Raw genomic sequence first — 57,059 nt, forward strand, 5'->3', positions numbered from 1 at the left:
CCTGCGGCTGGGCAAGCTGACGCATCTGCCGGTCTCCCCGTTCGCCGCGGCTATGCCGCGTACTTCAGGCGCGTACGCTCACTGAACGCCGGTTGCCCGTTCCACACGAAACGACGAAGAGCCCATCTTTCCGGCGTTCACCGTAACGTTCGCATCTAAGGACGCCTGCGATCTAGCAACAAGGTCAGGTCAGAGCGAGCGTTTCACTTCGGAGATTCAGACCCTTTGTCGCAACGAAGGTAGCGCTGAGCGCCCCTTCGACGCGAAGCTGGCCATCAACTTTGACTTTCCTGGGAAAGCGCAACCCCGAATCGAAGGGGCGGTAATTCACATCTCCAAACGCGGCGATGCCTAACCCTTCGGTCAACGCGACGTCCACCAGCTACGCGCCAGGGCCGCGAGGCACTCAGGCATATCATGTGCCTCGCGGCCCTGGCGCTCCGCTGGCGGCCGCGCGTTACCTCAAACTACAAGGGCTTCCCCGTCTGTCAAGCAATAGCTCGCATTTGACGCGTCCTGTCGGAGCGCCAGTTTGATGGTCGGGATCACCTGGGGTGACGTTGAACGCGTTGCCAGCACAAGAGAAGCGGACTGCCAAACTACAACCGGTCATGTTGCAGCGACTCAAATGCTGCGGACCCTGATGAAAGATGCGCGTCGGGGCTCCATTCGTTAGCCGAGAACGTACGAGGACGTCTCCTGGAGGTGATCGAGCTCTCCCGACGCGGGTCCGAACCCTTGGCTCATCAACGCATCGTCGTCACGCGGTGGAAGAAGTTGCAATGCTCGCGCCGGCTCCTGCGGCGGTGTGGTCGGCGGTGTGGTCGGGACGCGGCTGGCCGAGGCGTCAGCCCTGGATCGGCTTGAATTGTTCGCCCTTGGCAAGCACCGCCCAAGCCATGCGCGCGTTCTTCGCCGCGATGGCGACCACCGCCTTCCAGTAACCGCGTCGCTCGGCCAGCGCGAGGGCCCAGCGGCTGAGCCGATCGGCCTTGCCCTTGGCTGCAGCCAGCACAGCTCGCGCGCCCATGATCAGCAGCGTGCGCAGGTAATCGTCACCGGCCTTGGTGATCCGTCCGAGCCGGGTTTTCCCTCCAGAGCTGTATTGGCCTGGCACCAGGCCCAGCCAGGCGGCAAGCTGCCGGCCGTTGCTGAAGTCGTGACCGTTGCCGATCGAGGCCAGCAAAGCGCTGGCGGTGGTCGCGCCGATCCCCCGCAGCGACATCAGGCGCTGGCTTCGTTCGTCGGCCGCAGCCATCAGGCTGACGTGGCGGTCGTACTCGTCCAGCCGCTCATCGAGCCGATGGATCTCGCTGAGCGCGTCGCCCACGGCCGTGTTCGCCCACTGCGGCAGGTCTTCCAAGTGCTCGGCGGCCTGGCGCCGAACCGTGGCCGCCTTCTGCGGCAGCACGATGCCGAGCTCGCTGAGCAGGCCCCGCAGCCGGTTGATCATCCCCGTGCGCTGCTCGACAAAGCCGCGGCGCATGCGGTGCACGCACAGCCGCGCTTGCGCCGCCTCGGTCTTCACCGGCACGAAGCGCATGTTCGGCCGCTGCACCGCCTCGCAGATCGCCGCGGCGTCGGCCGCGTCGTTCGTTAGGCCGCATGCCGTCGCAACGCCCGAACTCGACCGCGGCATGTCCGGGCGGCGAGCCGAACAAGAGCGCTCCGCCGATGACGGCAGCAATCGTTGCGGTGCGTGAGGCGCTGTGAGGCATGGCGTGGCTCCGATGACGGGCGGAAGAGTTCGCCCAGGCGTTGTTACGCCCAGGTCGAGGTCACCGGATGCGGGGGGCGTCGAGCCGAAAGTCATGGCGGACTCGACTCACGCGGCCGCGAACCGGCGCTACTCCTTCGTCAGAAGCAGCTGTCCCACCTTCTTCATCCGGTCCCGGAGGCCGCTAGCGATCAACCCGAGTACCCCGGGCAGCTCGATCTCGATCGTTACCGTGGCGTCGAGCACGGTGATGGCCCCAGCGATGGTCTGACCCATCGCCGCGATGCCGAAGGTCAAGCGGTCCCCGTCCCAGCGTTCGTTGGAGGCGCCCGTGGTGCCGGGCATCGAGTGGACGAACTTCGCAAAGCCAGTCTCGATTCGGCGGCGCGCCTCGGCGCGGCCGAGCTGGTGAGGGATGCTGACGGTGAGAGGTGTTGCCATGCGCCGAAGCGTTCTGCGAAGGCGGGCGCCTAAGCCGGAACGGACGCGTCAGGCCGGCGCGTACTGCGCAATGCCGCCGATGGCCCACTCGCGGCTGCCGTCGACGGGCTTGACGAGGTGCCACACCTCGTCGAAGGGCACCGCCGGCGCGTTCTGGTCCTCGCGGATCAGGCCGTGGAAACGCACGCTGACGATGTGCTGGTCGAGCGTTGCGTCGACATCGAGCACCCGGGCGTCGAGCTGCACGACATCGGTCTGCTGCGCGGCCTGCCCGCGCTCCTGCAGGTCGAGCCGGAACTGGGCGAACATCTCCGGGGTCGCGAACTGGCGCAGGTCGTTCAGGTCGCCGGCGTCGTTGGCCGCCTGCATGCGGATGAAGATCAGCTTGGCGATGCGTTCGAAGCCCGGAGCGTCGAAGTCGGCGGGCAGGCCGCGGGCAGTCGCCGGGACGGCGGCGAACGGCGCTGTTGCAGGGGCAGCCGACGTGGCGCCTCCCGAGCCGAAAGCCGATGCCGATGCCGATGCCGATGCCGATGCCGATCCGGGAACGCCGCCTGCGCCGGCGCCGGCGAAGCTCATGCCCTGCGGCGCGGCCGCGGCCTGGCCACGTGCGGCCCCGGGACCGAACCGCTTCAGCAGGAAACGCAGCGCGAAGAACGCCACCGCAGCGACCAGCAGGATGGTCAGGAAGTTGGCGAACTCCGCACCCATGCCCAGATGACTCATCAGCGCGGCCAGGCCGAGGCCGGCGGCGAGGCCGGCGATCGGCCCCATCCACGAACGCTTCGGCGCTGCCGCCTGCGGCGCGGCCGCCGCGGCCGGTGCCGCCGCGTTGGGGGCCGGCTTGGCCGGGGTCGCCTGGGCGTCCTGCGCCGGCGGCGTCTGGCGCTTCATGCCGGAGTTGCGGCCGCCGCCGAGGCGCGAGGCCTCGGCATCTACAGCGACGAAGCTCAGGCTGCACAGGGCCACGAACACGCTCAACAACAGTCTCTTCACGTGATGTCTCTCTCGAGCCGGGAGAAAACCCAGCGGTGACTCACTATATGGAGCCGCGGGCGGTTATCGCAAGGGTGCTTTCTCCCGCCCCGCCGAGCTACCTCGCCGCGTCCAGCCGCACATGCCGCGACGACGCAGTCCCCCCCACGTCCTCGAGGCTGTCCGCCGCCGGCCGCTGAAACATCGCCCGCACCCAGCGCGGCCGGGCGGCCGGGAGGACCGCCGGCAGATCGACGTCCGCATGCCCGCCCGGCGCGATCGTGAAGGTTCTGCGCCACGATCGGGCGCCGGCACGCTGCCATTCCACGGGCGACGTCGGCGAGCTTTCGACGAAGAGCGACTGCTCGTCGAGCGGAAGCACCAGCGGCTCGGATCCGACGTTCTCGATCCGCACCCGCGGCGGCTCGACTTGCACCAGATCGATTCGCAAGGCACGGTAAGGCCGCGAGCGCGCCCGTTCGATGATCTTCCGCGCTTCCGCCTTGAGCCGGTCCGCCGCTGGATCGGTCGGCGCCAGCGCGACCACACGCTCCTGCCCAGCGCTCTTCAGCCGCGCGGTTTGCGCCGGCATGCCCGGCCTCAAACCCGGCGTCGACCCGGCCGGCATCGCCGCGGCGAGCGCCTGCCGTTCCGCTGCGCTCACCTGGGTGCGGAACACGCCGATGACCCCGCGCTCGATCACCGCCACCGGGGGCTCGTGGTACCAGGTGGCCTGGTCGCCGTCGATCTCGAGGCGGCTGTCAGCCCCGCCGATGCCCGCGCTCTGGGCATATTCGAACCGGAAGTCCGCTGTCGTCGCGGCCATGTTTTCTCCCATCGCGAGGACCAGCGACGCTGCAGCGCCCAGGGCAGACCGCCGCTTCACGTCACCAGCACCTCGATGTCGCTCGCGAAGACCCCCCCGACGAATCGCGGCTGCGAGGCGATCGTCGCTTCCCCGCCATACGTGCAGTAGCCGGCGCGCATGAAGTGCGGGCCGCCGGCCTGGAACCGGACTTCGGCCGAGCACTCGATCGTCATCTTCGTCCGCGGCCCCATCCACACCAGGTCGGGCACCGGACGGACGCTCACTTCGAGCGGTACGCGCGCAATCTCCAGCGGCGGCGGCATCTGATCGTCGCGCACCTCCGGCAGGCGGCCGTACAACAGCACGAACAGGTCGTCGCCGCCGGCCAGGTGCGCGGGATGCGTCATCCAGTAGCCCTGCGAACCGAAGTTGCCGAAGGCGACCGACACCGCCAGGCGCGACTCGCCGATCGCGACGCGCTCCGGCGCGGCGAGCATCAGCCCGAGCGTCATCGACGGGTGTTCCTCGGCCCTGGCCAGCAGTGTGGCGAGCTCGCCGAGCAGCGGCCGCAGGCTGGCGGCGGCGTCCCTGTCGGTCGACGCGAACGTGAACTCCGACACCATGCCACCGGCGACGACGGACAGGCGCATGACCGTGTCAACCGGTCGGATCTGCGACCGCGGCATCGTCTCGAACGGGTGCGCCTTCAACAGCCGCACCAGGCCCACCACGACATCCGCCGGCACCTGCGTCTCGAACACGCCCACCTGCCGGCCGGGCATGTCGGACAAGGACCGGTGCAAGGCCAGCCGCACCCGGCCATCGCCGGCAATGTCGAGCCGGTCCTCGTGGATGCAGATACCCGATTCGGTGCGGCGACCCGAGGTCACCACGCGTTGCACGGCGAAGCCGTCCAGCAGGTGGGCGTCACCCGCCAGGATGCGATCGAACACGGCCTGCATGGCGCTCACTGGGTAACCTCCGTGCTTCGCACTGCGGTGCGAGCCCCCTTCGGAACGGCCGGGCGGGGGCTCATGAGTGCGCTCACACCTTGTCGACCACGAGGTAGTCGTAGTCGCGGCCGTACTTGTTCTTGATCGACTTCTTCTTCATGAGATCAGGGAAGGCGTGATAGTGCCGCTTCTTCACCTTGGTGTGGTCCCGCCCCATGATCGAGTCGTTGTCGATGCCGGCAACTGCACCATCGCCCGAGAGGCCCGGATCGACCGCACCGCCCTTGTACTCGTCCGGGTTGTCCATGTGGTGGCCGGCTTCGTGCGCCAGCAAGGTGTCGCGCGGGTCGCCCATGAAGAACACGCCGGCATTGGAGCGGAAGGTTTCGCGGCCGACGCCGATCACGTCCGGCCCGTCCACCTCGACCTTGGTCAGCTTCACGTCGACATCCACGTCATAGCGGCAGCAGCGCACCGCGTTGCCTGAGTGGCAGTCCTTGCGGCGCAACTGGAACACGCCGCTCCATTTGTCGTGCGTGACCTTGACCCACTTCGCGCGCTTGGCGACCAGCGTCGGATCGTCGAAGTTGTAGTCGGCGAACGTCGTCGGGAACGGTCCACCGCCGGTCGCCGACTGCTGCGGGAAGAACTGCGTGCCCTTCTTGATGAGCCCGACCGCGGTGTAGATCACCGAGTTCGCATCGGCCGCGGCCTTGAACCCGGCCGGCAGCGCCTTCCATGTCGTGCCGTCGTGGTACTGGTCGGGCATGAACGTATTGCTGCCGGTGACGCGCGCCCAGCGCCACCCGCTGCGGCTCGGACCGTTCGTCGCCGTACCGGTGATGCTGAACGAGTTGAGGTCGACCATGTAGGCGCCGAACACCTTCATGATCTTGAATTCCGGATGCACCTTGGCCCGGAACTTCTCGATCTTCATCAGGAACTTCGAATCGTTCCCGAATCCGCTCCAGGTCCGATGCTCGGAGAACTCCTCGTCCGGCGCATCGAGCAGGGCTTCGACCGTCAAGGATTTGCTGCCCGGATCGACCAGCGCCTTGGCCGGGCTGGCCGGGTCCAGCGTGGCATCGATTTCCACCTTGTCGAAGAAGCTGCTGCCGTTCTTGAAGTCGACATCCTTGACTTCGAACTCGTGGCTCAGTTGCCCGCCCGCGGGCATGACGTCGAGCGGCTTCAGCGTCGACGAACCCTGCTTCGCCTTCAGCTGGAAGCGCACCACGACCCCATCGGGCAGGTTGGTGGTGGCCAGCAGCTTGACCTTGTCGCCGCAGAAGGCCTTCTCCGGCTCGAAGCGCAGGTCCTTGATGAAGAACACCACCGCCTTCGCGCGTTCGCAGGGCGACTCCACCGCTATCCGGTGATAGAAGCGGCAGCCGAAGGTGTTGTGCGTCTCCTCGAACTCGCGCCGGTCGGCCGACGGGTTGCGCCGGGTCTTCTCGTCGGACCACAGCCGCTTCACGCAGCCCTCGGTGCCCTCCTTCGCGGTGGGGCATGGCCATTTGCCGGGGCTGACCACCGAACCGGGCCTGAACAGGTAGGCCAGCACGCGCCGGTTCGGCGCGTTCTCGGCGTTGCGCTTCGGGGGGTTCTGCTGGAGCTGGGCGGTCTCCTTCTGGGAGAACACCAGCAGCGGGTTGAACTCGCCGCAGCCCTGGTAGTCGCCCTTGCCGTCGGCATCGGCGCCCTGGGCCAGGAAGTCGCCCGGCGTCAGGACCAACTCGCCGCACACCAGGTCCATGTAGGCGCGGAACAGGATCGCGCGGTCGAGGGAGGAGCCGACGGTGGAGTGCGGATGGCCGAGCGCATCCTGCATCCGGTGGATCGACTTCTGGCCCCACACGTCGCCGCCCATCGAGTGCGGCTTCTTGTACAGCTCTTCCCACATCGCCTCGCGCCGGATGAGCATCGCGTAGACGGCGATGGCGCGGCGGCCGCTCAGCTCCTTGTTGTACTTGTCGTTGCCCACCGGGTCGGCATGCCCGAACACCGAGATCGGCGCACCCGGATGTTCGGCCCGCAGCTTGGCGAGCATCTGCATCTCGTCGGCCGCATCGGGCAGGACGAAGGAAGACTCGAACTCGAAGCGGACGTCCTTGATGTGCCAGCAGGCCAGCGGCACCAGCGCCATGCGGTAGGTGTTGTGCTTGTCCTCCGTGGTCGGTCCGGCGCGCAGCAGGTGATCGACATGCAGCGTGTGGGTTCCGGAAACGCCGCCGCTCATGTCGTGCCTTCAGCAGCCGTGCACTTCCAGGAGCTTCGCCTGGGTCGCGCCGTCGCACTCGCCGGTCACCGGCGTGAGCTCGTGGTCGCACTGGAACTCTTCGACGGCCGACTTCCACTCGTCTTCGTCGACCGGGTCCAGCGCGCGGCGGTAGTAGCCGAGGTTCAACAGCCGCGCGAGCTGGCCGGACTTCTCCTCCACCGGGTCGAGATCGCCGATGCCGATGGCGATCTGGTCATCGGTCAGCTCGAGCTTGCCGTTGCGGGCGGTGCGCGCGATCGCCTTGTCGAGCATGCCGGCGCTGATCGGCTCGCGCGAGGCCGTGCCGTCGATCAGCAGACCCGCCATCGTGTCCGGGATCGGCTCGCCATCGACCTTCTGCAGCATCACCCGCAGCTTCAGCACCTCTTTCTTCAGCCTGAACTTGTGGCTGGCATCGGTCGGGCGCAGCTCGGTACGCACCTCCTTGTCCGGGATGAAGACCCTGTCGCCCGGCAGCAGCACGTGGGGGTTCTTGCGCAGTGCCTTCAGCTCCGCGTTCTCCGGATGGTCCCAGATCGTGTGGAAGTCGTGAAAGCCGGCCCGCTCGGCAATGCTCGAGAGGTGATCGCCTTGCTCGACGACGTGGATGGGCATGGTGAGGGCAGCCTGGCTGGCGAGCGACACGCCCGCAGGCGCATTGCTCGTTAGACACTCTAGCGAACGGAACGCGGCGCCATGGATGACGTTGGTCACCCGGCCTGCGCCAACGCCACCGCATCGGCCCCCGCCGGAAAGTGAAGCCGCTCCGACGTGTCGTTCACCGCCTGCCGCACCACCTCCGCCACGTCAGCCGGACATGCCACCGCCGAGAAGGCGCCGAGTGCGCCGACGCCCGCGTTGTTCGTCAGCACGTCGCGACGGCCAGCAGCCGCTCACTTTGCAGGCTGGGGATTTCGTCCTGATGCCGTCGACACCAGGCTTCACGATGTCGGGCTTCGGGCCGGTGGGACCCGCTCCCCAGCCAGGCCCTGCAGGCGCCGTTCGATCGGCCTTCCAGGGCATGGCGGGGCCAGATCCGGAGAAATTCGGAAAGACGCTATATTCACCCGCAACCCCAGCGCTTTTCTTCCCGATTTCCCTTCTACGAGAAGCACTTAGGTCTCAGGCCTAAGTGCTCTTTTCTTTTCCATCACCTCCAAGGAGACATCCCATGACTGACCAGACGAATGCAGCGACGGCCGAGCGGGCCGCGCGGGAGGCCGCGGGAGCGCTGGCCATGGAAGAGAACCTGAAGGCCGTGGCCGAGCTCGCGGACTCTGCCGATCAGCGGCAACAGGCTGAACACATCCGCGGCATCGTCGCCACGACGATCGGCCGGCTGTCCTCGGATGCGACGGCGGTCACGCACGAGTACGCGGCCCAGTGGAAGGCCTGGGCACTGGGCCTGACCGAAGGCGCCGACGGGGCCGTGCCCTCGGCTACCTGAACCCAGCGCCCAGCCGCTCGGCGCCGGCGGCGATCTCGGCCTTCAACGCTGCGACGATCTCCGCCGCGCTCGACACGCCCCGCGCCAGCCGCAGCCCTTGGCCCGCGAGCAGCGGCGCCCAGTCGGCATCGCCGCTGATGATCGCGGCGCGGTAGAGGTCCTCCGCCGCCAGCGCCTGGTACGGCCAGCCGAGCGGCGGCTCGCCCGCGGCCTCGACCGCCCGCACCACGCTGTTGCGCACGGCCCGCGCCGGCCAGCCGGTGAGCGCGCGCGTGACGACGGTGTCGGTCTCGTCGGCCTCGATCAGGCGCTGCCGGTAGGCCGGGAAGGTGCCCGCCTCCAGCGCCAGCAGGAAGCGCGTGCCCAGTTGCGCCGCCTGCGCGCCGAGCACCAGCGCGGCCAGCACGCCGCGGCCGTCCATCAAGCCGCCCGTCGCGATCACCGGCACCCGGACAGCATCGACCACCTGCGGCAGCAGGGCCATCGTGCCGATCAGCGGCGGCGCGGTGTCGCCGGGCGGCTCCAGGCACGAACGGTGGCCGCCGGCTTCGCTGCCCTGCGCGACGATCGCGTCGACGCCACCCGCTTCCAGGCGCCGCGCCTCGGCCACGCTGGTGGCCATCGCGATCACGAAGGCACCGGCGGCCTGGGCGCGCGGCACCAGCGGCGCCGGGTCGCCCATCGCGAAGCCGACCACCGGCACCCTGGCATCGCAGGCCAGCTCGAATTGCGCGGCCAGCGCCGATGGCGGCAGCGCCAGCGCTGCGGAGCCTGGCGCGAGGCCCCGCTGGGCGCGGCCGGCATCGAGCACCCGCTGCATGCCGCTGGCATCGGCCGGCGCGGCGCCGGGCGCGGCGAGCAGGAAGTTGACGCCGAAGGGTCGCGTGGTGAGCCGCCGCACGGCATCGATCTGCCCGCGCAGCTGCTCCAGCGACAAACGCGCCGCGGCCAGCATGCCCAGGCCGCCGGCGTTGCACACGGCCGCCACCAACTCGGGTGTCGTCCAGCCGCCGGCCATCGGGGCCTGGACGATCGGAACGTCGAGGCCCAGGCGGGCGCAGAGGGGCGTTTGCATTCATGGATCGTAGTCCGTCTATCGCCCGGCGCGCAGCCGCGCGATGGGCTTCGGTCGGCACCATGGCTCGCCTGATCCCCCGCCATGGCCCGTTCGGGCGATGCCGACTCAGGGCCGGCTCCCTAGAGTGCAGCGCATCACACCGACAGGACTTGCTCCGATGCACTCCCCCCTTGCCCGATGGGCCACCAGCGCGCTGCTGGCCAGCTTGTTGACCGCCTGCGGCGGCGGCGGCGAAGACACCGCCACCCCGACCCAGGTTCCCGCAGCCAGCGTGCCCCAGGCCGCCGCACAGGCCCTGACCGCGACCGCCACGCGAAAGCGGGCCCTCGCCGTCCAGGCCACCGGCCTGGCCGTGTTCGACCCCGAGGCCGCCGCGAACCAGCTGATGGACTTCGCCGAGGCCACCTTCCCGGCCTACTTCCCGGTCCACGCGTCGACGGCGTCGCTGGCGCCGTTCGTGTATCGCCACTACGGCGCCACCGGCGTCTACCTCGGCGTGGTGCTGGACGACGGCGCGTTCGTCAAGGGCGGCGTGTACGTGATGGGCGGCGCGTTCGGCAACGACCCGCTGCACGTGGGCCAGGTCACGGACTTCATCACGCCGACGGCGCCCGGCGCGCGCAGCACGCCGGCCAGCGACAAGGTGCAGGTCGTGCAAGGCAGCAGCACCGCGCTGCGGGTGAACGTCGAACGGCTGAACGGCTTCGGCGGCCCGATGCAGCTGGCGCTGTCGGGGCTGCCGGCGGGCGTGACGGCCGCGGCGGTGACGGTCGCTCCCGGCGCCGCGTTCGTGGACTTCCAGCTCGTCGCGCAGGCCGCGGCACCGCATTCGCTTCCGACCACCGCGCTGCTGACGGCCAGCGCGGCGTTCGGCTCGCGCAACGTCGCCGCAAGCGGCAACGTGACGGTCACCGTGCGTGGCGTCCCCGGCGCGGTCGACACCTCCTTCGGCGGCGGAACGCAGATCACCCCGGTGGCCAACAGCGAGGACTACGCGCATGCGGTTGCCGTGCAGGCCGACGGCAAGGTGCTGACCGCGGGCACCACGGCGATCAGCACCGGCACGGTGGTGGCGCTGACGCGCCACCTGCGCGACGGCGGCCTGGACCCGGCCTTCGGCACGGGCGGCAAGGTCATCACGCAAGTCGGCGCACGCGGCGACAGCGCCCGCGCGCTCGCCGTGCAGCCCGACGGCAAGATCATCGTTGCCGGCTGGACCGATGCCACCGGCATCGACGCCAACTTCCTGGTGCTGCGCTACCTCGGCGACGGCACGCTGGATCCGGCCTTCGCCGACGGCGGCCGCTTCGTGCTGCCGATCGGCGCCGGCAACGGCACCGACCGCGCCCATGCGGTGGTCGTTCAGAGCGACGGCAAGATCGTCGTCGCCGGCACCACGCTGACGAGCACCAGCGCCAGCGGCCAGGACTTCGCGCTGATCCGGCTGACGGTCCAAGGCACGCTCGACGCGGGCTTCGGCCAGGGCGGCAAGGTGGTCACGCCGATGCAGACGCACAGCGGCGGCGATGTGATCTACGCGCTGGCGCTGCCGGTGATCGACGGCGAGGAACGCATCCTCGCCGTCGGCGGCGAAGGCGACTTCATGGCCGCGCGCTACACGCCGAGCGGCACGCTCGACGCCACCTTCGGCCAGGGCGGCAAGGTCGTCGGCCTGTTCGGCCGCAACATCGGCGCCGCGCGCTCGGTGGTGCTGCTGCCCGGCGGGCGCATCGTGCTGGCCGGCGGCATCTACAACGACTTCGCCGCCGCGCAGCTGAGCGCCTCCGGCACGCTCGACGCGAGCTTCGGCCAGGGTGGCCTGGTCACCGTGCCGGTGAGCGCGAGCAACTGGGACAACGCCACCGCCGTGGTGCGCCAGGCCGACGGCAAGCTGCTGCTCGGCGGCTGGAGCTACCGCGACAACAGCTCGGCTGGCGACTTCGTCGCGCTGCGGCTGCTGCCGGGCGGCGCGCTGGACACGCAGTTCGGCGAACAGGGCATCGCGATCCGTCCCGTGGCGACGGGCACGCGCAGCGACAGCGCGCGCGGCATGGTGCTGCAAAGCGACGACCGCGTGCCGACGGTGCGCGCGATCCTCGGCGGCGAGGTGAGCGGCAGCAACTACGACTTCGGCTTGCTGCGCCTGTGGTTGTGAGCTGATGCGGCCCGGCCGGCGTTGGGAAACCGACGCCGGCCGCACCCGGTTGTCGATGGCGTACGCTGGCGCCTCCCGCGCTTTGAACGGCCCGACGTGACGACCCTCAGCCTCGGCCAGATGAAAGGCATCGCGCTCGGCCTGCTGGCCGGCGCGGCGGCACTGTATGCCCTCGCCTCCTGGCTGCAGCCGCTGCATCCGGCGTGGGGCTACGTGGCGGCGTTCAGCGAAGCGGCGATGGTGGGCGCGATCGCCGACTGGTTCGCGGTGGTAGCGCTGTTCCGCCATCCACTGGGCCTGCCGATTCCGCACACCGCGATCATTCCGAGCAACAAGGACCGCATCGGCCGCAACCTGGCGAGCTTCATCGTCGCCAACTTCCTCAGCACGCGCCAAGTGCTGGAAAAGTTGAAGCGCTTCGACCCCGGGGCGCGGCTCGCCGGCTGGCTGGTGGCGCCGGGGCATGCCGAGACCGTGGCGGGCCACCTGGGCGCGACGCTACGCTACGCGCTGGGTGCGCTCGACGACGAGCGCGTGCGGCAGTTCTTTCGCGCGACGGCACTGGAAGCGCTGGACCGGCTCGACACCGCACGGCTGGCCGGCGAGTGGCTGGGCCTGCTGAGTCACGAGCAGCGCCATCGGCCGCTGCTCGACGCGCTGCTGCGCAAGCTCGCGGACCTGCTGGACAACGACGAGCTGAAGGCCCGCCTGGCCGAGGTCATCGCCACGGAAGTGAAGTACCTGCGCTTCGTCGGTCTGGACAACGTGGCCGGGCGCTTCGCGACGACCAAGATGGTGGCGGGCACGATCCGCCTGATCGGCGAGATGGCGGACGACCCCGCGCACCCGCTGCGCGGCGAATTCGAAGCTTTCATGGCCGGCCTGGTCGTGCGCCTGAAGAATGACGCCGAGCTGCAGCGGCGCATCGAAGCGCTGAAGAACCAGTTGCTCGCCAACCCGGCGCTGGGCGCCTACCTGCTGGGCCTGTGGAGCGACATCGTGCGCTGGCTGCAGGCCGACCTGAACGGCGACGCGTCGGTGCTGCGTGCCCACGTGGCGACGGCGTTTCGGATCGTCGGCGAGAAGCTGCAGGCCGACCTCGGCATGCGGACCTGGATCAACGAGCAGCTGCTGGCGGCCGCACCGCAATGGATCGAACGCTACCGCGAAGACATCCGCCGCTACATCGTCGCGCGGGTCGGTGACTGGAACACCGAAGAGATGACCGACGAGCTCGAGCGCAACATCGGGCGCGACCTGCAGTTCATCCGCGTCAACGGCACGCTGGTGGGCGGGCTGGTCGGGCTCTCGATCCACGCGGTGACCGAGCTGTCGCGAGCGGCCTAGGTTGGCAGGGCCCCGTCACGCAGCGCCTGAATTTCGGCCCCCGCCAGCGACGACAGCAGCTGCGCCGCTTCGCACAGGTCGGCCGTGTCCTGGCCTTCGGCAAAGGCGCCCTGCACGCCGGCCAGCAGCTCGCGCGCCTCGCGGGTGCGTCCCTCGCCGCTCCACAGCCGTGCCAGGCTCGTGGCGGCGCGCAGCTCCCAGGACCTGGCCTGCTGCTCGCGCGCGATCGCCAATGCGCGCACGAAGCAGGCCTCCGCGCCGGGCGCGTCGCCCGCCTGCGCGAGCAGCAATTCGCCGCGGCGGCGTTGCGCTTCGGCCGCGTAGTAGCCCTCGTGGGTGTCATCGATGTGCTGCTGCGCCTCGGCCAGCGCGTTCAGTGCCGGTTCGTGCAGACCGGCGGCCTGGTACGCCTCGGCCAGCAGCAGCAGCGCCCACGACGCCCCCAGGCGCGCGCCGGTGCCCCGGTACTGGGCAATGCGGCGCGCGAGCGCCGCCGCCGCCTTGGCAGAGGGTTGTTCGCACGCCCGCAGCCAGCTGGCGACGATGTCGGCCAGGGCGATCCAGTAGGGCTGGCCTTGTTCGCGCGCGTACTGCAGGGTGTCGTCCACCCAAGCCTTCGTGCTCGCGAGGTCGCCGCGCACCTGCTGGACCAGCGCCAGCATGCCGCAGGCCTGCGTCAGGCTCAGCGGAATGCTCGAGCTGTGCGCCAGCTCGACCGCCTCCAGGCCGCGCTCCAGCGCGAGGTCGGGGTGGCCGAGCAGCCAGAGCGCGCGCGCCAGGTAGGCCAGCGCCGCGGACCCGATGTCGGCGCCCTGGCGCACCGCGTGCGGCAGATGCTGCGCAGGGTCGTAGACCCGGGTGCTGCGCTCGAGGTACTCGCGCGCCTGCTGCAGGTCGCCGCGGTACATGTGCGCGACGCCGATCAGCAGCTGCGCGTCGGCCAGGCAACCCGAGTTCCGCTCGTCCTCGGCGAGATGCCGGATCTCGTGCGCGCGCTCGTACGCTTCGTCGTAGCGGGCCTGCACCAGCAGCATCTGGCACTCGCCGCGCAGCACGACGAACTTGTGGGTGCTGTCCGCGACGTGCGGAAAGAGCTCGCGTGCGCTGGCGAATGCCTGCGCGACCTCGGGCGACGCATAACCCTTGGCCGCGGCCATCGTGCGCGCGAGGATGGCGCGCACCTCCAGCTCCTGCTGCATGCGCGCCGGCCCGTCCGGCAGTTGGCGTGCCAGCTGCAGCGCCCGCTCCAGCTGGTTGATCGCCTCCAGGTTGGCAGAGCGTTGTGCCGCCTGGTCGCCGGCGCGCTTCCAGTACTCGACGGCCCGCTCGTGAACGCCGGCTTCGCCGTAGTAGTGCGCCAGCAGCTCGGGCTGGGCCTCGGCGGTGTGCGCAAACCGTGCCTCCAGCGTGCGCGCGACCCGTTCGTTGAGCTCGCGGCGCCTGCTGCGCAGCAGCGAGTCGCGCGCGATGTCCTGCAGCAGCGCGTGCTTGAACACGTAGGTCGGCCCGTCGATCCCGGTGCGCACGGACGTCAGCCCCGCGCGGCTCAGGCTGTCCAGCGCATGCTCGATGTCGTCGTCGGACAAGGCGGCCACGGCCGACAGCAGCGCGTGGCTGAACTCGCGGCCGATCACGGCGCCGATCTGCGCCACGGTCTTGCCCGCCGGCAGGCGATCCAGCCGCGCCATCAGCGAGTCGCGCAGCGTGGCCGGCACCGGGACGTCGGCCGCGGCGATGCGGGGCCAGGCGCCCATCTCCGACGACTCGATCGTCGTCTTCGTGAGCTCCTCGATGAACAGCGGAATGCCGTCGCTGCGCTCGAGGATGCGATCCAGCACCTGCGCGGGCAGGTCCTTGCCCGCGGCCAGCCGCGTGGCCAGCACCGCCGCCTGCGGCCGGTCCAGCCGTGACAGCGTCAGGCGCCGCAGCCCTTCACCGGCCAGCTGGTGCGCATCGAACTCCGGGCGGTGAGTGACGAGCAGGAAGAGCGGCATGCGCGCCACCCGCGCGACGAGCTCGCCCATCAGCTCGAGCGTGCTCGGGTCGGCCCAGTGCGCGTCCTCGAACAGCAGCAGGCAACGCCCCTTGCGGGCGAAGGCTTCGAGCAGATCCAGCAGTGCAGCGATCGTGTCCTGCTTGCGGCGCGGGTTCGGCGGGGATGGCGAAGCGTCGGCCTTTTCCACCGGCACCACCGCCACCACCAGCAGCTGCGCGATCAGCTGCGCATCGGCAGCCGGGCGACCGTGGTCCTGCGTGAGCACGCTCTCCACATGCGCGAGCTGCGCGAGCGGGCCAGCATCCGACCTCAGGCTGAACCTGCGCTCCAGACTTCGCGCCACGGGGTGGAACGCGGTGTTGACGTGGTACGGCGAGCACTGCAGCTGCAGCACCGTCGCGACTTCGGCCTGCAGCCGGTCGAGTACCACGCGCAGCATGCGCGACTTGCCGATGCCCGACTCGCCCCCGATGGCGACGGCCTGCCCGACGCCCTCACGCACCAGGTCCCAACCGTCGAGCAGCGCAGCGATCTCGTGCTCCCGGCCGACCAGCGGCGACAGCGACGCGGACGGATGGAACGCGTCGAACCGGCTCGCCACCTGGCGCAGGCCATCGACGCGCCAGGCATTGACCGGTTCGTCGAAGCCCTTCAGGGTCAACGCACCGAGATCGACGCAATCGAAGAAGTCGCCGACCAGCTTGCGGGTCGTCGGCGAGATCACGACCGTGTTCGGAGCGGCCGCTGCCTGCAGCCGCGCGGCCAGATTGGGCGCCGCACCGGTGATGACGGGTTTGCGGTCGGGTCCGTCGCCGGGCCCGTGGCCCACCACGACGACGCCCGTCGCCACGCCGATCCGCACCCGGATGGAGACATCGGGGATCACGCGCAGCCTGGCGATCTCGGCAATGGTCGCGAGCGCCGCCGTCACCGCGCGCTCGGCGGCGTCTTCCTGCGCATGCGGCAGTCCGAAGCAGAACAGCTGCGAGTCACCCTCCTCGCGATCGAACGCGTGGTCCGCCACGCCCTTGTGCCGCTGCACCACGTCCTCGATGCAGCGCTGGGCGCGTACCAGCAGCTCGCGCGCGTCCTCGGGATCGAGGGCGTTGGTCAGGGCCGTGGAATCGACGATGTCACAGAGCAGGACGGTGGCCTGGCGCATCTCCGGGGCCGAGGCCCGCGGGGCATTCGGCGGCGACGCGCCGCGCAGCGGGATACCGCACCCTGGGCAATACCTGTGCAGTGCCGACAGCTGCATTGCGCACTTGGGGCATTCCACGGACGCGTACCTTCTGGGTTAGGCAGCGCGCTCGCCGTCGTCCGCCGGCGCGAGCTGGCGCACGTGGTCGATGAGCCTGTGCATCTGGGCCGCGTTGCGCACGCCCAGCCGCTGCGCCTCGACCTCGACCTGGCGGCGGATGGCGTCGAGCTCCTGCGCTGCCTGCGGCAGTTGTTCGACGAGCGCTGCACGCAGCGTCTTGAGCTCTCTCGGCGTGCGTTTCGGCTTCGCATGAAGCGCGCGGATGCGCTCGCTGTGCTGGATCGCCAGCGCGGCCGGCAGCGTGAGGATGCCTTCCTCGAGGTCTTCCTCGCCGCCGCCGCCCAGGCGCTTCAACGCGCGCACGTCGGCGACGTCGTCGCAGCCGTGGTAGAGCATGCCGAGCAGGCGGCCGAAGCGCCGGTAGCGCTGCGATCGGGCTCCGAGGCAGGCGCAGATCTCGAACATCGAGCCGGTGTCCTCGCGCGCCAGGTAGCGCCAGTCGGCCAGGCCCAGCATGCGCATGCTGCGCTTCTTGCCCGGGCGCAGCACGCCGCCCTTGCGGTTGTGCCACTGCACGCACTCGGCGATGGCCAGGCGCTTCTTCAGCTCGGACAGCAGGCGCAGGTCGAACCGCACCGGGCCGGCGAGGTTGATCGGTTCCCAGTCGCGGCGCGTGTCGAAGCGCCGCGGAGCGAGCACCGAGGCGCTTGCCCGGTCCTTCGCCGCGCGCCCGTCGCTGCCATCGAACAGCCCGTCACGCCGCCGTGCCCGCGTCTCGTCGTCGTCGCCGCGCAGATCCGCCGACTCGTCCGGCATCCGGCTCGCGAGCAGGTCGTTGGCACAGGCGTCGATGTAGCCGGCCACCATCCACGCGGTCAGCGGGCCGTACTTGGCGTGCAGGGTCAGCTTGTCGCGGCGGGTGGGTGATCCGTCCACGAGGTCGTCGACGATCAGCGTGACGTTGTGGAACATTTCGACGGCCTGCGCGGCGATGAGCACGCGCTCCGACACCGGCTCGCTCGAGACCGCCCGATGGCAGGCGAACACGGTCAGCGGGCGGAAGTACTTGGAGCTGCCTTCGAACTGCTGCTTCAGCATCGGGCGCAGGTCGGGATCGCTGTGGCCGACCCAGTGCATGACCCGCTGGCGCAGGCGACTCCACTCGGACTCGAGGCCGACCTCGCGGATGACTTCCTGTGGCGTGACCGATGCCATCGGCATTCAGTCCTTCGGCCGGCGCAGCGGTCCGGCGATCGGCTCCCGGCCATCCCCACCCCGGCCAAGTACCTCGTCCTGCAGCACCAGCAGTTCCCGCTCGAGCTGCGCGCCCTGGTCGCGAAAGAACTCGCCCACGACCTGCGTGAAGATGACGACCTGGTTGATCAGCGCTTCGGTGACGGCGGGCGGCGCGTCGGCCTCGGCCTGGTACGCATCGGCGGCCTGCTGCAGCGGCGGCGCGCAGTCCTGCAGCAGGCGTTGCCAGTCGCGGCCGGTGCGCAGCAGGCAGGCCAGCAAACCGGCCTGCACCTCGATGAAGAGCGCCGCGGCATTGCCGCCGGCGTGAGCCTGCCGGCGCACACGCTCGGGTTCGATCGACGCGTACTTCGGCGGTGCGGCAAGCTCGTCGTTCGCGTCCAGCCAGCGCTGGCGTTCTTCCTCGCGAAAGGCGAGGACGGCACGCGCCACGCTCGCCCAGTCGATGCCGGCCTGGCCGAGGTTGAACAGGGTGCCGAGTGCGCGCGAGAGAGCGTCGGCAGTGACATCGGTATCCGTGGCCATTGCAGCGTCGCGATATTGATTGTTCGTGGCTCTCCGCACGCTATGCAGCAACGTCGTGCCCGATGCGCTGCGCGCATCGTTCTGTCATGATGACACGTGCCTCTGCCGAGGGCAATGCAGCCTGCGCTGCGTCGGCCTCGGCTCGAATGTGCAGCCTTGTGGAGGGAGGAACCGACGATGGCGAGCGGAGAGGACAAGAGCGCTTCGATGCCGGATCCTGCTGGGATGATGGCGCAGGCGGTGGCTTCCCTGACGGCTGCCGGGCTGCGGCAGGCCCTGGGTCTGCCGCCGGACGCCCAGCCCGAAGCCTCGGGCCGTTCGTGGATCGAACGCATGCTGGCCCCGTACCAGCAGACACTCGGGGCGCTTGCCGGCGTGATGCCTCGCGTGCTCGAGCGGGTCGGCCAGGTGGTCGATTCGGCGAGTGGCCCGCAACTGCTGTTTCGTGCCCGCTCGGATGCCGACGCGAAACGGAACAGTCGCCCGTGGAGCCACGCCGAGCAGCAGTTCCACCGCTTCATCGAGATGGTCGGCAAGACCGACGCCCCCCTGATGACGACCGAGCTGCTCACACGGCTGCAAAGGATCGCGGACGCAAGGCAGTTCGCGGCCGCGAAAGACGCACTGCAGACGTTGACCGCGGACGAACGCCGGACCGACCTGCCGCGGCTGCTCGACGAGCTCAAGCACGAGGTGCGGGCCGACAGGATGCAGGGCTTCGTGAAGGTGCACGAGGCGCTGCAGTGGCTGCTGCAGTCGAAGGCAAAGCCGCTCTCCGCCGCCTATGCGATGCTGGAGCAGCTCTCCGACAAGCTGGGCGAGCGCTGCTTGCGCGAGCTGAGGCGGCGCGGCGACCTGAACGAGCTGTTGTCCACGGCCGCTGCCGACAACGCCTGGCTGCAGCCCTTGAGCGAGTGCTTCGCCACGTTCGGCCACCCGCTCTCGAAAGCCGTCAGCGTGGTCCGGTGCGGGCCGCCAAACCGCTACGAGCTGCTCGTGATGGACCATGGCCTCGATCGCTGGTTCGAGATCCGCCAGGGTGACGGCGCCGCTGCACGCCCCTGGAGTGGCGGCGGCGAGGTCTACGGCGCCGAAGCGGGCCGCGACTACCTCGCCGGCGCGCAGCGCTACCGGCTGCCGCTGCGCGACCAGGACGCCGCCCAGGGCTTCGCCACGTGGTCGGTCGACCACCGGCTGGTGCAGGAGTCGCGCGAATGCTTCTCGGTCGATTCAGGGGCCGAGATGCGACCGTTGGACATGGGCGGCGGCCGCACGCCGGTGGCGCTGTTCTTCGTGCACCACCGCGACACCGACGCCGGCGAATACTACGAACTGGGCTTGGGCTGCTTCGTGGCGCCGCGCAAGGACCCGTTGAGCATGGGTGTCGCCACGCTCGGCAGCATCCTCGTGTCCACGCGGGAAGGAAAGGAAGTCGGCGAGACCATCTGGGGCTACCGCAAGGAGTACGTGGAACACTGGACCGTGCTGTATCGGCCGACCCACGTCGAGTGTTGCGTCAAGCTCGACCACGCGACGCTGACGCTGCGGCTGCCGCGCGGCGGCGCGTCGTCGTCTGCCTCGGCCCTGCCGATGCTGCTGTACACGCGCAAGCCGGCCGACAGCAGCGGGCAGTGGCATCGCAGCGCGCTGATGCGATTCGCTCGCGGCGAGTCGGTGCGCAGCGCCGGCAGCGGCGTCGAGCTGTCGCTCGAGGTGCAGGACGATTACGCCCATTTGGCCTTCGCTCACCCCTTGCTGGGCGAGCTGTACCGGCTGGGGCTGATCGATCAGCTCGGGCGCAGGCGGTCGCAGGCCCTGCATGCGGCCTGGGCGGAGAACGTCAGCACACAGCTCGGCGCGCCGACGCCGGTGCCGTCGCCGCCGCCGGAATTCGACTGAGCGCGGTCTTGCAGCGAACGCCTCACGCCCGCCCGCGTGCGTGCTGGTCCGCCACCCACTGCGCGGCCTGCGCCGCGAGCCCGGCGCCGATCGCGGGTGCCGCGCCCGCGCTCTGCAATGCCTGCTCGAGATGGAACTGCAGGTCCCGGGGCGTCAGCGCTCGTTCAGGGCAGCGCGCCCACTCCATCTTCTTGGAAGCGGCATAGGCCATCGCCGCCTGCGGCAGCAGCAATGCCTTGACGGCCTCGGCGCTGGCCAGCGGCAGGGTTTCCGGCTGCAGGATCGGGATCTCCTCGAACAGCGGGTCGGTGGCGCAGATCTCGGGACGGTCCTCGCGCAGCTGCGCCTGCACCGCGCGCGCGGCAAGCAGGCCGCTGACCACCGCGCCCTCCACCGTCACGACGCCGATGTCGTTCTCGCAGAAGTCGCCGGCGAGGAACAGGCCCCGCAGCTCCGTGCGGGTCCCGGGGCGCCACGGCTCGCTGCCGACCTCGTTGATGAACAGCGGCTCGCCGTCGTTCATCTGCAGGTAGGTGCGCGTGAAGTCGATGTCCTCGTCGCGGAAGTCGAAGAAGCGGCGCAGGTCCTCGATGATGGCGGTGGTGGCTTCGGCCTTGCTCATGCCGTCGATCTTGTAGAAGTCGGTCACGGCCACGCTCAGCTGCGTGGGCCGCCGCCGGCAAGGGTCAGGGTCGTCGTCATGCCAGGCCTGGGCGTTGTCCATCAGGGTCAGTCCGAGCGCCGACTGGCGCAGCACCATGTGGCTGGGCGGAATGCCGTCGAGGGGACGCACGAAGTGCAGATCGAGCGACGCGGTGACGGCACTCTGCAGCTTGCGCACGCTCGCCAGCCCCGGCACCGCGGTGCGGAAGTCGAAGGTGATGCGCGCCAGCGCACTCGGCGGAACGGCGAGCACGATGTAGTCGGGGGTGAACGAACTGAGGCTGGTGTCGCCGGCGGCATCGGCCGGGGCTTCGCCGTCGTCGGCGACCCTGCGGCCGCCGCGCGAGCGCGGAGCGCCAAGGATGTCCGACGCGCGGACCTCCATTCTCAGCGGGCCAGCGCCCCGGGAGATTCCACGCACCTGCAGGCCGCGCCTGATCTTCAGGCCCTTGTCCTTGAGCCGCTCTTCGAACGGTTCGAACAGCGCCGTGTAGCTGTCGCCGTGCAGCACCCAGAGCATGGGGTCGGGCGCGGCCATGGTGTACGCCACGTACTTGCGATAGGTGTAGGCCGAGCTGAAGTAGGTCGGCACCGCAAACGCCTTCGCGAGCAGGTGCTCGTGGAAGCGCACGCTCTGCTCGGTGGCGTACCAGCGCGAGCTCAGGAACGCGTGCACGCTGCGCCGGTCCAGGTAGCGCCCGGGGTCGAACTGGTGGCTGACCAGGTCGACCATCGAGTACATCCACAGGAACAGGTCGGGCACGGAGGCGGCGCCCGACAGCAGGTTCTCGGCCCCGCGCGAGAAGTCGCCCAGCGTCGTCATCACCTGGCTGCGCCGGGCCAGCGGCATCGTTCCGGGAAGCACGTGCACGACCTCGTCATGAGGCCGGAAAGCCGTGCTGCGTTCGAGTCCGACCTCCTCCATCAGCGCCCAGAAGTTCCGGTACCAATTGAGGAACATGTGATAACAGTGCTCGTGGTACGCGGTATCGGACAGCTCCAGCGCCAGGCGCCCGTCGCGCCGGTCGTAGATCGCCACACGAAAGGCGAGTGTCAATGCTTCGAGACCGCGGACCTTCACGCCGGTGTAGCAGATCTCCCACTTGTCTCGCGCACCGACGAGATGGGGTGAGTCGTCGAAGAGACGCGTGACGCGTCTGTGCCCTGGCGGCAAGGTCTCGACCGCGCGGAGCAGTTCCCATTCATCGGCCCAGACGTCGAGTGCCGGAATCTCGAGGCCCAGGCGCTTCATCACGCCCAGGTAGTGGAACCGCAAGGCTTCGAGGATGAACGCCGGGACCTCGCCCCGGTCCATCGCAGCGCTGAGCTTGTCGGCGGCGGCCTCGGAGTGGAAGGCGCCCTGGTCGACGTCGATGTACGCCTCGGCCGCTTCCTTCGCCCCGGGCTGCCATTGCTTCCTGGGGCGCCACAGCGGGATGCGCGCCGGATGGGCGCCCATCTTGCCGCCGAGGTGCATCCGCTCCTCGTACAGCGTGACCTTGTAGCCGCGGTTGAGCAGTGCCCATGCCGCGGTCAGCCCCGCGATGCCTCCTCCGACGACCGCGACCTTGATCTCGCGCGCCTGCTGATCGTCCGCCATCGAACCCTCCGTCCGGTGATCCGATCGCTCGCGCGTGCCATGGCAGCGGACGGTGCGACCGCGTTTCGACTCTCGGTAGGATATACGCGCCGGTCACGCGATGCACCCTTCCCGGCAGCCGTTTCACTGGAGGCCCGCATGAGTGCCTACGCGTTCAGGATCGTCGAGACCCTTGGCGAGCTCGAGGCCTTGCGGGCGGAGAGCACGCCGGTCCTGCTCAGCGCCTACGGCGACGGATGCGGGATCTGCCTGTGCCCCGCAGCGGAAGACGCCATCGCGGCGGCACACGGCGCGAATCTGGTGCTGATCAAGATGAGCGTCGACGACGTACCGGAGCTCGACGAGCAACTCGGCATCGACACCATTCCGACGCTGCTGCTCTTCCGCAAGAACCGCGCGCGGCGCAAGTTCCACTCCAACCCCGATGTGAACGGGGCGAACGTCGTGCAATGGCTGGACGACGCACTGGAGCAGCCGAAAGACCTGCCGAGCACGGCGGGGTGACTCACGGCCTTTGCCGGAAACGCTCGATCGCCGCGCGCAGGTCCTCGGGAATCTCGACCGCGCGATGGCTGTCCAGGTCGGTCGTCACGATCACCTGCTGTGCCTGCACGCGCTGCGCACCGTCGGCGCCGCAGCAGTCCAGCGCCAGCGTGAACGAGCGCAGGCCCAGGCGCTCGACCTCGAGGCCCAGCCTCACCGCATCGCCCATGCGGCTGATCGCCCGAAAGCCGGTCTGCAGGCTGACCGTCGGCAGGCCGATGCGGCGCTCACCGATCAGCGCGGCATACGGGATGCCGAGCGCATCGCTGACCCAGTCCTCGACCAGGCCGTTGAAGAGCACGAAGTAGCTCGGGAAAAAGACGATGCCGGCGGGGTCGCAGTGGCTGAAGCGGATGCGCTGCGCTCGCTCGAACCTACCGCTCATGCCATCACCTCGCCGCCCGAGACCGACACCGCCTGCCCGTTGATCGACGCTGCGGCCGGCGTGGCCAGCCAGGCCACCGCATCGGCCACTTCGTCGGGCTGCACCATGCGGCCCTGCGGGTTGTGGCGCACGAAGGCGGCGCGTGCGGCGTCGGCGCTGCGGCCGGTCTTGGCGACCACCTGGTCGAGGCTGTGCTGCAGCAATGCGGTCTCGGTGTAGCCCGGGCAGACGGCGTTGACGGTGATGCCCTGCGCCGCCACCTCGAGCGCCAGCGAGCGTGTCAGCCCGATCACGCCGTGCTTGGCCGCCGTGTACGCGGCCACGTAGGCGTAGCCGCGCTGGCCCGCGGTGCTGGCAATGTTGATGATGCGGCCCCATCCTGCCGCCCGCATGTCCGGCAGCGCGGCGCGCATGCAGAAGAAGCTGCCGCTCAGATTGACCGTCAGCATGCGTTGCCACAGCTCGTCGCTGGTGCGATCGAAGGGCGCGCTGTCCGCCTGGCCGGCGTTGTTGACGAGGATCTGCAGCGGCCCCTGCGCTTCGCGGACTTCGGCGAAGGCGTGCGCCACGGCGGCCGGATCGCCGACATCGCAGGCGATCGTGCGGGCGACGGCGCCGGGCGGCAGCTCGGCGGCCAGCGCCTGCAGTGCGTCGCGGCCGCGGCCCAGCAGGGTCAAGGTCGCGCCGTCGGCGGCGAGGCGGCGGGCGATCGCGGCGCCGATGCCGCGCCCCGCGCCGGTGATCAGCGCATGGCGTCCGGCGAGCGGCAGCGAGGGGTTCGAATCAGGCATGCATTTACTTTAGATCTAAAGTAAATGCCCGTCAACAAGCAGGCCGGCGTTGAAGTACGCGTGCAGCCCGATCGCCGGCCCGATGCGGCCGTAGCGTTCCTTGACGGCGCCCAGCAGCAGCGAGGGCAGCAGCGTCGCGGCGGCCAAGGCGATCGGCCGCGTCGGCAGGTGCGCGGCGGCGAACAGCAGCGAGGCGAGCAAGTTCGCGATGCTGATGCCGAACCAGGGTCCGGCGCGCCAACGCCGCGCGGCGAGCCACGCTTGCAGCCCGCCGCGAAAGCACCACTCCTCGAGGCACGGATAGAGCAGCAGCAGGCACGCCAACCGCCAGCCATCGTCGACGGCCGGCAGGCGGCCCTGCTGCGCCAGCAGCCACCAGCCCGCCGGCGCCAGCAGCACGCCGGCCACCACCAGGCGGTGGCGGCCGAGCGCCCTTGCCGCTGCGGTCAGCGCCGCCGTCGCGCGCGCCACAGCCCGAAGAACGCGCCCAGCAGCAGCAAGGGCAGCGACGCATCGCGGCCATCGGCCGACACCGAGCAGCCGCCCGCTTCGAGCTCCGCCGACGCGTCGCTTTCCTCGCAGCGCCAGTTCGCCGGGTTCTCGCTGTCGCCGCCCGTGTGCACGGTGCGCTTCGGGAACGCGCAGTACGAGCGGTTGTACTTCGTGACGCCGTTCTCGACCAGCTTCGCGGCCAGCCGGTCCGGCGCCTGCCCGCCCTCGACCCATTCGATCAGCGGCGTCATCGCGTCGATCTGGTGCGGCCCGTAGCCTCCCCAGCAGTGCGCGACGCCGGGCACGAGGAACATGCGCCACGCGTCCTGCGTCGCCTTCGCGCCGAGCTTGTCGGCCACCGCGGCGTAGTGGTCGGTGCCCATCACCGGGTTCAGCGCGCCGTCGGCCAGGCCCCAGAAGGTCAGGATCTTGCCCTTGCGCGCGAAGTACGCGGCCAGGTCGGGCTTCGGGTTCAGGATCTCGTTGATCACCGCCATGCGGTCCGGGTCGCGGTCGAAGTTGAAGCTCTTCCACGCGTAGTCCGGATCCTGCAGCGGGAAGAAGGCCAGGTACTTCATGAACGATTCGCCCATGCCCGACAGCGCATTGGCGCCGCGCGGCACGAACAGCCACGGCACCGTCGCGGTCCAGGTCGTCGCGCGCGGGTCGTTCGCCTCGATGCCCCAGGGCTGCGGAAAGGTTTCCCGGCCTTTGATGCGCGGCCCGCGGTGGATGCGGTCGATCGACGCGATTTCGGCCGGCGTGAAGCACTCGTCGGTGACCGCGCCGGTGCAGCGCGGCAGGTCCTGCGCCGGGTCGAAATTGCAGGCCAGCGGCTCGCTGACCAGGCCGTCCTTGACGCCGTCCTTCGCATCGCACTTGGCGAGGATGTGCTTGAACAGCACGTTGTACTTCGGCAGCGTCAGCGTCGGCGCGGCATCGAGCGCGAGCTGGTTCGACAAGCCCTTCATCATCACGTCGCCCCAGCGCAGCGTCGGCGCGGCGGCGAGGATGCCGTCGAAGTCCTGCGGATAGCGGTAGGCGCTCATCATGCCCTGGCGGCCGCCGGTCGAGCAGCCGTCCCAGTAGGCGCGGCTCGGCGCACGTGAATAGAACTCGCCCGCCAGCTGCTTGGCCAGCACGATGGTCTCGTGCACCGCGCGGTAGGCGTGGTCGATCAGCTTGTCGGGCCGGCGGTGGGCGAAGGTGGCCAGCGGCTCCTTCGCCGCATCATGGCCGGTGTTCTGGCGCACCGTCGCGAAGCCCTTCGACAGGCCGAGCTCGCGCGTCGGCGCTTCCAGCGAACCATCGTGGCCCTCGCCGGCGAAGCCGCCGTTGCCGAACATCCAGACGCGGCCGTTCCACTTCGTCGGCAGGTTGATCTCGAAGCTGATCTCGGCCGGGATCACACCCTGGATGCGGCAGTGCTCGGGCGCCGTGACGGTCGCCGGCACCAAGCGCGCCGCCAGGTCGATGCCGCCCGGCGTGCGCCGCGTCATCACCGAGCAGTCGACCGCGGCGACGAAAGGCGTCGCGGTGTAGTTGACGCTCGACTCGGCCGATCGCGCGAAGCTGAACGGGTTCGAGTTGACGGCCACGGCGGGCCCCGTGGCCGCCGCGAGCAGCGTTGCCGCGATGGCCGGCAGCGTTGTTCGGTGGCGGCGACGCACCGGTTGATCACATGGCGCTTCGAATGGCATGTTGTCTCCTTGCTGTTGTGGGTGAGTACGGCGCTGCAAACCATTCTTCGAAGCGCTGCCGGCGCGCGCTATCCGCGGCTGGCGTGGCGGCCGCGCGGCTGTCCGCATCTGGCGATCAAGCGTGCAACGCTGCGTTGCGCTGGTGAAACCGTCGCCTTCGGGCAGCCGCTCTTGACGGCCCCCACCCCGCGCCGGATGCTCGACGCCCACATGAACACGCTGATGGGCACCGTCGAGGAGCTGATCCTGCTGGCCGAGGTGGTCGAGGCGGGCGGCTTCTCCGCCGCGAGCGGGCGCACCGGCATTCCGAAGTCGCGCCTGAGCCGGCGCATCGCCAAGCTCGAGGAGCGCCTGGGCGTCGGGCTGATCCGGCGCGATTCGCGCCATTTCGAGGTCACCGAGCTCGGCCGCCAGCTCTACGAACGCGCCTGCACGATCCGCGAGTCGGCTGTCGAGGCGGTGGGGCTGGCGCAGGACAGCGTCGGCGAACCGACGGGCCTGCTGCGCGTGGCCTGCCCGGTCGCGCTGGCGACCTCGCTGGTCACCCGCATTGCCGCGTCTTTCGTGCGTCAGTACCCCCGCGTGCAGCTGGCGCTGACGACGACGCTCGGCGCGGCCGACACGCTGGCCGAGCGCTTCGACGTGATCATCCATCCGAGCGTCGGCGCGCTGCCCGACAGCGACATGGTGGCGCGCCGGCTCGGCGTCGCGCAGTACGCGCTGGTCGCCACGCCCGAGCTCGCCGACACGCTGGCGCTGCACGATCCCGAGCAGCTGGCCGGGGCCGAGACGATCGGCTGGGACTTCATGGGGCGGCGCGGGCGCTGGCACCTCGCCGGTCCCGCCGGCCGCACGGCCGACGTCAACGTCAGCGAGCGGCTGTACAGCGACAATCTGCTGGTCGTGCGCGCTGCCGTGCTCGAAGGGGCCGGCGTCGCGCCGATGTCGCGCTTCCTGTGCCAGTCGGACATCGACGCCGGCCGCTTGCAGGTCGTGCTGCCCGGCTGGGGTCCGCCGCCACTGACGCTGTACGCGATCTACGGCTCGCGCCGCGCCTTGTCAACGGCCGGCGGCCGCTTCATCAACGAGCTCGTGGCACAGATCGCGGCCACCGGCGTCTGAGCGGCGTTCATCCGCGCAACGTACCGTTGCGACAGCAGGACGTCGAGCACCTTCCCTCGGCAGCCGCGATCTGCGTTCCGAATCCGCAACGGTGCGTTGCGCCGGCGTGGTTCGCACTTCGATCGAGTGCTGCCGATACTGGTCTCCACCGCCCGACCCTTCCAGCCCTCACAGCAGGTGATCACCATGGCAGTAACTTGCACTTGCGAAATGTCCATCCCGGCGGAGATGCTGCAGCGCATCGCCGGCCTCGAGTCGTTCTGCGCGCAGGTGGCGCACGACCTGCGCGGCACGCTCGGCGGCATTGCCGAGCTGGCCGAGATCGCCCGCTCCGCGCTGTGCGATCAGGACGACGCGCGGCTCGCGCGCCGCGCGCTCCCGCTGATCGGCGCGCAGGCGCGCTGCTCGTTCGAGATGCTGTCGGCGCTGCTGCGGCTGGCGCAGGCAGGCGGCGGCGAGCTGCAGCCGCAGCCGATCGAGCTCGGCACGCTGGTCGCGCAGGTGATCGAGGGGCTGGTGCTGGCCCACGGCGCACAGCCGCTGCCGACGGTGACGGTGGAGGGCACGCCGCCGCTGCACGGCGACCCGGCGTTGCTGCATGCGGTGATGCAGAACCTGATCGGCAATGCCTTCAAGTTCTGCGCCGGGCGCAGCGACGCCAACGTGCACATCGAAGGCCGGCGCATCGCCGAGGGCGTGCTGATCAGCGTGCGCGACAACGGCGTCGGCTTCGACGCGGCGCGCGCCGCCGAGCTGTTCGAGCCCTTCAAGCGCCTGCATGGCCACGCCTTCGCCGGCACCGGCATGGGCTTGTGCATCGTGCGCCAGGCGGTGCAACGCCACGGCGGGCGCATCTGGGCCGAGTCGGCGCCCGGCGAGGGCGCGTGCTTCTCGTTCGTGCTGCCGGCGCCGCCGGAGTGCACGCCGACCTGATCGGCCCACGGCCGCAGGCCCGTTGTCATGGCCGCGACAGCGGCGGCCGCGGTCTTCACTCGATACTCGATTGCTTGAGACTTCAAGCAATTCGGCGTCCCGAGTCTCGCCCCGGACAGGTGTTGTGATCATGTCGCGGAACGGATTCGAACCCTCGGCGCTGCGGGCCCACCGGCTCTTCGAGTCGCACGACCTGGAGCTGACGCGCGAGCGCATCTCCGGCGTGATGCAGCCGCACCGGCTGCTGCCGCGCGGCGCGCCGGCGGGCCGCCGCGCGCACATGGATTTCGTGCGCATCGACGGCATCGGCATCGGCGCGATCGCCTTCGGCGAGGCGATGCGCGTGGTCGTCGACCGGCTCGAGGGCTACCACCTGCTGATGTTCTGCCTGCGCGGCGGCGCGCAGTCGGCCAGCGGCGGCACGGCGCTCGACGTCGGGCCGAACCGCGGGCTGCTGATCGCGCCGGGCCAGCACTTCGAGGCCGATTTCAGCGCCGATTGCGAGCAGTTCGTGCTGCGCCTGGACAGCGACGCGGTGCAGGCGCACAGCGGGCTACCCGGGCTGCAATGGCAGCGCCGCGTCGATCTCGGTGCGCCCGCGCTGCGCCCGCTGCTCGAGACACTGCAGGCGCTGACGACGACGACGGCACTGCTGGATGCGGCGCGGCGCCAGGCGTTGATCGCCGCCGACGTCGAGCGCCTGCTGATCCACCTGCTGCTGGCCGGGCAGCCGGCGCTGGCGCTGCCCGACCCGGGCACCGGCACCGAGCGCCGCGGCATCGCGCCCGGCTGCGTGCGCCGCGCCGAGGAGTTCATCGAGGTGCAGCTCGCCTTGCCGCTGCGTTTGGGTGATATCGCGCAGGCCGCCGGCGTGCCGGCGCGCACGCTGCACGACGCCTTCGCGCGCTTTCGGGGCATGAGCCCCATGCAGGCACTGCAGCGGCGGCGGCTGGAGCACGCCCGCGCGCTGCTGCTGCAGCCGGGGCGTGATGTGCGCATCGCCGAGGTCGCGCTCGAATGCGGCTTCGCGCACTTCGGGCGCTTCGCGCTGGCCTATCGCCAGCGCTTCCACGAATCGCCGTCGCAGACGCTCACGCGCCGGCGCGGCGAAGCGCTGCGTCAGCCGCGCTGAACGGTGGCCCCAAGGCGGCGCCGCCGCGCGAACCACGCGCCCATCAGCAGCAAGGGCAGGCTGGCATCGCTGCCGTTGCCGGTCGAGCAGCCACCGGCGGCGGCGGTGTCTGGCGCGGCCGCCGCCGGCGGCTCCTCGCAGCGCCAGCTCTCGGCCTTCTCGGGGTCGCCGCCGGCGTAGGCGGTGCGCTTCGGATACGCACAGTAGGCGCGGTCATAGGTGGTTGCGCCGTTCGCATCGAGCAGCCGCGCGCGCAGCCGCTCGGGCGCCTTGCCGCCTTCCACCCATTCGATCAGCGGCGTCATGCCGTCGATCTGGTTCGGCCCGTAGCCGCCGCCGCAGTGCGCCAGGCCCGGCACCAGGAACATGCGGTAGAACGATTGCGTCTCGGCCGCACCGAGCCTGGCCGAGACCGCATCGTGATAGTCGGTGCCCATCACGACGTTCAGCGCCGCGTCGGCCCAGCCCCAGTAGGTCAGGATCTTGCCCTTGCGGTCGCGGAAGGCCGCCAGGTCCGGCTGCGGGTTCAGCAGGCTGTTGATGTGCGCCATGCGGTCGGGGTCGGTGTCGAAGTCGAACTTCGTCCAGTCGTAGGCCGGGTCCTGGTTCGGGAAGGCCCAGTACTTCATGTACGACTGGCCGAAAACCGTCAGCCCGTTCGCCGAGCCGGGCAGGAACAGCCACGGCACCGAGGTGGTCGGATGCTCGACGCCCCAGTGCTGCGGGAAATACTCGCGGCCCTTGATGCGCGGGCCGGCACGCAGCCGCGCCAGCGCGTTGATCTCTGCCTCGGAATAACAATCGTCGCCGGTGGCGCCGGTGCAGCGCGGCAGGTCCTGCGCCGGGTCGAAATCGCACGCCGGCGGGTGGCTGATCAAGCCGTCGGTGACGCCGTCCTTCGCATCGCATTTGGCGAGCACGCGCTTGAAGACGTTGGCGAGCTTGGCCTGCGTCAGCGTCGGCGCGCTGTCGAGCGCGCGCTGGTTCGACAGGCCCTTCATCATCACGTCGCTCCAGCGCAGCGTCGGTGCGCCGGCGAGGATGCCGTCGAAGTCCTGCGGGTAGCGGTAGGCGCTCATCATGCCCTGGCGACCGCCGGTGGAGCAGCCGTCCCAGTAGGCATAACTGGCAGAGCGCGCGTAGTAGGTGGCGATCACCTGCTTGGCCAGCACCACGGTCTCGTGCACCGCGCGGTAGGCGTGGTCGATCAGCTTGTCGGGGCGGTAGTAGGCGAAGGTGGCCAGCGGCTCCTTCGCCGACAGGTGGCCGGTGTCGGTGCGCGCGGTGGCGAAGCCCTTGGACAGGCCGGTCTCGCGCGATTCGGCTTCCTTCGGCGCATCGTTGTCCTCGCCGGCGAATCCGCCGTTGCCGTACATCCACAGCCGCCCGTTCCACTGCGTCGGCAGGTTCAGCTCGAAACCGACCTCCGCCGCAAGGGTGCCGCGGATGCGGCAGTGCTCGGGCGCCTTCGCGGTGGCGGCGATCAGCTGCGCCGACAGCGGAATGCCGTTGGCAAACGTCGTGTTCATCGCTGCGCAATCGAGCGCGGCACGCAGCGGCGTCGCGGTGTAGGGCACCGACGATTGCGCCGCGAGGCTGAAGCCGCCGGGATTGCCGCGCGAGGCCAGCGCCTCGCCGGCGCCGAACAGCAGCGGCAACAGCAGCGGCACAAGGCCGAGCGCAGCAGCCAGGCCGCGCCGCCAGCGCGGCAGCGTGGCGTGCGAGGGGGCGGTGGGGGATACGAAAGACATCGGCATCGAAACAGCTCCTGCGGGTCGGCTTGAGGGGAACCGATTCATTCTTCGAAGCCGCTGTCGGCGCGGCTATCCGCATGCCGCGGGCGCGGCCGGCGGCTATCCGCTTCTGGCGGGTTTGCAGGGTTCCAGCACCCGAAATCACTTTAGAGTTAAAGCATTCAGAGCCGTTTCACGAAGGAGTCTCGATGAGTGCACGTACCGCCGTGGCCGCTGTCCTGCTCGGCGCACTGGTGTCCGCCGCGGCGCAGCCGGCGCCGAAGCTGAAGGTCGGACTGATGCTGCCGTACAGCGGCACCTTCGCCGCGCTGGGCACGGCGATCGAGAACGGCTTCCGGCTGCATGTCGAGGAGCTCGGCGGCAAGCTCGGCGGGCGCGAGATCGAATACGTCAAGGTCGACGACGAGTCCGATCCGGCGAAAGCCGCCGACCACGTGCAGCGGCTGATCCGGCGCGACCAGGTCGACGTGCTGGTCGGCAGCGTGCACTCGGGCGTGGCGCTGGCGATGGCCAAGGCCGCGAGGGACAGCGGCACGCTGCTGATCGTGCCGAATGCCGGCGCCGATGCGGTGACCGGCGCGTTGTGCGCCTCGAACATCTTCCGCTCCAGCTTCAGCAACTGGCAGCCCGGCCATGCGATGGGCGAGGTGGTGGCGAAGAAGGGCCACAAGCGCGTGGTGACGATCACCTGGCATTACGCTGCCGGCGACGAATCGGTGCGCGGCTTCAAGGAGGGTTTCGAGAAGGGCGGCGGCCGCGTGGTCAAGGAGCTGGTGCTGCCCTTCCCGCAATCGGAGTTCCTCGCACCGCTGGTCGAGATCGCCGCGGCGCGGCCCGATGCGGTCTACACCTTCTTTGCCGGCGGCGGGGCGGTCAAGTTCGTCAAGGACTATGCGGCCGCAGGCCTGAAGCACCGCATCCCGCTGTATGCCGCCGGCTTCCTGACCGACGGCACGCTCGACGCGCAAGGCGCCGATGCCGCCAACCTGCTGACCACGCTGCACTATGCGGACGGCCTCGGCACCTCGCGCGACAACATGTTCCGGCTGGCCTACGCGAAGAGCTACAAGCTGCAGCCCGACGTCTACGCGGTGCAGGGCTACGACGCGGCGCAGATGCTCGGCGTGGGCTTGAGCGCGGTCGACGGCGACATCGGCCGCCGCGATGCCTTCGTCGATGCGCTGCGCAGGGCCCGCTTCGACAGCCCGCGCGGCGCCTTCAGTTTGTCGAAGGCCCACAACCCGGTGCAGGACATCTACCTGCGCCAGGTGCGCGGCCGCGAGAACCGCATGGTCGGGATCGCGAGCAAATCATTGGCCGACCCTGCTCGCGGCTGCAGGATGTGACCCTCGTGGCGGGCCGCGTGCGATATTTCGCGCATGGACCGACCGAAACCCTTCTCGATGATCCGCGAGTTCCACCTCGCGGACTGGTTCACGCTGGGCAATGCGTTCTGCGGCGTCGGCGCGCTGTTCTCGGTGATGACCTTCCTGCAGGTGCACGATCACCGGCACCTGTACTTCGCCTGCGCGCTGATCCCGCTGGCGCTGGTGTTCGACGTGCTCGACGGCCGCATCGCGCGCTGGCGCCAGCGCGCCTCGGCGATGGGGCGCGAGCTCGATTCGCTGGCCGACGTGATTTCCTTCGGCGTCGCGCCGGCAGCCATTGCCTACGCCTGCGGCATGCAGGGGCTGTACGACCGCATCGTGCTGGTGTTCTTCGTCGCCTGCGGCGTGTCGCGGCTGGCGCGCTACAACGTCACCGCCGAGAAGCTCTCCGACGGCGGCGACAAGGTCAAGTACTTCGAAGGCACGCCGATCCCGACCTCGCTGCTGCTGGTGCTGGTGCTGGCCGCCGCGGCCTGGGCCGGCGCGATCGGCGAGCAGCTGTGGTTCGGCGTGGTCGAGATCGCCGGTTTCAAGCTGCACCCGCTGGTGCTGATGTTCCTGGTGTCGGGCTCGCTGATGATCAGCCGGATCCGGATCCCGAAGCTCTAGCAGGTTATTTCAGCGGTATCGGCGTGCCCCGGTCCACCGCGACCGCGGTGACACTGTTCTGCGGCGAGCCCTCGATCAGGCGCTCCGAATAGGTCAGGTAGACCAGCGCGTTGCGCTTGGCATCGACCATGCGCACGATGCGCAGCTTCTTGAACAGGATCGACAGCCGCTCGCTGAAGACCTCTTCCTGCTGCGGCAGCGGCTTCGCAAACGAGATGGCGCCAACCTGGCGGCAGGCGATCGAGGCGTCGGACTTGTCCTCGGCCAGGCCGAGCGCGCCCTTGATCCCGCCGGTCTTGGCGCGCGAGACGTAGCAGGTGACGCCGGGCACCTTCGGGTCGTCGTAGGCCTCGACGACGATCTTGTGGTCGGGGCCGATCCATTTGAAGACGGTGTCGACCTCGCCGACCGGTTCGGCGCCGGCGCTGCAGGCGGCCAGCAGCAGCAAGGCCGCCCAACGGCCGGCATGCAGGACGTTCGTTCGCATCGTGTTCCCTCTCAAAGTTCGGTCTACGCAGCATGTGGTGCCCGCATTGTGCGGGCGCGCTGCCTGCAGCTCAGCCGCGCAGCGGCGCCAGCAGCTGCCGCACGACCGTCGGCAGCTCGTCGTAGCTGTTGGCCTTGGGCACCAGGCGCAGCACGCCGGCGCGGCGCGCGGCGATGCGCAGCTCGTCAGAGATGTAGCCGGAATACAGCACGACCGGGAGGCCGGGCCGCAGCTGGTGGATCTCGGTGGCCACGCGCAGGCCGTCGGCGACCGGCATGTTGTAGTCGGTGACGACGATGTCGTAGCCCTGCGGCTGTTCGCGCACCGCGGCGATCGCCTGCTCGCCGCTGCCGAAGGCGCTGACTTCGTAGCCGCCGCGCTCGAGCAGGCGCTGCAGCACCAGCAGCATGGTCGGGTCGTCGTCGACGCACAGCACGCGCTCGCCGTGGCCGGCCGCGGCGCCGTTGCCCGCGGCGTGCAGGTCGGGCTCCAGCGCCGGCAGGTGCAGCGTGAAGCAGCTGCCCTCGCCCGGCGTGCTGTCGATGGCGATCGCGCCGCCGTGTGCCATCACGATGCCGTGCACCACCGACAGCCCGAGCCCCGTGCCCTTGCCCACTGGCTTGGTGGTGTAGAACGGCTCGAAGATGCGCGAGCGCGTCGCGGCCTCCATGCCGACGCCGTTGTCGCGCACGACCAGCCGCACGTGCAGCCCCGGCAGCAGGCCGGGCAGCGTGTGCACCGCGGCGGCATCGAGCCGCACCTCGTCGAGCGCGAGCTCGATGCGGCCGGCGCGGCCCTCGACCGCGTGCAGCGCATTCGTACACAGATTCATCAGCACCTGGTGCAGCTGCGTCGGGTTGGCCGACACCCGGCAAGGCGCGTCGCTGCAGCGCACGACGATCGCGCTGCCGGCCGGCAGCAGCGTGCGCATCGTCTGGCCGACCTCCTCGACCACCGATCTCAGCGGCAGCTTGACGTAGGGCTCGGGTCCCTGGCGGCTGAAGGTCAGGATCTGCGCCACCAGGTCCTTGGCGCGCATGCCGGACTTCAGCAGCTCATCGAGCGCCAGCCGCGCCGGATGGTCGAGCGCGACATCCTGGCGCGCGAGCACGACGTTGCTGAGCATCGCGCCGAGGATGTTGTTGAAGTCGTGCGCGATGCCGCGCGCCAGCGTGCCCACCGCCTCGAGCTTGTGCGCTTCGCGCAGCCGCTCCTCGAGCTGCGCGCGGGCCGCCTCGGCGGCGGCGCGGTCGCTGATGTCGCGCACGTTGATCGTGTTGCGCAGCTGGCCCTGCGCATCGACGTGCACGGCGCAGAAGATCTCCGCCTCGAAAGGCCGGCCGTCGCCGCGGCGCAGGCGCAGCTGGCCCTTGAAGAGCCCCTTGCGGCGCACTTCTTCGAGCGCCGCTGCGCCGCGCTCGTCGCCCGGATCGATCAGTGCGATGGCGCCCAGGCGCTGCAGCGCCTCGCGGCTGCGGCCGAGCATGCCGCAGGCGGCCGGGTTGGCATCGAGGATGCGCCCGCGCATCGCGGTGTAGAGGATGCCGTCGAGGCTGTTGTCGAACAGCTGTTGCAGCAGCTGCTCGCGTTCGCGCAGGTGTTCCTCGGCCTGCTTGCGCTCGGTGATGCCGGCCAGCCGCAGCACGCAGCCGTCGTCGAGCGGACCGATCTGGGCCAGGAAGTCGCGCCGGCTGCCGCCGCTGCCCAGCGTGATCTCGCAGCTGCTGCCGCTGGACTGCGACATCGCCGCGCGGCAGCGCTCGTCGAGCGCCAGCTGCGGCCAGGCCGGAAAGGCTTCGCCGACCGGCAGGCCGGTCGGGTTGTCGACCGCCGCTTCGAGCAGCTCGCCGAACTGCCGGTTGACGACGACGACCAGCCAGTCGACCAGGCGGTGCGCGTCGTCGCGCACCGCACGCAAGGCCAGGATGCCGTCGCTGGTGGCGTTGAGCACCGCCTCGAGCATCTGCTGACGCGATTCGAGCGGGGTGTTGTAGGTCAGCAGGATGACCTCGCCAGTCGCTTCACGCAGCGGCATGATCAGCCGCTCCCAGGTGAAGACGCTGGGCGCGCGGTCGGAAAAGTGCACCGTGTACAGCGGCTGGTGGCTGGCCATCACCTCGCGGTAGCGCTGAAGGAAGAAGTCGCCGAGCTCGCCGCCGAACTCCGACACCAGCAGCCCGGTCATGTCGAACTGCGCGTGGCGCTGGATGTCGATGCCGTAGTGCAGGTAGCGGAAGTCCGCGCCCTCGGCGCGCAGCAGCATCATCTTGTCGGCCAGCGGGCCGAGCTGCGCGAGCTCGAATTCAGCCGCCGCCGGCATCGCGCCGGCGCGGTCATGCAAGCTTTGCCAGCGCCGGTACAACGCGACGATCTCGGCGTTGTCGACCACCGATTCGATGCCTGCAGACACTTCCTTGTGCCAGATTGCCATCGCGCGCTTCGAAGCTCGAGACCGCTGACCTCCACGGCCGAGCCAGTGTACGCCGCGATGCCGGCGCGACGCAGCGCCCTAAAGCGGTGGCGGCAGGCCGGTTCGCGGCCCGATCACATCACCGCGCCGAGCTGCCAGGGCACGAATTCGTTCTGGCCGTAGCCGTGCTGCTCACTCTTCGAGCGGCGGCCGGATGCGGTGGCCAGCATCAGCCGGAAGATGCGCTCGCCGGCGGCGTCGACCGTCTCCAGGCCTTCGACGATGCCGCCGCAGTCGAGGTCGATGTCTTCCTGCTGCTTCAGCCACAGCGCGGTGTTGGTCGACAGCTTCAGCGACGGCGCCGGCGCGCAGCCGTAGGCCGAGCCGCGGCCGGTGGTGAAGCAGATCAGGTTGGCGCCGCCGGCGACCTGGCCGGTGGCCGACACCGGGTCGTAGCCCGGCGTGTCCATGAACAGCAGGCCGCGCGGGGTCGCCGGTTCGGCGAACTGCAGCACGTCGACCAGCGCGGTCGTGCCGCTCTTGGCGATGGCGCCGAGCGACTTTTCGAGGATCGTCGTCAGCCCGCCCGCCTTGTTGCCCGCCGACGGGTTGTTGTCCATCTTCATGCCGTGGCGGGCGGTGTAGGCCTCCCACCAGGCGATGCGCGCGAGCAGCTTGTCAGCAACCAGACGCGACACCGCACGCTGCGTCAGCAGGTGCTCCCCGCCATAGACCTCCGGCGTTTCGCTGAGGATCGCCGCGCCGCCATGGCGCACCAGCCGGTCGACCGCCGCACCCAACGCCGGGTTCGCGCTGATGCCGGAATAACCGTCGGAGCCACCGCATTGCAGCCCGACCGTGAGATGCCGCGCCGGCACGGGCTGGCGCTGCACGCGGTTCGCATCGGCCAGCAGGCCGCCCACCACCTCGATGCCGCGAGCCACGGTCTTCGCGGTGCCGCCGGTCGACTGGATGTCGAAGACGACCAGGCGCGCCCCTTCGGTGAGCGCTTCCTGCGCGATCAGCCCCTGGATCTGGTTCGTCTCGCAGCCGAGGCCGATCACCAGCACCGCCGCGAAGTTCGGATGCCGCGCATAGCCGCCGAGGGTGCGCCGCAGCACGCGCAGCTCTTCACCCTCGCTGTCGGTCGCGCAGCCCATGCCGTGCGTCAGCGCAACCACGCCGTCGACGTTCGGGAAAGGATCCAGCGCCTCGGGATGGATGTCGCGCCGGAAGTGGTCGGCAATCGCTCGCGCGACGGTGGCCGAGCAATTCACCGAGGTCAGGATGCCGATGTAGTTGCGCGTGGCAATGCGGCCGTCGGCGCGCACGATGCCGTCGAACGTGGCCGGCTCGGCGACGTGCTCGGTCGGCAGCGCGCCGCTCCCCGGCTCACCGAACCGCGCGACATCGCTAAACGCCAAATTGTGCGTGTGCACATGCTGCCCTGCAGCAATGGCCTGCGTTGCCGTGCCGATCACCTGGCCATAGCGGACCACCGCCTCGCCGGGCTGGATCGCGCGCGTGGCAATCTTGTGCCCCGGCGGCACCAGGCCCTGTACGGCGAAGCCTTCGGCCTCGACCGCCGTGCCGCCGAGCAATTGGCGCCGCGCAATGACGACGTTGTCCGCGGGATGAATGCGGATCACCGCGCCGTTCACGACAGCACCCCACCGGCGCCTGCAGGCGGCGCCGGGCTCAGGACGAGCAGCGCCTTACAGCTTGGCCACGGCCTTGCGCTTGGCCGCGGTAGCGGCCTTCTGGTACTCCTCTTCGGCCTCCTTGCGCAGCTCGATGGCCGTGTGCAGCGCCTGCTCGTAGCGCTCCTTGCTGTAGGTGTTCTTGCTGGCGATGTAGACGCTGCGGCGCAGCGGCTTGTCGCCGAAGCGCGGCAGGTTGACCGAGAAGCTGCACTCCTGCACCGAGCTGCCGCGGCGCTGGCGCAGGATCGGTCCGCTGATGCCCACCGGCAGATCGTTCTGCTTGTGCGCACTGACCTTGCGCTGCAGCCCGGTCGGCGCGGGCAGCTTGCGCACCCGCGAACGCAGTTCGACGACGGCCAGGGCCAGCGCAGAGCGCGCACCCTTGTTGTCGTGCGATTTGTCCGAGAAAAAGCGCGTTGGCGTCCCGTAGCGCAACTGCCAGCCGTGTGTGCTGTGCGAGTCGATGCGCTGGACGTGTTCGGGTACGCGACAACGCGCCCCGTACGGCAATGTGATGGTCCTGAACTGCATGGCCTGGTTCCCCCAACGGAACACCACACCCTGAGGCCGCCGATCCCTATCGCCGGCGGCGCGTAGTGCCTGAGCATTGCGCAGCGCCTAACCATCGATCAACTCGGGGTTCCACGCATGCACGGTCTGTTCTTGCTCCCCCAGACCTTCAATGCCCAGGCGCATTCTATCCCTAGGCCTCAAATAGACGGGAGAGGGTTTCTGCCCCATCCCGACACCTGGGGGGGTGCCCGTGCTGATCAGATCCCCTGGATAGAGGGTCATGAAGCGGCTGATGTAGCTCACCAGCTGGGCGACGCCGAACACCATCGTGCGCGTGCTGCCGTTCTGGTAGCGCTTGCCGTTGACCTCCAGCCACATGCCGAGTTGTTGCGGATCAGCCACTTCGTCGGCCGTTACCAGCCACGGGCCGATCGGACCGAAGGTGTCGCAGCCCTTGCCCTTGTCCCAGGTGCCGCCGCGTTCGATCTGGTATTCGCGCTCCGAAACATCGTTGACGACACAGTAGCCGGCCACATGTTGCAGTGCATCGTCGACCGAGACGTAGCGCGCCCGCGCGCCGATCACGACGCCGAGCTCGACCTCCCAGTCGGTCTTGACCGAGCCCTGCGGCAGCACCACCGCATCGTTGGCACCGATCACCGTGCTGGTGTGCTTGGTGAACAGCACCGGCTCCGACGGCACCGCCAGGCCGGATTCGGCGGCATGGTCTGCATAGTTCAGGCCGACGCAGACGAACTTGCCCATGCCGGCCCACGGCGGCGCGACGCGGCCGGGCTGCTCGATGATCGGCAGGCTCGACGGCTGCAGCGCGCGCAGCGGCGCCAGCCCCTCGGGCGTCAGCATCGAGGCGTGCAGGTCGGGGATGACGCCCGACAGGTCACGCACCTGGCCCTCGACGTCGAGCAGGGCCGGCTTCTCGCGGCCCTTGGGGCCGAGGCGCATCAACTTCATTCGGAACGCTCCTTGCTTGGTACTTGGGGTTTCAGTTGGACCAGCCGCCGTCGATGACTTGCGTCGTACCGGTCGTGAAGGCGGATTCGTCGCTCGCCAGGTAGACGGCGAGCGCGGCGATTTCTTCGGTGCGGCCGAGCCGGCCCATCGGCTGGCGGGCGACGAACGCGGCCTCGACCTGCGCCAGCGTCTGGCCGCTGGCCTGGGCCTGCGCGTTGATGCGGTCGCGCAGCGACGGTGATTCGACGGTGCCGGGGCAGATGGCGTTGCAGCGCACGCCGCGGGCGACGAAATCCGCGGCCACCGCCTTCGTCAGGCCGATCACCGCGGCTTTCGTCGTGCCGTAGACGAAGCGGTTCGGCGCGCCCTTCAGGCTGCCGGCCACCGATGCGATGTTGATGATCGAGGCCTGGTCGCCCTGCTGCGCGCGCTCCAGCATGCCGGGCAGCAGCGCCCTGATCGTGCGGTACATCGAGCGCACGTTGAGGTCGAAGGCGAACGCCCATTGCTCCTCGCTGCACTCGAGCACCGTGCCGGCGTGCACGAAGCCGGCGCCGTTGAAAAGCACGTCGACCGGGCCGGCGGCGGCCGCCGCAGCGACGATCGCCGCCGGGTCGGTGACGTCGAGCTGGCGCACGCGGCAGCCGATATCGGCGCGCAGGGTTTCGAGCGCATGGGCGTCGATGTCGGTGGCCAGCACGTCGGCGCCTTCGCGCACGAAGGCCATCGCCACCGCGCGGCCGATGCCTTGGCCCGCGGCCGTCAGGAACGCGGTCTTGCCCTTGAGTCTTCCAGTCATGTCTATTCCAGTACCAGTTGAACCTTGGTGCTGCGGCTGCGGTCCAGTGCCAGTTCGAACGCTTCCTGCGAACGCGCCAGCGGCAGCTGCGCACTGATCAGGGGCCGCACGTCGACACGCCGGCTGCGGATCGCCTGCACGGCCCAGTCGAACTCCAGGTGGGCGCGGAAGCAGCCGCGGTAGTCGAGCTCGCGCTGCATCAGGCTGTTGGCCGGGAACGGCAGCTCGGGCGGCAAGGTGCCGACCTGCACGATGCGGCCGCCGCGGCGCGTCGCCGCCAGGCAGGTGGCGAGCGCAGCGGGGTGGCCGGCGGCCTCGATCGTCACGTCGGCGATGTCGCTCAGTTCGGACGCTGGCACCTGGTCCGAGCGCACGGTCCGGTCGGCGCCGACCTGGCGCGCAATGCCGAGCGCGCGGTCGTTCAGGTCGCAGACGATCACCTGCGCTGCGCCGGCCAGGCGCGCGGCCATCACGCACATCGCGCCGATGGTGCCGGCGCCCGTGACCAGCACCGTCTCGCCGATCATCGGTCCGGCGCGGTTGACCGCATGCAGCCCGATCGACAGCGGCTCGGCGCAGGCGATCTCGCCGAGCGTGATGCCGGGCTCGTCGATCGGCGTCAGCTGGCGCTCGCCCATCACGAAGCGCTCGCGGAACATGCCCTGCGCATGCGGGAAGACGCTGGCGCTGCCGAGGAAGAACATCTTGCGGCAGAGGTTGCCGCGGCCGGCACGGCAGTAGTCGCACAGGCCACAGGGGTGGGAGGGGTTGATGGCAACCTTCTGACCGGGTTGCACGCGGGTGACCTCGCTTCCGATCGCGACGACGATGCCCGACGCTTCATGCCCCGGTACGAGCGGCTCCCGAATCTCGAACGCACCCACCCGCCCATGCTCGAAGTAGTGCATGTCCGAGCCGCAGATGCCACCGGCGCCCAGCCGCAGCAGCACGTCGGTGGGTTTCAGCGGCGGCGCCTCTTCCTGTTCCATGCGCAAGTCCAGCTTGCCGTGGATCAGGCACGCCATCGTCCATCGTTTATCCATGTTCCTCGCCCTCTCAGCGCGGCACGATGCGCGCGCCGGTCAACTGCTCCTGCGCCTCGACCAGCGAGGGCACGAACTTCTTGCCATGGCCCAGCGCGCTGGCCAGCGTCAGCGACTGGTGCACCGCCTCGCCGACCACCGTCGGAATCGCCAGCGACTCGGCCAGGTGCGTGTAGTAGCGGATGTCCTTGCGGGCATTGTCGAGCTCGAACTTCAGGCCCGCCAGGTCGCCGTTCAGCGTCTTGGCCATGGCCTGGAACAGACCGTTGTTGATCGGCCCGGCCGACACCAGCCCGACCAGCTTGTGCAGGTCGATGCCGGCGCGCTGGCCGACCGCGAAGGCTTCCGCGACCGCCGTGCACAAGGCCTGCGCGATGAAGTTGTTCAGCAGCTTCACCGTGTGCCCGGCGCCCGGCCCGCCGACGTGGAAGACGTTCTCGGCGAAGCAGCGCAGCACCGGCTCGAGGTCCTGGAACACCGCCTCGTCGGCACCGACCATCACGTTGAGCTTGCCGGCTTCCGCCTCGACCGGCGTGCGCGACAGCGGCGCATCGACGAAGACCACGCCGGCCGCGGCGCAGCGCTCGCGCAGCCGCGCGCTCGACTCGGGCTCGCTGGTCGAGCAATCGACGATCACCAGGCCGCGCTTCGCACCGGCCAGCAGACCCAGCTCGCCGAGCACCACCGCCTCGACCTGCGGCGAACCGGTGACGCAGATCAGGACGATCTCGCTGCGCTGCGCCAGCGCCTTCGCATCGGGCAGCTGCAACGCGCCGGCGGCCAGCAGGTCGGCGACGCGCTCGGTGTTGCGGTGCACAGTCAGACCGAGCTCGTGGCCCTTGCCGAGCAGGTTCCTCGCGATGCCGTGGCCCATCAGGCCCGATGCGCCGATCAATCCGATGCGTCTGGCTGAATCCATAGCGGTCACCCCCGCCCGACGAAGGGCATCTTGGTTGCCATCACGGTCATGAACATCACGTTGGCCGACAGCGGCAGCCTGGCCATCGTCAGGAAGCTCTCGGTCAGCGCCGACATCTCCATGCGCGGCTCGGGCCGCACGCTGCCATCGGCCTGCGGCACGCCCTGCAGCATGCGCGTGGTCATGTCGCTGGCGACGTTGCCGATGTCGATCTGCCCGACCGCGATGTCGAAGGGCCGGCCGTCGAGCGACGCGGTTTTCGTCAGCCCGGTGATCGCGTGTTTGGTCGTCGTGTAGGCGATCGAGCCGGGCCGCGGCGCGTGTGCCGAGATCGAGCCGTTGTTGATGATGCGCCCACCCTGCGGCCGCTGCGCGCGCATCAGCTTGAAGGCCTGCGACAGGCAGAAGAACGCGCCGTTAAGGTTGGTGTCGACGGCACGCCGCCAGGTGGCGGCGTCGAGCTCGTCGGGCGTGGCCACCGGCAGCGAGATGCCAGCGTTGTTGAACAGCAGGTCGAGCCGGCCGAAACGGGTCTTGATCTGCTCGAACAACGCCGCAACCGAGGCCTCGTCGCCGACATCGGCACGGATGGCGACGGCCCGCTCGCCGATGTCACCGAACGGGTCGCCGGCGGCGGCGATGGCCGCCTGCAGCGCCTCGACCCGTCGGCCGGTGAAGACCACGCGCCAGCCGTCGTTCAACAAGGCGGTGGCGCAGGCCTGGCCGATGCCGGAGCCGGCGCCGGTGACGAGGGCGATGCGGTTGTGCGGAGCGGTGCTGCTGTTCATGCGTCGGGGGTCCTAATGGTTGTCCTTGGGAACGAAGGCGCCACGCTGGCCGCGCAGGAAGTCGAGGTCGGCGCCCTCGTCTGCCTGCAGCACGTGGTCGACGTAGAGTTTCCAATAACCGCTCTGCAACGGCGGCGTCGGTGGCTGCCAGCCGGCGCGGCGACGTTCCAGCTCGGCGTCATCCACGTGCAGGTGCAGCGAGCGCTTGGGCACATCCAGCGTGATCAGGTCGCCGTTCTTGACCAGCGCCAGCGGCCCGCCGGCGGCGGCTTCCGGGGCCGTGTGCAGCACCACCGTGCCGTAGGCGGTGCCGCTCATGCGCGCATCGCTGATGCGCACCATGTCGGTGATGCCTTTCCTCAACACTTTGGGCGGCAGCGGCATGTTGCCGACCTCGGCCATGCCGGGGTAGCCCTTCGGGCCGCAGTTCTTCAGCACCAGCACGCAGTGCTCGTCGACGTCGAGGTTCTCGTCGTCGATGCGGCGGTGGAAGTCGTCGGAATCCTCGAAGACCACGGCACGGCCGGTATGCACCATCAACTCGGGCGTCGCGGCGCTGGGCTTGATCACCGCCCCGCGCGGCGCGAGGTTGCCGCGAAGGACTGCTATGCCCGCCTTGTCCTTGAACGGCGCGTCCATCGACTTGATCACCTTCGGATCGTAGTTCTGCGCCTCGGCGATGTTCGCGCCGACGCTGTGCCCGCTGGCGGTCGGGATGTCCAGGTGCAGCACCGACTCGATCGCCTTCATCACCGCCGGCAGTCCACCCGCGTAGCAGAAGTCTTCCATCAGGTACTCACCCGAGGGCTGCAGGTTCACCAGGCACGGCAGCTCGCTCGCCAGGCGGTCGAAGTCGTCGATGGTCAGTGGTACGCCGAGCCGGCCGGCGATCGCGATCAGGTGGATCACGGCATTGGTGCTGCCGCCGATCGCAGCCAGCGTGCGGATCGCGTTCTCGAAGGCTTCACGCGTCAGGACCTTCGTGATCGTCTGGTCTTCATGCACCATGTCGACGATGCGCCGGCCCGCCGCGCGCGCCAGCACGTTGCGTCGGCCGTCGACCGCCGGGTAAGCCGCATTGCCGGGCAGCCCGATGCCCAGCGCCTCGACCATGCAGGCCATCGTGCTGGCGGTGCCCATCGTCATGCAATGGCCGTGGCTGCGGTGCATGCAGCTCTCGGCCTCGAAGAAGTCCTGCAGCTTCAGCGTGCCCGCGCGCACCTCTTCGCTCATGCGCCAGACCCCCGTGCCCGAGCCCAGCGTCTGCCCGCGCCAGCGGCCGTTGAGCATCGGCCCGCCGGAGACGCCGATCGTCGGCAGCCCGGTGCTCGCGGCACCCATCAGCAGCGCGGGCGTCGTCTTGTCGCAGCCGAACAGCAGCACCACGCCATCGATCGGATTGCCGCGGATGCTCTCCTCTACGTCCATGCTCGCCAGGTTGCGATACAGCATCGCGGTCGGCCGCAGCAGCGTCTCGCCGAGCGACATCACCGGGAACTCGAGCGGGAAGCCACCGGCCTCGTGCACGCCGATCTTGACCTGCTCGGCCAAGGTGCGGAAGTGCGAGTTGCACGGCGTCAGCTCGCTGAAGGTATTGCAGATGCCGATCACCGGCCGACCATCGAACTGGTCGTGCGGGACGCCGCGCCCCTTGACCCAGCTGCGGTACGCGAAACCATCACGATCCTGGCGGCCGAACCACTGCTGGCTGCGCAGCTCCTCGGGCTTCTTTCGAGGCTTCGAACTCATGCGATTGCTGGCTTTCCCGGAGAGGCAGTGTTGGTGCTCAGGCATATTATGGTATGACGATTGACCGAGGACTGAGGTCCAACCCGAAGGAGAGCCATTTGGACAAGCCCGAGGTGCTGGCGGTCTCCAAGCTGTCGCCGCTGTTCAAGCCGCAGCTCGAAGCCGCCTACATGCTGCACGACCGTCTTCACGAGACCGATCCGGCGGCGCTGGCGGACGCCGCGCCGCGCATTCGCGCCATTGCCGCCAGCGGCGAATCGAAGGTGCCGGCCGCGCTGATCGAGCGCTTGCCGGCGTTGCAAATCATTTCAGTGATGGGCGTCGGTTACGACGGCATCGATGTCGCCGCCGCGAAAGAGCGCGGCGTGATGGTCACGCACACGCCGAACGTGCTGAACGACGATGTCGCCGACCTCGCGATCGGCCTGATGCTCAGCGCCGCGCGGCAACTGCCCGCTGCCGACCGCTACGTGCGCAGCGGTGATTGGCAGCGCGGCGCGATGCCGCTGGCGCGCAAGATGTCCGGCGCGCGGCTGGGGCTGGTCGGCATCGGGCGCATCGGCCAGGCCATCGCGCAGCGCGCCGCCGCCTTCGGCATGCCGATCGCCTACACCGCGCGCACGCCGCGGGCCGAGCTGTCCTACCGTTATTTCCCCGATGCGCGCAGCCTCGCCGCCGAGAGCGATTTCCTCGTCATCATCACGCCGGGCGGCGCCGGCACGCGCAAGATGATCGATGCCGCGGTGTTGCAGGCCTTGGGGCCGAAGGGCATCCTGGTCAACGTCGCGCGCGGCTCGGTGGTCGACGAGGCGGCGCTGATCGACGCGCTGGAGAACGGCACCATCGCCGGCGCCGGGCTCGACGTGTTCGAGAACGAGCCGAACGTGCCGGAACGGCTGAAGGCGCTGCCGCACGTCGTGCTCGCGCCGCACATCGGCAGCGCCACCGGCCAGACGCGCCAGGCGATGGCCGACCTCGCGTTCGGCAATCTGCGCGCGCACTTCGCCGGCACGGCGCTGTTGACGCCGGTGCCCGAGTGCCAATGAACTGTGCGGGTAAGTCCGGAACAGTCGATCGATCAATCATCATACGATAACACCACTGCGGGCACGGCCCGACACGCAAGGAGACAGTCGCATGCAACCGAAGATCTGGATCACGGGCGCGCTGATCGGCGCGGGCTTGCTGGCCTCGATGCCGGCCTTCGCGCAGGAAAAACTCACCGTCTGGTGGGGCAAGGGCTTCTACAAGGCCGAGGACGACGCGCTGTTCGCGGCCATCAAGAAGTTCGAGACCAAGTACCCGAAGGTCAAGATCGAGCTGTCGCTGTATGCGCCGCAGGAAATGATTCCGAAGTCGGTGGCTGCGCTCGATGCCGGCAATCCGCCGGACGTGGCCTATGGCGATGTCTACGACTTCCAGGTCACCGCCAAGTGGGCCTACGAGGGCAAGCTGGAAGACATCTCCAGCATCATCGATCCGATGCGCGCCAAGTTCGAACCCTCGGCGCTGTCGACGACCTTCCTCTACAACAACGCCAATCAGAGCCGGGCCTATTACGCCTTCCCGATCAAGCAGCAGACGATGCACATCCAGTACTGGAAGGACATGCTCGCCGATGCCGGGTTCAAGGAAAGCGACATCCCGAAGGACTGGAAGGGTTACTGGAGCTTCTGGTGCGACAAGGTGCAGCCCGCCTACCGCCAGAAGACCGGCAACCGCGGCTTCGCGACCGGCTTTCCGATGGGCGTCGATTCGAGCGATTCGTTCTATTCGTTCCTGACCTTCATGGACGCGTACAACGTCAAGCTGGTCAGCGATTCGGGCAAGGTGCTGGTCGACGACCCGAACGTGCGCCAGGGCCTGATCAATGCGCTGACCGACTACACGCAGGTCTACAACAAGAGCTGCACGCCGCCGTCGGCCACCAACTGGAAGGACCCCGACAACAACGTCGCCTTCCACAACAAGACCATCATGCTGACGCACAACGCGACGATCTCGATCGCCGCGAAATGGCTCGATGATTCGAACAATGGCACCTTGACCGAAGCGCAGCGCACGGCCGCCAAGAAGAACTACACCGAGCTGATCGCGACCGCCGGCTTCCCGAACAAGCCCGATGGCTCGAAGATGACCTACCGCGCCGCGGTCAAGACCGGCGTGATCTTCAAGGATGCGAAGAACAAGGCGATGGCCAAGCAGTTCGTCGCCTTCATGCTCGACGACGCCAACCTGACGCCCTACGTCGAAGGCTCGCTCGGCCGCTGGTTCCCGGTGACGAAGGCGGCGCAGCAAAGCGCGTTCTGGAAGAGCGACCCGCATCGCCTGGTGGTCTACAACCAGTTCATGGCCGGCACGACGCCGTTCGAATTCACGAAGAACTACAAGTTCACCGTGCTGAACAACGAGAACGTCTGGGCCAAGGCGATGAACCGCATCCTCAGCGAGAAGGTGCCGGTCGACAAGGCCACCGACGAGCTGATCGCGCGCATCAAGGCCGTCGCCAACTGAAGCCCTCGAGCGGACGACTCGCGTGAGCCACGTTCTCGCCATCCCGGCCGCGCCGGCCGTCCGCAAGGCGCTCAGTCCCTGGGCCTGGTGGGGGCGCGCGCTGGTCGTGCCCTACCTGCTGATCTTCCTGGTCTTCGTGCTCTATCCGGTCGGCTACGGGCTGTGGCTGGCGCGCCATCCGGCGAGTTATGCCAAGCTCTTCGACGACCCGATCTTCTTCCGCACCGCGATCAACACGGTGATTTTCGTCGTGATCGCGGTCAACCTGAAGATGGCGCTGGCGCTGGCGCTGTCGGGCTTCTTCGTGGTGCAACGCTGGTGGATCCGCGCGCTGTCGATGCTGTTCATCCTGCCGTGGGCGGTGCCGTCGATCCCGACGATCCTGTCGGTGCGCTTCATGCTGAACCCCGAATGGGGCGTCATCAATTCGACGATCTTCCGGTTGACCGGACTCGACGGTCCCAACTGGCTCAACGACCCGACGCTGGCACTGAGCTTCTCGATGCTGATGCACATCTGGAAGTCGCTGCCGTTCTGGACGCTGATCCTGATTGCCGGCCGGCTGGCGATTCCGTCCGAGCAATACGAAGCCGCCAGCGTCGACGGTGCGACGCGCCTGCAGAAGTTCCGCTTCATCACCTGGCCATCGATGCGCGGCCTGTATTTCACGTCGACGATCCTGTCGATGATCTGGACGCTGGGTGATTTCAATTCGGTCTACCTCTTGACCGGCGGCGGGCCGGCCGACCTGACGCACGTGCTGGCAACGCTGGGCATCCGCTACCTGCGGCTCGACCAGATCGAGCTGGCGATGGCCTCGATCGTCGTCGCGCTGCCCCTGGTCCTGCCGCTGGTCTACGTGATGATGAAGAGGCTGTCGAAATGATCAGCGCGAAGAGGGCCTGGGCCGAGACCCGGCTGCTGCTGATCGGCATTCCGGTCCTGCTGTGGACCATCGTTCCGGTCTACCACCTGTTCCTGTTCGCGATCTCCGAGCGCGACTCCGCGACGTCCGGCCGGCTGTGGCCGAAGGACCCGACGCTGCAGAACTTCCAGACCGTGCTGCAGCAGCAGCACTTCTACCTGAACCACTTCTGGCAGCAGCTCGGCAATTCGCTGATCATCGCCTTCGCGGTGGGCATCCTGACGCTGTTCATCGCCACGACGGCCGCGTTCTCGATCAGCCGCCTGAAGGTGCGCGGCGGCCGCACGGTGATGAACCTGGCGCTCTTCACCTACTTCATCCCGGCCGCCTTCCTCGCGGTGCCGATGTACAAGACGATGGCCAACTATGGCCTGCTGAACAACCGCTGGTCGCTGATCCTGGCGATGGTGACGATCGCGTCGCCGTACTGCATCTGGGTGCTGAAGCAGGCCTCGGACAAGCTGCCCTGGGAGCTCGACGAAGCCGCGCGCATCGATGGCGCGACGCCGCTGCAGCTGTTCCGCCTGGTCTACGTGCCGCTGATGGTGCCCTCGCTGGTGGCAGTCGGCACCTATGCGCTGCTGCTGGCGTGGAACGAGTACCTGTACGGCTTCCTGCTGCTGTCGAATGAAACCGATTTGACCCTGGCGGTCGCGCTGGGCAACTTCCTGGCCGCCGACGATTCGCCGTGGGAGCTGCTGATGGCCACCGGCCTGATCTACGCGCTGCCACCGGCCGCGATCTACTACGCCTTCAAGCGCTACATGGTGTCCGGCCTCACGGCAGGCGCCGTCAAGTCCTAACCCAAATCCGACATGGCCGCTGTCTCCTTCCGCAACATCCAGAAAGCCTACGGCAAGGTCGCCGTGATCCATGGCCTGGGCTTCGACATCGCCGACGGCGAGTTCGTCGTGCTGGTCGGTCCGTCCGGCTGCGGCAAGTCGACGCTGCTGCGCATGCTCGCCGGGCTGGAGGAGATCACCGGCGGCGAGATCGTCATCGACGGCAAGGTCGTCAACGAGCTGGAATCGAAGGACCGCGACATCGCGATGGTCTTCCAGAGCTACGCGCTCTACCCGCACATGACGGTGCGCGAGAACATGGGCTTCAGCCTGCGGCTGCGCCGCGCCGATGCGAAGCTGACGGCCGAGCGCGTCGACAACGCCGCGCGCATCCTGAACCTGGACGCGCTGCTCGAGCGCTATCCGCGCGAGCTCTCCGGCGGCCAGCGCCAGCGTGTCGCGATGGGCCGCGCGATCGTGCGCGACCCGAAGGTCTTCCTGTTCGACGAGCCGCTGTCGAACCTCGACGCCAAGCTGCGCGTCGCGATGCGCGCCGAGATCAAGGCGCTGCACCAGCGGCTGAAAACGACCACTGTCTATGTCACGCACGACCAGATCGAAGCGATGACGATGGCCGACCGCATCGTCGTGATGCACGACGGCATCGTCGAGCAGATCGGCACGCCGCTGGAGCTGTTCGACCGGCCCGGCAACCTGTTCGTCGCGCAGTTCATCGGCTCGCCGGCGATGAACGTCTTCCCCGGCAAGCTCATCGACGACGCCGAAGGCCGCGGCGTCGAGGCGCTCGGCGCACGCTGGCCGGTCAACGGGCTGCGCGCGGGCAGCGCCGGCCAGCCGGTGCACTACGGCGTGCGGCCGGGTGACATCGAACTCGCCGCGCACGGCGTGCCGGCCAAGGTGATCGTCGTCGAGCCGACCGGCGCCGAGACCGAGCTGCTGCTGCAGGTCGGCTCGAACGGCAACGAACAGAAGCTGACGCTGGTGACGCATGGCCGGCCGACGGCGCAGCCGGACGATGTGGTGCATCTGGCGATCGACGGCGCGAAGGCGCATGTCTTCGATGGCGCCGGCGGGCAGCGGCTGGCGTGATGTGGACACCTTGCAGGTCATCGTGATGGGCGTCAGCGGCTGCGGCAAGTCGACGATCGCGCGTGAGTTGGCGAGCACGCTCGGCGTCGAGTTCGTCGAGGGCGACGAGCTGCATCCGCCGGCCAACGTGCAGCGCATGGCCGCGGGCATCCCGCTGACCGACCACGACCGGCGCGACTGGCTGGCCGCGATCGGCGAGCGGCTGGGTGCGGCGCATGCGGCCGGGCGCGGCCTGATCGTTGCCTGCTCGGCCCTGAAGCGCCGCTACCGCGACGACCTGCGCCAACGCGCACCAGGTCTGAAGCTGGTTCACCTGCACGGCGACCCCCCGCTGCTGGCCGAGCGCCTGCAAGGCCGCAGCGGCCACTACATGCCACCTTCGCTGTTGCCGAGCCAGCTGCAGGCGCTGGAAGTGCCCGGTGCCGACGAGGATGCGCTGGTGCTCGACATTCGCATGCCGCCGGCGCGCATCCTGCAGGAGGCGCTGGTCGGACTGGCGGCACAGCTCAAGAGGTCGGCCGCATGATCGACGCGACCACTTTTCGGCTCGATGGGCGGCTGGCGCTGGTCACCGGCTCGTCGGCGGGCATCGGTTTCGCCGTGGCGCGGGGCCTGGCCGAAGCCGGCGCGACGATTGTGCTGAACGGCCGCGATGCGGCGCGGCTCGACGCGGCGGCGACCGAGCTGCGGCGCGCCGGCCACACGGTGCACGCCCACGGCTTCGATGTCACGCAGCGCGCGGCCGTCGATGCCGCCGTCGAGACCATCGAATCGACGATCGGCCCGATCGACATCCTGGTCAACAACGCCGGCATGCAGCGCCGCGGCGTCTTCCACGAATACGATCCGGCCGACTGGGAGGCGCTGATGCGCACCAACGTCGACAGCATGTTCCACGTCGGCCAGGCGGTCGCACGCCGCATGGTGCCGCGCGGGCGCGGGCGCATCGTCAACATCTGCTCGGTGCAGAGCGAGCTCGGCCGCCCCGGCATTGCGCCGTATGCCGCGACCAAGGGCGCGGTGAAGATGCTGACCAAGGGCATGGCGATCGACCTCGGGCCCTACGGCATCACCGTCAACGGCCTGGGTCCGGGCTACTTCAAGACCGAGCTGAACGCCAAGCTCGTCGACGACCCGCAGTTCAGCGCCTGGCTGATCAACCGCACGCCGTGCCGCCGCTGGGGCGAGGTCGACGAGCTGGCCCCGGCCGCCGTGTTCCTCGCCAGCGATGCGGCGCGCTTCGTCAACGGCCATATCCTCTATGTGGACGGCGGCGTGACCGCCACACTTTAGGAGCCTCCTTGACGACCTTCAGCAAAGTCATCCTGTTCACCGACACCGACGGCCGCGCCCGCTTCCGTGAAGAAGCCGTGCCCCTGACCGAAGGCAAGCCGGCCGCACGGCTGTCGCCGCTGATGCCCTCGGGCGGCCTGCAGCTGCGCGAAAGCCCGGTCGGCTTTCGCAGCGAATTTCATTGCACCGACAACCCGCAATGGGTCTTCATCCTCGGCGGGCAGATGGAGATCGGGCTGCAGGACGGCAGCTCGCGGGTCTTCTCGCCCGGCCAGCATTTCTACTCGGCCGATGTCCTGCCGGCCGGCGCGGCCTTCGATCCGGCCGTGCACGGGCACTGGAGCCGCCAGGTCGGCCCGGATCCGCTCATCACTGCCTTTGTACGCGGCTGAATCGACAAAACGTGGCCACCCACCTACCCGTCATCAAGAACGTCCACGGCAACACGCTGGACGTGCTGGGCGAGGCCATCGTCGCCGGCCGTTATCCGCCGGGCCTGGCGATCCCGCCCGAGCCGATGTTGTGCGAGGAGCTCGGCATCAGCCGCACCGTCGTGCGCGAAGCGGTGAAGTCGCTGGTCGCCAAGGGGCTGCTGGTGACCGGGCCGAAACTCGGCACCCGCGTGATGCCCGAGGAACACTGGAACTGGTTCGACCCCGACGTCGTCGTCTGGCAATCGAAGATCGGCCTGACGCGCGAGTTCCTGCGCGACCTGCAGGAGCTGCGCCGCGTCGTCGAGCCAGCAGCCGTGCGGCTGGCCGCCGAGCGCGCCACGGCCCAGGACATCGGCGAGATCGAGGTCGCCTTCGCCGGCATGAAGGCGGCGATCGAACAGGGCGGCGACTACGTCACGCACGACCTGCGCTTCCACCAGGGCCTGCTGCGCGCCTGCCACAACCGCATGTTGGTACAGATGAGCAAGGCGCTCGGCGCGCTGCTGCGCACCAGCTTCGAGATCTCGACCTCCCGGCCCGACGGTCCTGCCAGCTCGCTGCCGCTGCATCGCGCGGTGCTCGATGCCGTCATCGCACGCTCGCCGCCGCGCGCCGAGCGCGCCATCCTGACGCTGATCGACAGTGCGCGCGAGGACATCGAGCAGGTGCTGGCGTCGCGGCGCAAGCTGCCCTCGTTGAGCCAGCCGGCCCCGCCGCTGAAGGCGCGCGTGCCGTCGATCACCCGCTAACTTCCGAACGACACGGAGCTTCAATCCATGGATGTGCTGATCACCGGAGGCGCCGGCTTCGTCGGCACGCGGCTGGCGCGCGAGCTGCTCGGGCGCGGCGAGCTGGACGGCCGCGCCATCCGGCGCCTGGTGCTGGCCGACCAGGTCGCGCCGCCGCCGGCGCTGGCGCTCGATGCGCGCGTCGAAACACGCGTCGGCGCGCTGCTCGACCAGTGCGCCACGCTGCGCGACGAGCCCTTCGACGCGGTGTTCCACCTGGCCTCGGCGGTCAGCGGCGAATGCGAGCGCGACTTCGAGCTCGGCCTGCGCTCGAACCTCGACACCACGCGCGCGCTGCTCGACGCGCTGCGCGCCGCCGGCAACGCGCCGCGCCTGGTCTTTTCCAGCACGATCGCCGTCTTCGGCAACGACGCCCGCCACCCGCTACCGCCGGAGGTGAACGACGACACGCTGCCGGTGCCGCAGACCTCCTACGGCACGCACAAGCTGATGTGCGAATACCTGATCGCCGACTACAGCCGCAAGGGCTTCATCGACGGCCGCTCGGCGCGGCTGGCCACCGTCACGGTGCGGCCGGGCCGGCCCAACGGCGCCGCGTCGTCGTTCTTCAGCGGCATCGTGCGCGAGCCGCTGGCCGGCGTCGAATCGATCTGCCCGGTCGCGCCGGCGGTGCGGCACGGCTTGTCGTCGCCGCGGCGCACCGTCGAGGGGCTGATCGCGCTCTTCGAAGCCGACCGCGAACACCTGGGCAGCCGGCTGGCGCTGAACCTGCCAGCGCTCAATGTGAGCGTGCAGCAGATGCTCGACGCGCTCGAAGCGGTGGCCGGCCGCGCGGTGCGCGACCGCGTGCGCTTCGAAGCCGATCCGGCGATCGTGCGCATCGTCGACGGCTGGCCCACCGGCGTGATCGCGGCGCGCGCGGCCGCGCTCGGGCTGCGCCCGGAGACCAGCTTCGAGCACGTCATCGCCGCCTACATCGAGGACAACGCCGGCGATGCCGCCGCGCTGCGCGGCCTGCCCGGAAGGGGCGCATGAACCAGATCGACCTGCGCGATCGTGTCGCGGTGATCACCGGCGGCGCGCAAGGCATCGGCTACGCCACCGCCGAACGGCTGCTGCAGTCGGGCGCCCGCGTGCTGCTGTGGGACATGGATGCCGATCGGCTGGCCGCGGCGCGCGAGACGCTGGCGGCGTTGGGGCCGGTCGACACCGCGGTCGTCGAACTGTGCGACGAAGCCGCGGTCAACGATGCCGCGGCGCGCGCCGGCCGCGTCGACATCCTCGTCAACAACGCCGGCATCACCGGCGGCAACGCGCCGACCTGGGAGCTCGATCCCGCCACCTGGCGCCGCGTGATCGAGGTCAACCTGATCGCGCCCTACCTGACCTGCCGCGCGCTGGTGCCGGGCATGCTGAACGCGGGCTACGGCCGCATCATCAACATCGCCTCGGTGGCAGGCAAGGAAGGCAACCCGAACGCCTCGCACTACAGCGCGTCGAAGGCCGGGCTGATCGCGCTGACCAAGTCGCTGGCCAAGGAGACCGCGCAGCGCGGCGTGCTGGTCAACGCCGTTGCGCCGGCCGCGGCGCGCACGGCGATCTTCGACTCGATGACGCCGCAGCACATCGAGTACATGCTCGGCAAGATCCCCATGGGCCGCTTCGTGATGCCGGCGGAGATCGCTGCGCTCGTCGCCTGGCTGGCCAGCGCCGACTGCTCGTTCTCGACCGGGTCGGTGTTCGATATCTCGGGCGGCCGGGCGACGTACTGAGACGCCACCCATTCGAGCGTCAAGTCGCGGCCCGTTGCGGTCGTTCGGCGCCGCATGCAGAGACTGAGCGAGCCAAGGCCACGGGGTACCCGCTGCCGCTCGTGTCCCCCGGTCGCTCCGCTCCCTCCTCCTCTTACCTCGCTGCAGCGGGTACCCCATGCCCTTGGCAACGGCACCGCGGTGGCACGCGAAGAGTAAATTCCAGGGCCGTGCCGGATCGGGACGGCAGGGTGTCCTGTGGAGCGAGGTAAGAGGAGGAGGGAGCGGAGCGACCGGGGGACACGAGCGCAACAGGGCACCCTGGCGGCCTGATCTCGCTGAGTCTTCAATCGCAACGACCGCTCAGGGCCGTGAGCAGACCGTCGCTTCAAGTCCCGACATCGGTCCCGCTCATACCGTGCGCATGCCACGCCGGCCGCCGCAGCAAGACGCCACAATGGCCGCACGATGTCCACGCAGACGCTGCTCTGGATCGACGACCACACGCCGCTGCCGCCGACGCGCCGCGCGCTCGGACCCGACAGCGAGGCACCGGGGCTGCTGGCCGCCGGCGGCCGCGTCACCCCGGCGCGGCTGGAGGAGGCCTACCGTCACGGCGTCTTCCCCTGGTACAGCCCGGGCCAGCCGGTGCTCTGGTGGAGCCCCGATCCGCGCATGGTGCTGCACGTGGCCGACTTCAGGCTCTCGCATTCGCTGCGCAAGACGCTGCGCCGCTTCGTCCGCGACCCGGCCTGCGAGATCCGCATCGACAGCGCCTTCGCCGCGGTGATGCAGGCCTGCGCCAGCGTGCCGCGTGAGGGCCAGCACGGCACCTGGATCGTGCCCGAGCTGCTGCAGGCCTACGGCGCCTGGCATGCATTGGGCCGCGTGCACAGCGTCGAGACCTGGATCGGCGGCGAGCTGGTCGGCGGGCTCTACGGCGTCGGCATCGGCCGCATGTTCTATGGCGAATCGATGTTCGCCTTCCGCACCGATGCGTCGAAGATCGCGCTCGCCGCGCTGGTCGCCTTCTGCCGCGCGCACGGCATCGGGCTGATCGATTGCCAGCAGCACACCCGGCACCTGGCCTCGTTTGGTGCGCAGGAAATCCCACGTCCGGCGTTTGAAGCCCACTTGGCGTACGCGCTGGCCGCGCCGGCACCGCCGACCTGGGCCTATCATTCCGGGCTGTGGGCGCAGCTGGGAATCGGCGCGCCCGCATCCGACCGAAGCCCTTCCCAGACGGCGTGACGCATCCGAAAGAACTCCCGCTCTCGTCGCTGCAGTTCTACGCGACGGCGCCCTACCCCTGCAGCTACCTGCCGGACCGGCTGGCGCGCTCGCAGGTGGCGACGCCGAGCCACCTGATCCATGCCGACGCGTATTCCGGCCTGGTGGCCAACGGCTTCCGGCGCAGCGGCATGTTCACCTACCGGCCCTACTGCGATTCCTGTCGCGCCTGCGTGCCGCTGCGCGTGCCGGTGGCAGCCTTCGAGCCCAACCGCAGCCAGCGCCGCACCTGGAAACGCCACGGCCACCTGAAGGCGCGCGTGCTGCGCCTGTGCTTCGTGCCCGAGCACTACCAGCTCTACCTGCGCTACCAGTCCGGCCGCCACGCCGGCGGCGGCATGGACCACGACAGCGTCGACCAGTACACGCAGTTCCTGCTGCAAAGCCGCGTCAACTCGCGGCTGGTCGAATTCCGCGAGCCGACGCCCGACGGCAGCGGCAACGGCGAGCTGCGCATGGTGGCCATCGTCGACGTGCTCAACGACGGCATCTCCGCCGTCTACACCTTCTACGACCCCGAGTACAAGGGCAGCCTCGGCACCTACAGCATCCTGTGGCAGATCGAGCAGACCCGGCAGCTGAAGCTGCCGCACGTCTACCTCGGCTACTGGATCGCCGAGAGCATCAAGATGAACTACAAGGCCGAGTTCCAGCCGCACCAGGTGCTGATCGACGGCCATTGGCAGTCGCCGCCGCAGCCCGCCTAGCAGCATCCCTACAATCCGGGGATGCCGATTTCCCCGATTCCCGAGCTCGTCACCGAGCTCGCCGCCGGCCGCATGGTGATCCTCGTCGACGAGGAGGACCGCGAGAACGAAGGCGACCTGGTGCTGGCGGCCGACCATGTCAGCCCGGCGGCGATCAATTTCATGGCCAAGCATGGCCGCGGCTTGATCTGCCTGACGCTGACGCGCGAACGCTGCGAACGCCTGCGCCTGCCGCCGATGGCCACCCGCAACGGCACCGTGCACGGCACCGCCTTCACCGTCTCGATCGAAGCGGCCGAGGGCGTGACGACCGGCATCTCAGCCGCCGACCGCGCGCGCACCGTGCAGGCCGCCGTCGGCCGCGAGGCCAAGGCCAGCGACCTGGTGCAGCCCGGCCACATCTTCCCGCTGCAGGCGCAGGACGGCGGCGTGCTGATGCGCGCCGGCCACACCGAGGCCGGCTGCGACCTGGCCTCGATGGCCGGGCTGACGCCGGCCGCGGTGATCTGCGAAATCATGAACGACGACGGCACGATGGCCCGGCTGCCGGACCTCGAGGTCTTCGCTGCCGAGCACGGCCTGAAGATCGGCACCATCGCCGACCTGATCGCCTTCCGCAGCCACAACGAGACGCTGATCGAGCGCGCCGGCGAGCGCGTTCTGCAGACCGCGCAGGGCAGCTTCCACTGCACCGCCTACCGCGACCGCTCGGGCGGCCTGCACCTGGCGCTGCGCCACGGGCAATGGACGGCGACCGACGAGGTGCCGGTGCGCGTGCACGAGCCCTTCACCGCGCTCGATCTGCTCGACGTGGGCGCTTGCTCGCACTCTTGGCCGCTGCCGAAGGCGCTGGCCGCGATCCAGGAGGCGCAGCGCGGCGTCGCGGTGCTGCT

General features: G+C 69.4%; 52 protein-coding genes and 1 pseudogene (1 of these 53 running past the window's edge). 24 read left to right on the forward strand and 29 right to left on the reverse strand.

Annotated elements, in window-relative coordinates; genetic code table 11:
• Nucleotides 1-184: 184 nt before the first annotated feature.
• From HLB44_RS26675 to HLB44_RS38230, 9 genes and pseudogenes are all read right to left on the reverse strand, one after another.
• Nucleotides 185-379 carry a hypothetical protein gene (locus tag HLB44_RS26675; RefSeq protein WP_173130064.1) on the reverse strand — a complete coding sequence of 65 codons (195 nt, stop codon included), beginning with the start codon at nt 377-379 and terminating at the stop codon, nt 185-187.
• A gap of 468 nt (nt 380-847) precedes the next feature.
• Nucleotides 848-1,594: pseudogene (locus HLB44_RS26680) on the reverse strand (IS110 family RNA-guided transposase); the annotation flags it as partial.
• Nucleotides 1,595-1,846: 252 nt separating this feature from the next.
• Nucleotides 1,847-2,158: a polyhydroxyalkanoic acid system family protein gene (locus tag HLB44_RS26685; RefSeq protein WP_173130067.1), complete on the reverse strand. Its 312-nt coding sequence runs from the start codon at nt 2,156-2,158 to the stop codon at nt 1,847-1,849.
• 48 nt (nt 2,159-2,206) lie between these two features.
• Entirely contained in the window at nt 2,207-3,154 is a 948-nt protein-coding gene (locus HLB44_RS26690; RefSeq protein WP_173130069.1) for a TIM44-like domain-containing protein, read from the reverse strand.
• Between the two features lie 97 nt (nt 3,155-3,251).
• Complete coding sequence (locus HLB44_RS26695; protein ID WP_173130072.1) at nt 3,252-3,959, reverse strand: hypothetical protein; 708 nt, start codon at nt 3,957-3,959, stop codon at nt 3,252-3,254.
• A gap of 56 nt (nt 3,960-4,015) precedes the next feature.
• Entirely contained in the window at nt 4,016-4,912 is an 897-nt protein-coding gene (locus HLB44_RS26700; RefSeq protein WP_173130075.1) for a hypothetical protein, read from the reverse strand.
• 73 nt (nt 4,913-4,985) lie between these two features.
• Nucleotides 4,986-7,133, reverse strand: coding sequence for an OmpA family protein (locus HLB44_RS26705; protein WP_173130078.1), 2,148 nt, complete (start codon nt 7,131-7,133; stop codon nt 4,986-4,988).
• A gap of 9 nt (nt 7,134-7,142) precedes the next feature.
• Nucleotides 7,143-7,868, reverse strand: coding sequence for a peptidoglycan-binding protein (locus tag HLB44_RS38225; protein ID WP_173130081.1), 726 nt, complete (start codon nt 7,866-7,868; stop codon nt 7,143-7,145).
• On the reverse strand, nt 7,865-8,026 hold the full coding sequence (locus HLB44_RS38230; protein WP_343051571.1) for a hypothetical protein: 162 nt from the start codon (nt 8,024-8,026) through the stop codon (nt 7,865-7,867). Before HLB44_RS38230 ends, HLB44_RS38225 begins: the two co-directional genes overlap by 4 nt.
• A 299-nt stretch (nt 8,027-8,325) precedes the next feature.
• On the opposite strand from HLB44_RS38230, the gene HLB44_RS26720 reads away from it, so the two are divergent.
• A complete protein-coding gene (locus HLB44_RS26720) occupies nt 8,326-8,601 on the forward strand; it encodes a hypothetical protein (RefSeq protein WP_173130084.1) in 276 nt (91 codons plus the stop codon).
• Here the strand turns inward: HLB44_RS26720 and HLB44_RS26725 are convergent.
• Nucleotides 8,594-9,676, reverse strand: coding sequence for an NAD(P)H-dependent flavin oxidoreductase (locus HLB44_RS26725; protein WP_173130087.1), 1,083 nt, complete (start codon nt 9,674-9,676; stop codon nt 8,594-8,596). The two genes, HLB44_RS26720 and HLB44_RS26725, sit on opposite strands and share 8 nt — an antisense overlap.
• 160 nt (nt 9,677-9,836) lie before the next feature.
• Here HLB44_RS26725 and HLB44_RS26730 point away from each other — a divergent pair, with 160 nt between their 5' ends.
• Complete coding sequence (locus tag HLB44_RS26730) at nt 9,837-11,834, forward strand: delta-60 repeat domain-containing protein (protein ID WP_173130090.1); 1,998 nt, start codon at nt 9,837-9,839, stop codon at nt 11,832-11,834.
• A gap of 96 nt (nt 11,835-11,930) precedes the next feature.
• Nucleotides 11,931-13,181, forward strand: a complete 1,251-nt coding sequence (locus HLB44_RS26735) for a DUF445 domain-containing protein (protein ID WP_343051572.1) — start codon at nt 11,931-11,933, stop codon at nt 13,179-13,181.
• Here HLB44_RS26735 and HLB44_RS26740 read toward each other — a convergent pair.
• The 3 genes from HLB44_RS26740 to HLB44_RS26750 all read right to left on the reverse strand — a co-directional run bounded on the left by HLB44_RS26740 (nt 13,178) and on the right by HLB44_RS26750 (nt 18,217).
• A complete protein-coding gene (locus HLB44_RS26740) occupies nt 13,178-16,339 on the reverse strand; it encodes an AAA family ATPase (protein WP_173130093.1) in 3,162 nt (1,053 codons plus the stop codon). The genes HLB44_RS26735 and HLB44_RS26740 overlap by 4 nt on opposite strands.
• A gap of 135 nt (nt 16,340-16,474) precedes the next feature.
• Nucleotides 16,475-17,659 carry a polyprenyl synthetase family protein gene (locus tag HLB44_RS26745; RefSeq protein ID WP_173130096.1) on the reverse strand — a complete coding sequence of 395 codons (1,185 nt, stop codon included), beginning with the start codon at nt 17,657-17,659 and terminating at the stop codon, nt 16,475-16,477.
• Entirely contained in the window at nt 17,660-18,217 is a 558-nt protein-coding gene (locus HLB44_RS26750) for a hypothetical protein (RefSeq protein ID WP_173130099.1), read from the reverse strand.
• Nucleotides 18,218-18,424: 207 nt separating this feature from the next.
• Here HLB44_RS26750 and HLB44_RS26755 point away from each other — a divergent pair, with 207 nt between their 5' ends.
• Nucleotides 18,425-20,116 (forward strand): hypothetical protein, encoded by a 1,692-nt coding sequence (locus HLB44_RS26755; RefSeq protein ID WP_173130102.1) that lies wholly within the window; start codon nt 18,425-18,427, stop codon nt 20,114-20,116.
• Between the two features lie 22 nt (nt 20,117-20,138).
• Here HLB44_RS26755 and HLB44_RS26760 read toward each other — a convergent pair whose 3' ends face one another.
• Nucleotides 20,139-22,379 (reverse strand): FAD-dependent oxidoreductase, encoded by a 2,241-nt coding sequence (locus HLB44_RS26760; RefSeq protein ID WP_173130105.1) that lies wholly within the window; start codon nt 22,377-22,379, stop codon nt 20,139-20,141.
• A 138-nt stretch (nt 22,380-22,517) separates the two neighbouring features.
• Here HLB44_RS26760 and HLB44_RS26765 point away from each other — a divergent pair, with 138 nt between their 5' ends.
• Complete coding sequence (locus tag HLB44_RS26765) at nt 22,518-22,883, forward strand: thioredoxin family protein (protein WP_173130107.1); 366 nt, start codon at nt 22,518-22,520, stop codon at nt 22,881-22,883.
• A 1-nt stretch (nt 22,884) separates the two neighbouring features.
• Here the strand turns inward: HLB44_RS26765 and HLB44_RS26770 are convergent, their stop codons facing one another.
• Genes HLB44_RS26770 through HLB44_RS26785 form a run of 4 tightly spaced genes read right to left on the reverse strand, consistent with a single transcriptional unit; the run spans nt 22,885 to nt 26,290 of the window.
• Nucleotides 22,885-23,307 (reverse strand): acyl-CoA thioesterase, encoded by a 423-nt coding sequence (locus HLB44_RS26770; protein WP_173130110.1) that lies wholly within the window; start codon nt 23,305-23,307, stop codon nt 22,885-22,887.
• Nucleotides 23,304-24,098, reverse strand: coding sequence for an SDR family NAD(P)-dependent oxidoreductase (locus HLB44_RS26775; protein WP_173130113.1), 795 nt, complete (start codon nt 24,096-24,098; stop codon nt 23,304-23,306). The genes HLB44_RS26770 and HLB44_RS26775 overlap by 4 nt, the downstream gene beginning before the upstream one ends.
• A gap of 15 nt (nt 24,099-24,113) precedes the next feature.
• Nucleotides 24,114-24,569 carry a JDVT-CTERM system glutamic-type intramembrane protease MrtJ gene (gene mrtJ, locus HLB44_RS26780; protein WP_173130116.1) on the reverse strand — a complete coding sequence of 152 codons (456 nt, stop codon included), beginning with the start codon at nt 24,567-24,569 and terminating at the stop codon, nt 24,114-24,116.
• Nucleotides 24,545-26,290, reverse strand: a complete 1,746-nt coding sequence (locus HLB44_RS26785) for a tannase/feruloyl esterase family alpha/beta hydrolase (protein WP_173130119.1) — start codon at nt 26,288-26,290, stop codon at nt 24,545-24,547. Before HLB44_RS26785 ends, mrtJ begins: the two co-directional genes overlap by 25 nt.
• A gap of 195 nt (nt 26,291-26,485) precedes the next feature.
• Between HLB44_RS26785 and HLB44_RS26790 the strand changes: the two genes are divergently transcribed.
• The 3 genes from HLB44_RS26790 to andR all read left to right on the forward strand — a co-directional run bounded on the left by HLB44_RS26790 (nt 26,486) and on the right by andR (nt 29,477).
• Nucleotides 26,486-27,412, forward strand: coding sequence for a LysR family transcriptional regulator (locus tag HLB44_RS26790; protein ID WP_173130122.1), 927 nt, complete (start codon nt 26,486-26,488; stop codon nt 27,410-27,412).
• Between the two features lie 210 nt (nt 27,413-27,622).
• A complete protein-coding gene (locus tag HLB44_RS26795; RefSeq protein WP_173130125.1) occupies nt 27,623-28,345 on the forward strand; it encodes a sensor histidine kinase in 723 nt (240 codons plus the stop codon).
• A 130-nt stretch (nt 28,346-28,475) separates the two neighbouring features.
• Entirely contained in the window at nt 28,476-29,477 is a 1,002-nt protein-coding gene (gene andR / locus HLB44_RS26800; RefSeq protein ID WP_173130128.1) for an anthranilate 1,2-dioxygenase regulatory protein AndR, read from the forward strand.
• Here the strand turns inward: andR and HLB44_RS26805 are convergent.
• Nucleotides 29,465-31,234 carry a tannase/feruloyl esterase family alpha/beta hydrolase gene (locus tag HLB44_RS26805; protein ID WP_173130131.1) on the reverse strand — a complete coding sequence of 590 codons (1,770 nt, stop codon included), beginning with the start codon at nt 31,232-31,234 and terminating at the stop codon, nt 29,465-29,467. The two genes, andR and HLB44_RS26805, sit on opposite strands and share 13 nt — an antisense overlap.
• Nucleotides 31,235-31,419: 185 nt before the next feature.
• Here HLB44_RS26805 and HLB44_RS26810 point away from each other — a divergent pair, with 185 nt between their 5' ends.
• Together HLB44_RS26810 and pssA are read left to right on the forward strand one after the other, a co-directional pair.
• Nucleotides 31,420-32,577: an ABC transporter substrate-binding protein gene (locus HLB44_RS26810; RefSeq protein WP_173130134.1), complete on the forward strand. Its 1,158-nt coding sequence runs from the start codon at nt 31,420-31,422 to the stop codon at nt 32,575-32,577.
• Nucleotides 32,578-32,610: 33 nt separating this feature from the next.
• Nucleotides 32,611-33,228, forward strand: a complete 618-nt coding sequence (gene pssA / locus HLB44_RS26815; protein WP_173130137.1) for a CDP-diacylglycerol--serine O-phosphatidyltransferase — start codon at nt 32,611-32,613, stop codon at nt 33,226-33,228.
• 4 nt (nt 33,229-33,232) lie between these two features.
• Here pssA and HLB44_RS26820 read toward each other — a convergent pair whose 3' ends face one another.
• From HLB44_RS26820 to HLB44_RS26865, 10 genes are all read right to left on the reverse strand, one after another.
• Nucleotides 33,233-33,715, reverse strand: a complete 483-nt coding sequence (locus HLB44_RS26820; protein ID WP_173130141.1) for a CreA family protein — start codon at nt 33,713-33,715, stop codon at nt 33,233-33,235.
• A 70-nt stretch (nt 33,716-33,785) separates the two neighbouring features.
• Nucleotides 33,786-36,146: a PAS domain-containing hybrid sensor histidine kinase/response regulator gene (locus HLB44_RS26825; protein ID WP_173130144.1), complete on the reverse strand. Its 2,361-nt coding sequence runs from the start codon at nt 36,144-36,146 to the stop codon at nt 33,786-33,788.
• A 113-nt stretch (nt 36,147-36,259) separates the two neighbouring features.
• The gene (locus HLB44_RS26830; protein WP_343051574.1) at nt 36,260-37,774 is read right to left on the reverse strand and encodes a UxaA family hydrolase; all 1,515 of its coding nucleotides are present in this window, start codon (nt 37,772-37,774) and stop codon (nt 36,260-36,262) included.
• A 66-nt stretch (nt 37,775-37,840) separates the two neighbouring features.
• On the reverse strand, nt 37,841-38,359 hold the full coding sequence (locus tag HLB44_RS26835) for a hypothetical protein (RefSeq protein WP_173130150.1): 519 nt from the start codon (nt 38,357-38,359) through the stop codon (nt 37,841-37,843).
• Nucleotides 38,360-38,446: 87 nt separating this feature from the next.
• The gene (locus tag HLB44_RS26840; RefSeq protein ID WP_173130153.1) at nt 38,447-39,313 is read right to left on the reverse strand and encodes a fumarylacetoacetate hydrolase family protein; all 867 of its coding nucleotides are present in this window, start codon (nt 39,311-39,313) and stop codon (nt 38,447-38,449) included.
• A gap of 31 nt (nt 39,314-39,344) precedes the next feature.
• Entirely contained in the window at nt 39,345-40,112 is a 768-nt protein-coding gene (locus tag HLB44_RS26845) for an SDR family oxidoreductase (RefSeq protein WP_173130156.1), read from the reverse strand.
• A gap of 2 nt (nt 40,113-40,114) precedes the next feature.
• Nucleotides 40,115-41,155, reverse strand: a complete 1,041-nt coding sequence (locus tag HLB44_RS26850; RefSeq protein ID WP_173130159.1) for an L-idonate 5-dehydrogenase — start codon at nt 41,153-41,155, stop codon at nt 40,115-40,117.
• Nucleotides 41,156-41,168: 13 nt separating this feature from the next.
• Nucleotides 41,169-42,074 carry an NAD(P)-dependent oxidoreductase gene (locus tag HLB44_RS26855; RefSeq protein WP_173130162.1) on the reverse strand — a complete coding sequence of 302 codons (906 nt, stop codon included), beginning with the start codon at nt 42,072-42,074 and terminating at the stop codon, nt 41,169-41,171.
• A 5-nt stretch (nt 42,075-42,079) separates the two neighbouring features.
• A complete protein-coding gene (locus HLB44_RS26860; RefSeq protein ID WP_173130165.1) occupies nt 42,080-42,862 on the reverse strand; it encodes an SDR family oxidoreductase in 783 nt (260 codons plus the stop codon).
• 12 nt (nt 42,863-42,874) lie between these two features.
• A complete protein-coding gene (locus tag HLB44_RS26865; RefSeq protein ID WP_173130168.1) occupies nt 42,875-44,611 on the reverse strand; it encodes an IlvD/Edd family dehydratase in 1,737 nt (578 codons plus the stop codon).
• Nucleotides 44,612-44,664: 53 nt separating this feature from the next.
• Here HLB44_RS26865 and HLB44_RS26870 point away from each other — a divergent pair, with 53 nt between their 5' ends.
• From HLB44_RS26870 to ribBA, 14 genes are all read left to right on the forward strand, one after another.
• Nucleotides 44,665-45,657 (forward strand): 2-hydroxyacid dehydrogenase, encoded by a 993-nt coding sequence (locus HLB44_RS26870; RefSeq protein WP_173130171.1) that lies wholly within the window; start codon nt 44,665-44,667, stop codon nt 45,655-45,657.
• A 91-nt stretch (nt 45,658-45,748) separates the two neighbouring features.
• Nucleotides 45,749-47,125, forward strand: coding sequence for an ABC transporter substrate-binding protein (locus HLB44_RS26875; RefSeq protein ID WP_173130174.1), 1,377 nt, complete (start codon nt 45,749-45,751; stop codon nt 47,123-47,125).
• Between the two features lie 40 nt (nt 47,126-47,165).
• Nucleotides 47,166-48,011: a carbohydrate ABC transporter permease gene (locus HLB44_RS26880; RefSeq protein WP_425500873.1), complete on the forward strand. Its 846-nt coding sequence runs from the start codon at nt 47,166-47,168 to the stop codon at nt 48,009-48,011.
• Nucleotides 48,008-48,853, forward strand: coding sequence for a carbohydrate ABC transporter permease (locus tag HLB44_RS26885; RefSeq protein WP_173130180.1), 846 nt, complete (start codon nt 48,008-48,010; stop codon nt 48,851-48,853). The genes HLB44_RS26880 and HLB44_RS26885 overlap by 4 nt, the downstream gene beginning before the upstream one ends.
• Before the next feature lie 12 nt (nt 48,854-48,865).
• On the forward strand, nt 48,866-49,942 hold the full coding sequence (locus HLB44_RS26890) for an ABC transporter ATP-binding protein (RefSeq protein WP_173130183.1): 1,077 nt from the start codon (nt 48,866-48,868) through the stop codon (nt 49,940-49,942).
• A complete protein-coding gene (locus HLB44_RS26895; RefSeq protein ID WP_173131080.1) occupies nt 49,914-50,468 on the forward strand; it encodes a gluconokinase in 555 nt (184 codons plus the stop codon). Before HLB44_RS26890 ends, HLB44_RS26895 begins: the two co-directional genes overlap by 29 nt.
• Complete coding sequence (locus HLB44_RS26900; RefSeq protein WP_173130186.1) at nt 50,465-51,235, forward strand: glucose 1-dehydrogenase; 771 nt, start codon at nt 50,465-50,467, stop codon at nt 51,233-51,235. The genes HLB44_RS26895 and HLB44_RS26900 overlap by 4 nt, the downstream gene beginning before the upstream one ends.
• 8 nt (nt 51,236-51,243) lie before the next feature.
• A complete protein-coding gene (locus HLB44_RS26905; protein WP_173130189.1) occupies nt 51,244-51,627 on the forward strand; it encodes a cupin domain-containing protein in 384 nt (127 codons plus the stop codon).
• An 11-nt stretch (nt 51,628-51,638) separates the two neighbouring features.
• Nucleotides 51,639-52,418: an FCD domain-containing protein gene (locus HLB44_RS26910; RefSeq protein WP_173130193.1), complete on the forward strand. Its 780-nt coding sequence runs from the start codon at nt 51,639-51,641 to the stop codon at nt 52,416-52,418.
• Nucleotides 52,419-52,445: 27 nt separating this feature from the next.
• Nucleotides 52,446-53,453 (forward strand): D-erythronate dehydrogenase, encoded by a 1,008-nt coding sequence (denD, locus tag HLB44_RS26915; RefSeq protein ID WP_173130196.1) that lies wholly within the window; start codon nt 52,446-52,448, stop codon nt 53,451-53,453.
• Nucleotides 53,450-54,190, forward strand: coding sequence for an SDR family NAD(P)-dependent oxidoreductase (locus tag HLB44_RS26920; protein WP_173130199.1), 741 nt, complete (start codon nt 53,450-53,452; stop codon nt 54,188-54,190). The genes denD and HLB44_RS26920 overlap by 4 nt, the downstream gene beginning before the upstream one ends.
• A 447-nt stretch (nt 54,191-54,637) precedes the next feature.
• Nucleotides 54,638-55,420 carry a leucyl/phenylalanyl-tRNA--protein transferase gene (gene aat, locus HLB44_RS26925; RefSeq protein WP_173130202.1) on the forward strand — a complete coding sequence of 261 codons (783 nt, stop codon included), beginning with the start codon at nt 54,638-54,640 and terminating at the stop codon, nt 55,418-55,420.
• On the forward strand, nt 55,417-56,166 hold the full coding sequence (locus HLB44_RS26930) for an arginyltransferase (protein WP_173130205.1): 750 nt from the start codon (nt 55,417-55,419) through the stop codon (nt 56,164-56,166). The genes aat and HLB44_RS26930 overlap by 4 nt, the downstream gene beginning before the upstream one ends.
• Nucleotides 56,167-56,187: 21 nt before the next feature.
• Nucleotides 56,188-57,059, forward strand: partial view of a bifunctional 3,4-dihydroxy-2-butanone-4-phosphate synthase/GTP cyclohydrolase II gene (gene ribBA, locus HLB44_RS26935; protein WP_173130208.1) — the 5' portion only. 223 nt of this gene lie beyond the right edge of the window; the window shows 872 of its 1,095 coding nt (coding positions 1-872); its start codon is at nt 56,188-56,190; the stop codon falls past the right edge of the window.

It is taken from the genome of Pseudaquabacterium terrae (genome assembly GCF_013266755.1).
GTDB lineage: Bacteria > Pseudomonadota > Gammaproteobacteria > Burkholderiales > Burkholderiaceae_C > Pseudaquabacterium > Pseudaquabacterium terrae.

Coding starts and splice junctions, on each gene's coding strand:
- HLB44_RS26685 (WP_173130067.1), bottom strand. CDS start 2,158: ATGGCAACACCTCTCACCGTCAGCATCCCTCACCAGCTCGGCCGCGCC.
- HLB44_RS26695 (WP_173130072.1), bottom strand. CDS start 3,959: ATGGCCGCGACGACAGCGGACTTCCGGTTCGAATATGCCCAGAGCGCG.
- HLB44_RS26705 (WP_173130078.1), bottom strand. CDS start 7,133: ATGAGCGGCGGCGTTTCCGGAACCCACACGCTGCATGTCGATCACCTG.
- HLB44_RS26720 (WP_173130084.1), top strand. CDS start 8,326: ATGACTGACCAGACGAATGCAGCGACGGCCGAGCGGGCCGCGCGGGAG.
- HLB44_RS26725 (WP_173130087.1), bottom strand. CDS start 9,676: ATGCAAACGCCCCTCTGCGCCCGCCTGGGCCTCGACGTTCCGATCGTC.
- HLB44_RS26730 (WP_173130090.1), top strand. CDS start 9,837: ATGCACTCCCCCCTTGCCCGATGGGCCACCAGCGCGCTGCTGGCCAGC.
- HLB44_RS26740 (WP_173130093.1), bottom strand. CDS start 16,339: ATGCGCCAGGCCACCGTCCTGCTCTGTGACATCGTCGATTCCACGGCC.
- HLB44_RS26745 (WP_173130096.1), bottom strand. CDS start 17,659: ATGCCGATGGCATCGGTCACGCCACAGGAAGTCATCCGCGAGGTCGGC.
- HLB44_RS26750 (WP_173130099.1), bottom strand. CDS start 18,217: ATGGCCACGGATACCGATGTCACTGCCGACGCTCTCTCGCGCGCACTC.
- HLB44_RS26755 (WP_173130102.1), top strand. CDS start 18,425: ATGCCGGATCCTGCTGGGATGATGGCGCAGGCGGTGGCTTCCCTGACG.
- HLB44_RS26760 (WP_173130105.1), bottom strand. CDS start 22,379: ATGGCGGACGATCAGCAGGCGCGCGAGATCAAGGTCGCGGTCGTCGGA.
- HLB44_RS26765 (WP_173130107.1), top strand. CDS start 22,518: ATGAGTGCCTACGCGTTCAGGATCGTCGAGACCCTTGGCGAGCTCGAG.
- HLB44_RS26770 (WP_173130110.1), bottom strand. CDS start 23,307: ATGAGCGGTAGGTTCGAGCGAGCGCAGCGCATCCGCTTCAGCCACTGC.
- HLB44_RS26775 (WP_173130113.1), bottom strand. CDS start 24,098: ATGCCTGATTCGAACCCCTCGCTGCCGCTCGCCGGACGCCATGCGCTG.
- HLB44_RS26785 (WP_173130119.1), bottom strand. CDS start 26,290: ATGCCATTCGAAGCGCCATGTGATCAACCGGTGCGTCGCCGCCACCGA.
- HLB44_RS26790 (WP_173130122.1), top strand. CDS start 26,486: ATGCTCGACGCCCACATGAACACGCTGATGGGCACCGTCGAGGAGCTG.
- HLB44_RS26795 (WP_173130125.1), top strand. CDS start 27,623: ATGTCCATCCCGGCGGAGATGCTGCAGCGCATCGCCGGCCTCGAGTCG.
- andR (WP_173130128.1), top strand. CDS start 28,476: ATGTCGCGGAACGGATTCGAACCCTCGGCGCTGCGGGCCCACCGGCTC.
- HLB44_RS26805 (WP_173130131.1), bottom strand. CDS start 31,234: ATGCCGATGTCTTTCGTATCCCCCACCGCCCCCTCGCACGCCACGCTG.
- HLB44_RS26810 (WP_173130134.1), top strand. CDS start 31,420: ATGAGTGCACGTACCGCCGTGGCCGCTGTCCTGCTCGGCGCACTGGTG.
- pssA (WP_173130137.1), top strand. CDS start 32,611: ATGGACCGACCGAAACCCTTCTCGATGATCCGCGAGTTCCACCTCGCG.
- HLB44_RS26820 (WP_173130141.1), bottom strand. CDS start 33,715: ATGCGAACGAACGTCCTGCATGCCGGCCGTTGGGCGGCCTTGCTGCTG.
- HLB44_RS26825 (WP_173130144.1), bottom strand. CDS start 36,146: ATGGCAATCTGGCACAAGGAAGTGTCTGCAGGCATCGAATCGGTGGTC.
- HLB44_RS26835 (WP_173130150.1), bottom strand. CDS start 38,359: ATGCAGTTCAGGACCATCACATTGCCGTACGGGGCGCGTTGTCGCGTA.
- HLB44_RS26840 (WP_173130153.1), bottom strand. CDS start 39,313: ATGAAGTTGATGCGCCTCGGCCCCAAGGGCCGCGAGAAGCCGGCCCTG.
- HLB44_RS26845 (WP_173130156.1), bottom strand. CDS start 40,112: ATGACTGGAAGACTCAAGGGCAAGACCGCGTTCCTGACGGCCGCGGGC.
- HLB44_RS26850 (WP_173130159.1), bottom strand. CDS start 41,155: ATGGATAAACGATGGACGATGGCGTGCCTGATCCACGGCAAGCTGGAC.
- HLB44_RS26855 (WP_173130162.1), bottom strand. CDS start 42,074: ATGGATTCAGCCAGACGCATCGGATTGATCGGCGCATCGGGCCTGATG.
- HLB44_RS26860 (WP_173130165.1), bottom strand. CDS start 42,862: ATGAACAGCAGCACCGCTCCGCACAACCGCATCGCCCTCGTCACCGGC.
- HLB44_RS26865 (WP_173130168.1), bottom strand. CDS start 44,611: ATGAGTTCGAAGCCTCGAAAGAAGCCCGAGGAGCTGCGCAGCCAGCAG.
- HLB44_RS26870 (WP_173130171.1), top strand. CDS start 44,665: ATGACGATTGACCGAGGACTGAGGTCCAACCCGAAGGAGAGCCATTTG.
- HLB44_RS26875 (WP_173130174.1), top strand. CDS start 45,749: ATGCAACCGAAGATCTGGATCACGGGCGCGCTGATCGGCGCGGGCTTG.
- HLB44_RS26885 (WP_173130180.1), top strand. CDS start 48,008: ATGATCAGCGCGAAGAGGGCCTGGGCCGAGACCCGGCTGCTGCTGATC.
- HLB44_RS26890 (WP_173130183.1), top strand. CDS start 48,866: ATGGCCGCTGTCTCCTTCCGCAACATCCAGAAAGCCTACGGCAAGGTC.
- HLB44_RS26895 (WP_173131080.1), top strand. CDS start 49,914: ATGGCGCCGGCGGGCAGCGGCTGGCGTGATGTGGACACCTTGCAGGTC.
- HLB44_RS26900 (WP_173130186.1), top strand. CDS start 50,465: ATGATCGACGCGACCACTTTTCGGCTCGATGGGCGGCTGGCGCTGGTC.
- denD (WP_173130196.1), top strand. CDS start 52,446: ATGGATGTGCTGATCACCGGAGGCGCCGGCTTCGTCGGCACGCGGCTG.
- HLB44_RS26920 (WP_173130199.1), top strand. CDS start 53,450: ATGAACCAGATCGACCTGCGCGATCGTGTCGCGGTGATCACCGGCGGC.
- aat (WP_173130202.1), top strand. CDS start 54,638: ATGTCCACGCAGACGCTGCTCTGGATCGACGACCACACGCCGCTGCCG.